54 protein-coding genes and 1 pseudogene (1 of these 55 running past the window's edge) are annotated in these 56,519 nt (G+C 62.3%); 19 read left to right on the forward strand and 36 right to left on the reverse strand.

Annotated features, from left to right (window positions below; all coding sequences use genetic code 11):
* Positions 1-240: 240 nt before the first annotated feature.
* From AC1DLV_RS16810 to AC1DLV_RS16840, 7 genes are all read right to left on the reverse strand, one after another.
* The gene (locus AC1DLV_RS16810) at positions 241-1,722 is read right to left on the reverse strand and encodes a benzaldehyde dehydrogenase (RefSeq protein WP_476801044.1); all 1,482 of its coding nucleotides are present in this window, start codon (positions 1,720-1,722) and stop codon (positions 241-243) included.
* A 77-nt stretch (positions 1,723-1,799) separates the two neighbouring features.
* Positions 1,800-2,600, reverse strand: a complete 801-nt coding sequence (gene pcaD / locus AC1DLV_RS16815; protein WP_476801045.1) for a 3-oxoadipate enol-lactonase — start codon at positions 2,598-2,600, stop codon at positions 1,800-1,802.
* A 111-nt stretch (positions 2,601-2,711) separates the two neighbouring features.
* Entirely contained in the window at positions 2,712-4,052 is a 1,341-nt protein-coding gene (locus AC1DLV_RS16820; protein ID WP_476836196.1) for an MFS transporter, read from the reverse strand.
* Positions 4,053-4,148: 96 nt separating this feature from the next.
* Positions 4,149-4,934, reverse strand: coding sequence for a benzoate diol dehydrogenase BenD (gene benD, locus AC1DLV_RS16825; protein WP_476801249.1), 786 nt, complete (start codon positions 4,932-4,934; stop codon positions 4,149-4,151).
* 317 nt (positions 4,935-5,251) lie between these two features.
* Positions 5,252-6,178 (reverse strand): catechol 1,2-dioxygenase, encoded by a 927-nt coding sequence (gene catA / locus AC1DLV_RS16830; protein WP_476801047.1) that lies wholly within the window; start codon positions 6,176-6,178, stop codon positions 5,252-5,254.
* Between the two features lie 98 nt (positions 6,179-6,276).
* Positions 6,277-6,567, reverse strand: a complete 291-nt coding sequence (gene catC, locus AC1DLV_RS16835) for a muconolactone Delta-isomerase (protein WP_476801048.1) — start codon at positions 6,565-6,567, stop codon at positions 6,277-6,279.
* Positions 6,568-6,571: 4 nt separating this feature from the next.
* Complete coding sequence (locus AC1DLV_RS16840; protein WP_476801049.1) at positions 6,572-7,726, reverse strand: muconate/chloromuconate family cycloisomerase; 1,155 nt, start codon at positions 7,724-7,726, stop codon at positions 6,572-6,574.
* A 100-nt stretch (positions 7,727-7,826) separates the two neighbouring features.
* On the opposite strand from AC1DLV_RS16840, the gene AC1DLV_RS16845 reads away from it, so the two are divergent.
* The 10 genes from AC1DLV_RS16845 to AC1DLV_RS16890 all read left to right on the forward strand — a co-directional run bounded on the left by AC1DLV_RS16845 (position 7,827) and on the right by AC1DLV_RS16890 (position 19,780).
* Complete coding sequence (locus AC1DLV_RS16845) at positions 7,827-8,759, forward strand: LysR family transcriptional regulator (RefSeq protein WP_476801050.1); 933 nt, start codon at positions 7,827-7,829, stop codon at positions 8,757-8,759.
* Between the two features lie 340 nt (positions 8,760-9,099).
* Positions 9,100-10,623 carry a glycerol-3-phosphate dehydrogenase gene (gene glpD / locus AC1DLV_RS16850; protein ID WP_476801051.1) on the forward strand — a complete coding sequence of 508 codons (1,524 nt, stop codon included), beginning with the start codon at positions 9,100-9,102 and terminating at the stop codon, positions 10,621-10,623.
* Positions 10,624-10,660: 37 nt separating this feature from the next.
* The gene (locus AC1DLV_RS16855) at positions 10,661-11,743 is read left to right on the forward strand and encodes an ABC transporter ATP-binding protein (RefSeq protein WP_476801052.1); all 1,083 of its coding nucleotides are present in this window, start codon (positions 10,661-10,663) and stop codon (positions 11,741-11,743) included.
* Between the two features lie 9 nt (positions 11,744-11,752).
* Positions 11,753-12,820: an ABC transporter ATP-binding protein gene (locus AC1DLV_RS16860; RefSeq protein WP_476801053.1), complete on the forward strand. Its 1,068-nt coding sequence runs from the start codon at positions 11,753-11,755 to the stop codon at positions 12,818-12,820.
* A 2-nt stretch (positions 12,821-12,822) separates the two neighbouring features.
* Positions 12,823-13,689 (forward strand): carbohydrate ABC transporter permease, encoded by an 867-nt coding sequence (locus AC1DLV_RS16865; protein WP_476801054.1) that lies wholly within the window; start codon positions 12,823-12,825, stop codon positions 13,687-13,689.
* A gap of 115 nt (positions 13,690-13,804) precedes the next feature.
* Positions 13,805-14,623, forward strand: a complete 819-nt coding sequence (locus AC1DLV_RS16870; RefSeq protein WP_476801250.1) for a carbohydrate ABC transporter permease — start codon at positions 13,805-13,807, stop codon at positions 14,621-14,623.
* Between the two features lie 13 nt (positions 14,624-14,636).
* Positions 14,637-14,918 (forward strand): DUF2160 domain-containing protein, encoded by a 282-nt coding sequence (locus AC1DLV_RS16875; RefSeq protein ID WP_055979040.1) that lies wholly within the window; start codon positions 14,637-14,639, stop codon positions 14,916-14,918.
* A 74-nt stretch (positions 14,919-14,992) separates the two neighbouring features.
* Positions 14,993-16,717: an ABC transporter substrate-binding protein gene (locus AC1DLV_RS16880; RefSeq protein ID WP_476801055.1), complete on the forward strand. Its 1,725-nt coding sequence runs from the start codon at positions 14,993-14,995 to the stop codon at positions 16,715-16,717.
* A 354-nt stretch (positions 16,718-17,071) separates the two neighbouring features.
* Positions 17,072-18,289: an ABC transporter substrate-binding protein gene (locus AC1DLV_RS16885; protein ID WP_476801056.1), complete on the forward strand. Its 1,218-nt coding sequence runs from the start codon at positions 17,072-17,074 to the stop codon at positions 18,287-18,289.
* Positions 18,290-18,712: 423 nt separating this feature from the next.
* Positions 18,713-19,780, forward strand: coding sequence for a helix-turn-helix transcriptional regulator (locus AC1DLV_RS16890; RefSeq protein ID WP_476801057.1), 1,068 nt, complete (start codon positions 18,713-18,715; stop codon positions 19,778-19,780).
* A gap of 86 nt (positions 19,781-19,866) precedes the next feature.
* Here the strand turns inward: AC1DLV_RS16890 and AC1DLV_RS16895 are convergent, their stop codons facing one another.
* From AC1DLV_RS16895 to AC1DLV_RS16940, 10 genes are all read right to left on the reverse strand, one after another.
* Positions 19,867-20,961 (reverse strand): oxidoreductase, encoded by a 1,095-nt coding sequence (locus AC1DLV_RS16895; RefSeq protein WP_476801251.1) that lies wholly within the window; start codon positions 20,959-20,961, stop codon positions 19,867-19,869.
* A 4-nt stretch (positions 20,962-20,965) separates the two neighbouring features.
* The gene (locus AC1DLV_RS16900) at positions 20,966-21,601 is read right to left on the reverse strand and encodes a nuclear transport factor 2 family protein (protein WP_476801058.1); all 636 of its coding nucleotides are present in this window, start codon (positions 21,599-21,601) and stop codon (positions 20,966-20,968) included.
* Between the two features lie 34 nt (positions 21,602-21,635).
* Positions 21,636-22,094 carry a MaoC family dehydratase gene (locus tag AC1DLV_RS16905; RefSeq protein ID WP_476801059.1) on the reverse strand — a complete coding sequence of 153 codons (459 nt, stop codon included), beginning with the start codon at positions 22,092-22,094 and terminating at the stop codon, positions 21,636-21,638.
* Positions 22,095-22,096: 2 nt separating this feature from the next.
* The gene (locus AC1DLV_RS16910; protein ID WP_476801060.1) at positions 22,097-22,897 is read right to left on the reverse strand and encodes an SDR family oxidoreductase; all 801 of its coding nucleotides are present in this window, start codon (positions 22,895-22,897) and stop codon (positions 22,097-22,099) included.
* Positions 22,898-22,921: 24 nt separating this feature from the next.
* The gene (locus AC1DLV_RS16915; RefSeq protein ID WP_476801061.1) at positions 22,922-23,680 is read right to left on the reverse strand and encodes an enoyl-CoA hydratase family protein; all 759 of its coding nucleotides are present in this window, start codon (positions 23,678-23,680) and stop codon (positions 22,922-22,924) included.
* Positions 23,681-23,694: 14 nt separating this feature from the next.
* Entirely contained in the window at positions 23,695-24,762 is a 1,068-nt protein-coding gene (locus tag AC1DLV_RS16920) for an NAD(P)H-dependent flavin oxidoreductase (RefSeq protein ID WP_476801062.1), read from the reverse strand.
* 127 nt (positions 24,763-24,889) lie between these two features.
* The gene (locus AC1DLV_RS16925; protein ID WP_476801063.1) at positions 24,890-25,657 is read right to left on the reverse strand and encodes an SDR family NAD(P)-dependent oxidoreductase; all 768 of its coding nucleotides are present in this window, start codon (positions 25,655-25,657) and stop codon (positions 24,890-24,892) included.
* Between the two features lie 41 nt (positions 25,658-25,698).
* Positions 25,699-26,235, reverse strand: a complete 537-nt coding sequence (locus AC1DLV_RS16930; RefSeq protein WP_476801064.1) for a nuclear transport factor 2 family protein — start codon at positions 26,233-26,235, stop codon at positions 25,699-25,701.
* Positions 26,236-26,283: 48 nt separating this feature from the next.
* Positions 26,284-27,459: an acyl-CoA dehydrogenase family protein gene (locus AC1DLV_RS16935; RefSeq protein WP_476801065.1), complete on the reverse strand. Its 1,176-nt coding sequence runs from the start codon at positions 27,457-27,459 to the stop codon at positions 26,284-26,286.
* Positions 27,456-28,598, reverse strand: coding sequence for an acyl-CoA dehydrogenase family protein (locus AC1DLV_RS16940; RefSeq protein WP_476801066.1), 1,143 nt, complete (start codon positions 28,596-28,598; stop codon positions 27,456-27,458). The genes AC1DLV_RS16935 and AC1DLV_RS16940 overlap by 4 nt, the downstream gene beginning before the upstream one ends.
* A gap of 190 nt (positions 28,599-28,788) precedes the next feature.
* On the opposite strand from AC1DLV_RS16940, the gene AC1DLV_RS16945 reads away from it, so the two are divergent.
* From AC1DLV_RS16945 to AC1DLV_RS16965, 5 genes are all read left to right on the forward strand, one after another.
* Positions 28,789-29,559 (forward strand): SDR family NAD(P)-dependent oxidoreductase, encoded by a 771-nt coding sequence (locus AC1DLV_RS16945; protein WP_476801067.1) that lies wholly within the window; start codon positions 28,789-28,791, stop codon positions 29,557-29,559.
* 36 nt (positions 29,560-29,595) lie between these two features.
* The gene (locus tag AC1DLV_RS16950; RefSeq protein ID WP_476801068.1) at positions 29,596-30,084 is read left to right on the forward strand and encodes a nuclear transport factor 2 family protein; all 489 of its coding nucleotides are present in this window, start codon (positions 29,596-29,598) and stop codon (positions 30,082-30,084) included.
* Between the two features lie 103 nt (positions 30,085-30,187).
* A complete protein-coding gene (locus AC1DLV_RS16955) occupies positions 30,188-31,066 on the forward strand; it encodes an SDR family NAD(P)-dependent oxidoreductase (RefSeq protein WP_476801069.1) in 879 nt (292 codons plus the stop codon).
* The gene (locus AC1DLV_RS16960; RefSeq protein ID WP_476801070.1) at positions 31,063-31,956 is read left to right on the forward strand and encodes an SDR family NAD(P)-dependent oxidoreductase; all 894 of its coding nucleotides are present in this window, start codon (positions 31,063-31,065) and stop codon (positions 31,954-31,956) included. The genes AC1DLV_RS16955 and AC1DLV_RS16960 overlap by 4 nt, the downstream gene beginning before the upstream one ends.
* A 184-nt stretch (positions 31,957-32,140) precedes the next feature.
* Positions 32,141-32,881, forward strand: a complete 741-nt coding sequence (locus tag AC1DLV_RS16965) for a TetR/AcrR family transcriptional regulator (RefSeq protein ID WP_476801071.1) — start codon at positions 32,141-32,143, stop codon at positions 32,879-32,881.
* A gap of 49 nt (positions 32,882-32,930) precedes the next feature.
* On the opposite strand, the gene AC1DLV_RS16970 is transcribed toward AC1DLV_RS16965, so the two are convergent.
* From AC1DLV_RS16970 to AC1DLV_RS17010, 9 genes are all read right to left on the reverse strand, one after another.
* On the reverse strand, positions 32,931-33,536 hold the full coding sequence (locus AC1DLV_RS16970; RefSeq protein ID WP_476801072.1) for a VOC family protein: 606 nt from the start codon (positions 33,534-33,536) through the stop codon (positions 32,931-32,933).
* Positions 33,537-33,563: 27 nt separating this feature from the next.
* Entirely contained in the window at positions 33,564-34,769 is a 1,206-nt protein-coding gene (locus AC1DLV_RS16975; RefSeq protein ID WP_476801073.1) for an acetyl-CoA C-acyltransferase, read from the reverse strand.
* Between the two features lie 185 nt (positions 34,770-34,954).
* Positions 34,955-35,734, reverse strand: a complete 780-nt coding sequence (locus tag AC1DLV_RS16980) for an SDR family NAD(P)-dependent oxidoreductase (RefSeq protein ID WP_476801074.1) — start codon at positions 35,732-35,734, stop codon at positions 34,955-34,957.
* Positions 35,735-35,747: 13 nt separating this feature from the next.
* Positions 35,748-36,818 (reverse strand): phosphotransferase family protein, encoded by a 1,071-nt coding sequence (locus AC1DLV_RS16985; RefSeq protein WP_476801075.1) that lies wholly within the window; start codon positions 36,816-36,818, stop codon positions 35,748-35,750.
* A gap of 9 nt (positions 36,819-36,827) precedes the next feature.
* Complete coding sequence (locus AC1DLV_RS16990) at positions 36,828-38,036, reverse strand: acyl-CoA dehydrogenase family protein (RefSeq protein WP_476801076.1); 1,209 nt, start codon at positions 38,034-38,036, stop codon at positions 36,828-36,830.
* A gap of 65 nt (positions 38,037-38,101) precedes the next feature.
* A complete protein-coding gene (locus AC1DLV_RS16995) occupies positions 38,102-38,902 on the reverse strand; it encodes a CoA-transferase subunit beta (protein ID WP_476801077.1) in 801 nt (266 codons plus the stop codon).
* A gap of 11 nt (positions 38,903-38,913) precedes the next feature.
* Positions 38,914-39,792, reverse strand: a complete 879-nt coding sequence (locus AC1DLV_RS17000; protein ID WP_476801078.1) for a CoA transferase subunit A — start codon at positions 39,790-39,792, stop codon at positions 38,914-38,916.
* Between the two features lie 50 nt (positions 39,793-39,842).
* The gene (locus tag AC1DLV_RS17005) at positions 39,843-41,936 is read right to left on the reverse strand and encodes a 3-hydroxyacyl-CoA dehydrogenase NAD-binding domain-containing protein (RefSeq protein WP_476801079.1); all 2,094 of its coding nucleotides are present in this window, start codon (positions 41,934-41,936) and stop codon (positions 39,843-39,845) included.
* The gene (locus AC1DLV_RS17010) at positions 41,933-42,943 is read right to left on the reverse strand and encodes an NADPH:quinone oxidoreductase family protein (RefSeq protein WP_476801080.1); all 1,011 of its coding nucleotides are present in this window, start codon (positions 42,941-42,943) and stop codon (positions 41,933-41,935) included. Before AC1DLV_RS17010 ends, AC1DLV_RS17005 begins: the two co-directional genes overlap by 4 nt.
* A 225-nt stretch (positions 42,944-43,168) precedes the next feature.
* Here AC1DLV_RS17010 and AC1DLV_RS17015 point away from each other — a divergent pair, with 225 nt between their 5' ends.
* Both AC1DLV_RS17015 and AC1DLV_RS17020 read left to right on the forward strand, forming a co-directional pair.
* Positions 43,169-43,924: an SDR family NAD(P)-dependent oxidoreductase gene (locus AC1DLV_RS17015; RefSeq protein ID WP_476801081.1), complete on the forward strand. Its 756-nt coding sequence runs from the start codon at positions 43,169-43,171 to the stop codon at positions 43,922-43,924.
* Positions 43,925-44,029: 105 nt separating this feature from the next.
* The gene (locus AC1DLV_RS17020; protein ID WP_476801082.1) at positions 44,030-45,568 is read left to right on the forward strand and encodes a class I adenylate-forming enzyme family protein; all 1,539 of its coding nucleotides are present in this window, start codon (positions 44,030-44,032) and stop codon (positions 45,566-45,568) included.
* Between the two features lie 126 nt (positions 45,569-45,694).
* Here the strand turns inward: AC1DLV_RS17020 and AC1DLV_RS17025 are convergent, their stop codons facing one another.
* The 8 genes and pseudogenes from AC1DLV_RS17025 to AC1DLV_RS17060 form a co-directional block, all read right to left on the reverse strand.
* Positions 45,695-46,480 (reverse strand): SDR family NAD(P)-dependent oxidoreductase, encoded by a 786-nt coding sequence (locus AC1DLV_RS17025; RefSeq protein ID WP_476801083.1) that lies wholly within the window; start codon positions 46,478-46,480, stop codon positions 45,695-45,697.
* A gap of 1 nt (position 46,481) precedes the next feature.
* A complete protein-coding gene (locus AC1DLV_RS17030; protein WP_476801084.1) occupies positions 46,482-47,237 on the reverse strand; it encodes an SDR family NAD(P)-dependent oxidoreductase in 756 nt (251 codons plus the stop codon).
* Entirely contained in the window at positions 47,234-48,130 is an 897-nt protein-coding gene (locus tag AC1DLV_RS17035) for a branched-chain amino acid ABC transporter permease (protein ID WP_476801252.1), read from the reverse strand. Before AC1DLV_RS17035 ends, AC1DLV_RS17030 begins: the two co-directional genes overlap by 4 nt.
* A 126-nt stretch (positions 48,131-48,256) precedes the next feature.
* A pseudogene (locus AC1DLV_RS17040) lies at positions 48,257-49,165 on the reverse strand (branched-chain amino acid ABC transporter permease); the annotation flags it as partial.
* Positions 49,166-49,169: 4 nt separating this feature from the next.
* Positions 49,170-49,886 (reverse strand): ABC transporter ATP-binding protein, encoded by a 717-nt coding sequence (locus AC1DLV_RS17045; protein ID WP_476801085.1) that lies wholly within the window; start codon positions 49,884-49,886, stop codon positions 49,170-49,172.
* The gene (locus tag AC1DLV_RS17050; RefSeq protein ID WP_476782664.1) at positions 49,879-50,646 is read right to left on the reverse strand and encodes an ABC transporter ATP-binding protein; all 768 of its coding nucleotides are present in this window, start codon (positions 50,644-50,646) and stop codon (positions 49,879-49,881) included. Before AC1DLV_RS17050 ends, AC1DLV_RS17045 begins: the two co-directional genes overlap by 8 nt.
* Positions 50,647-50,684: 38 nt before the next feature.
* A complete protein-coding gene (locus tag AC1DLV_RS17055) occupies positions 50,685-50,969 on the reverse strand; it encodes a DUF1330 domain-containing protein (protein ID WP_476801086.1) in 285 nt (94 codons plus the stop codon).
* 57 nt (positions 50,970-51,026) lie between these two features.
* Positions 51,027-52,226 (reverse strand): ABC transporter substrate-binding protein, encoded by a 1,200-nt coding sequence (locus AC1DLV_RS17060; protein WP_476801087.1) that lies wholly within the window; start codon positions 52,224-52,226, stop codon positions 51,027-51,029.
* Between the two features lie 250 nt (positions 52,227-52,476).
* On the opposite strand from AC1DLV_RS17060, the gene AC1DLV_RS17065 reads away from it, so the two are divergent.
* Positions 52,477-54,084, forward strand: coding sequence for a GMC family oxidoreductase (locus tag AC1DLV_RS17065; RefSeq protein ID WP_476801088.1), 1,608 nt, complete (start codon positions 52,477-52,479; stop codon positions 54,082-54,084).
* Positions 54,085-54,207: 123 nt separating this feature from the next.
* On the opposite strand, the gene AC1DLV_RS17070 is transcribed toward AC1DLV_RS17065, so the two are convergent.
* The gene (locus AC1DLV_RS17070; RefSeq protein ID WP_476801089.1) at positions 54,208-55,416 is read right to left on the reverse strand and encodes an ABC transporter substrate-binding protein; all 1,209 of its coding nucleotides are present in this window, start codon (positions 55,414-55,416) and stop codon (positions 54,208-54,210) included.
* A gap of 100 nt (positions 55,417-55,516) precedes the next feature.
* Positions 55,517-56,323: an SDR family oxidoreductase gene (locus tag AC1DLV_RS17075; RefSeq protein ID WP_476801090.1), complete on the reverse strand. Its 807-nt coding sequence runs from the start codon at positions 56,321-56,323 to the stop codon at positions 55,517-55,519.
* A gap of 184 nt (positions 56,324-56,507) precedes the next feature.
* Here AC1DLV_RS17075 and AC1DLV_RS17080 point away from each other — a divergent pair, with 184 nt between their 5' ends.
* A protein-coding gene (locus AC1DLV_RS17080) for a FadD3 family acyl-CoA ligase (protein ID WP_476801091.1) crosses the window boundary here: on the forward strand, positions 56,508-56,519 show its 5' portion. Its footprint extends 1,572 nt past the window's final position; only the first 12 of its 1,584 coding nucleotides appear in the window; the start codon lies at positions 56,508-56,510; the stop codon falls past the right edge of the window.

Below are 56,519 nucleotides of genomic sequence, written 5' to 3' on the forward strand. Positions count from 1 at the left end.
GTCTCAGCAAAGTGCGTCGTCCACATTGAAGGCTCGTCCCGCGAAGCTCCATCATGCGGCGACCAATGTTGACCGCGAAGACAACCATGCACCCGGCCGCCGTTTCAACAGAATTCATCCCTTGACGCCCCGAATGCGATTAGACAACCTCATCAGTACCTATTGGATGCGGCACTTGATGCGCCGATGACCCTGCCTGATCCGATCCGTATCAGGCCCTGGTGAGCAGGCTGACATACGTCAGAACGGGTATGCCGGCGGTGTGTTGCGGATGGTCAGCCACTGCCACTGCGTGAACTCGTCGATATTGCTCGGACCGCCGATGCTGCTTCCGTTGCCCGACGCGCCAACACCGCCGAAGGGATTGATGACCTCGTCGTTCACTGTCTGGTCGTTGATGTGCAACAGGCCGGCGCGCAGCCGGTCGCCGATTGCCATGGCACGGCCGATATCCGGCGAGATCACGGCCATCGACAGCCCGTATTCGGTGCGGTTGGCGAGTTCCACCGCCTCGTCATCGCCGTTGAAGGACGTAATGCAAGCCACTGGTCCGAAGACCTCTTCTTCGAACGCGGCCATGCCTGGCTTGACGCCGGCGAGCACACTTGGTGCGTAGAACAGGTTTTCATAGGTGCCACCTGCGCGGAGTTCCGCACCTTGCTCGACCGACGCTTTTACCACCCGGTCGATATGGTCGAGCTGGGCCTTGTTGATGATCGGGCCGATGGCAACGTTGTCCGCCGCCGGATTGCCGACAGGCAAGCTCTTTGCCTTCTTGGCCAGCGCTTCAGTGAAAGCTTCCAAAATAGGCGCTTCCACCAGGATGCGGCCGGAAGACATGCAGATCTGGCCCTGATGCAGCCAGGCGCCCCAGGCCGCGTTCTTGACGGCAAGCTCCAGGTCGGCGTCCTTCAGGACAATCAGCGTGTTCTTGCCGCCGAGCTCGAGCGACACCTTCTTGAGATGCCGGCTGGCGTTTTCGCCAACGATCCGTCCTGCCTTGGTCGACCCGGTGAACTGGATCATCGCCACATTCGGATCGGAGACCAGTGCTGCACCCGCGTCACCGGCGCCCGGCAAAACGTGGATAAGGCCTTCCGGCAGGCCGGCCTGTTCGAACAGAGCGGCAAAGACCATTCCACCGCAGACGGCGGTGCGCGGGTCGGGCTTGAGCACGACCGCATTACCAACTGCCAATGCCGGCGCCACGGCGCGCATGGCCAGGTAGAGCGGGAAATTGAATGGCGAGATGATGCCGACGACGCCGAGCGGGCGGCGGCGTGCGAGATTCATCCTGCCGGCTTCCGAGGGAAGCACGAGACCTTGTGGCTGCGAGGCGAGAGAGGCAGCTTCGTGCAACGCCTTGATGCTGAGCTGCGTCTCGAATTCAGCTTTGCCGCGCGCAGAACCACCTTCGCGGATCAGCCATTCGACCACATCGGCAAAATGCAGCTCGAGCATGTTTGCAGCCTTGCGAATGACGCCTGCCCGGGTGTCATAGCTCGCCGCGGCCCAGGCCTTCTGGGCTTTCGCAGCGATTGCCGACGCCAGTGTCACATCGTCGGCGGACGCCATGCCGATCCGGCCCAGTGTCGCACCGGTTGCGGGTTCTGCAATGTCGGCAGCTTGCGCCGTGCGCTTCCAGCCGCCCGAATAGACCGTTCCGTCGAGGTGCTCGTTGCGGATCAGTTTAGGCTGGGACGATGAGACTGTCTTATCCATGATATGACTCCTGTTCGTGAAATTCGGGTCGAGGCCGGGTTATCCGGTGATCAAGGCCCATCCTCCCGTGGCAACCCCTATCCCTTTGTGGAAACGGCGGAGTTCAAGAATTCACGAAGCAGGGAGGCCACTTCGTGCGGACGCTCAATGCACGGCAGATGGCCCGCGCCAGCAATTGTGCGGAACGACGCAGCGGGGATTCGTCGCGCGGTAGCTGCGACCAGATCCGGTGGCGTAGAAAGATCCTCGTCGCCTGCAATGACCAGTGTCGGCGCAACGATGCCGCCGATCGTCTCGGTCAGGTCAGCGTCGCGCAGCGCCGCACAGGTGTCGACATAGCCGGCTGCCGGCGTCCGCTCCAGCATCCGCTGCCAGCCGGCGAAGGCCTCAGCCTGGGTCACACCGAAAGCGGGCGAAAACCAGCGCTCCATGATTTGCTCGCCGATCGCTGCCACCCCTAACTCACGCACGGAAGCGATGCGGGCGTTCCAGGCATCCGGCGCGCCGATCTTGGCTGCCGTGTCCATCAACACAAGCCTTGTCACGCGTTCGGGGGCGCGTGCGGCAATGTCCATGGCAATCAGCCCACCGACGGAAAGGCCACAGACGGCCGCACGGTCCCATCCGACATGGTCGAGCAATGCGAGAAGATCGGCGGCGTTGTCGGCGATGCCGCCCAGTGCCGGCGCGATCTCGCTCAAGCCATGCCCGCGCTTGTCATAGAACAGCAGCTCGAAATCCGAACCGAGCTCATCCGCGACGTCGTCCCAGATCGTCATGTCCGACCCAAGCGAGTTGGCAAATGCGATCCGTGGCGCGTCCCGACGGCCTTTGAGACGATAGTGGAGGACGATGCCGTTGGCGCGGACGAAAGACATGATTGACGGCTCGCTCTTTTGCAATCCGAGGTGGCGTTGGACGGATCATCAAGGTGTAAACTTTTCGGCCCGGGCACATTTGCAGTGCCCGGGCCGAAGATAGCGGAACGTTCAGTGTGCCCCGGCAACAGCCTCGGTCGGTGCCTGTCGGCGCGTGCGAACCAGGACGACGGCTCCCGTCGCGATGATCAGGGGCACGGCAAGCCCGATGAAGTAGCCGCTGGTACCACCGGTCTGCAGCAGCCAACCGCCAGCCGCCGACCCCACGATGGCGCCGGTGCGGCCGATGCCAATCGCCCAACCGGTTCCGGTCGCACGCAGTTCGGTCGGATAGGTGCTGGAGATGAGGTAGTTCAGCGCAATCTGCTGGCCGCCTATGCCAAAGCCGGCAGCAGCGACAAGGGCAAAGACCACGGTCCAGTTCGTATCCACCAAAGCCAGCCCGATACAGACGGCGATGCCGATCATGAACATCACTGTCAGCGTGCGGCGCACATCGATACGCGGCAGGAAGATCGACAGCGGAATGGCGAAAATGATGAAGGCGGCGTTGACGATGACCGTTCCAAGCGCTGCGGTAGGCTGGGCGAGCCCCATATTGGTCAGCACCGTCGGCAGCCACAGGAGGAACATGAACCAGGCGATCCAGTTGAACAGGTAGATGGCCCAGATGGCGATCGTGCTGGTGCGGTACTCCGGCGTGAACAGCGCGCTGACCGAGCCCTTGCCGGCCGCAGGCGGAACGATGAAGGTCGTGTCATTCGCGATCGGCTTGCCCGTAATGCGGGCGACGAGTCCCCGTGCGCGGGAAATATCGTCGGGGCGGCCGCGCGAGGCGAGAAACTGAGCGGACTCCGGCAGAAACGCCAGGCAGATCAGCAGAACGACGAGCGGTATCGCGCCGCCGACGATGTAGATGCCCTGCCAGCCGATGACCGGCATCCAACCAGCGGCGAGTACGCCGCCGACCATCGCGCCGGCCGGCAAGCCCAAGAGCACGCCGGTAAGGACCGCGCCGCGCAAGCGCGAGGGGCTGTATTCCGCCGCCATGGCCAGCAATACCGGTGTAGCACCGCCCATGCCCAGGCCGGTCAGGAAACGAAGCACCACGATCTGGGTGGGCGTCTGGGCAAAAGCGATGGCCAGTGAAAAAGCGCCGAACAGCACGATCGAGCCGAGAATGGCGATGCGGCGGCCGATCCGGTCGCCGATCATGCCAAGCCCCATCGCGCCCAGTGCCATGCCCAGCGTGCCTGAAATGAAGATATAGGTCATGTCGCCCGGCGTCATTCCGAACGCCTTGGCTATCGCTGGGCCGGTATAGGCAATGGCTTGCGTGTCGAAGCCGTCAAGCAGCGCGACCAGAAAACACAGGGAAAAAACCCGCAATTGCAGGCCACTCACAGGCCGCTCGTCGAGCAGTTGCCGAATGTCCAGTTTTGAATTTCGCACTTAAATACCTCCTCTGGGAATTTACTGTAGGTCCGGCGACACATCCTTGCCCCTATCGGCAGGGCCGTCTGGCGGCGCGAGCGCCCTGCTCCGCCTTCAGCCGCTGTCGCCGCCGCCGACCGGCAGGATGGTGCCGGTGATGTAGGAAGCGTCGTCGGACGCCATGAACAAGATGGCGCTGGTCTGCTCGGCGAGCGTGCCGTAGCGTTTCATGAAGCTCGTGGCCTTGGTCTGATCGACGACCGCCTGCATCCAGGCTTTGTCCTGTTCGTTCTGGGCGGCATCGTTGCGCGGGATGCGGCGCACCGGCGCGTCGGTGCCGCCTGGCGCCACGGCATTGACGCGGATGCCTCGTTCGGCATTCTCCATGGCGAGCGACACGGTGAGTGCATTGACTGCCCCCTTTGCCGCCGAATAGGGCACGCGGTTGATGCCGCGTGTGGCAATCGACGAGACATTGACGATCGATCCACCGCCGGCCTCGATCATCAGCGGCAGCACGGCGCGGCAGCACCACATGGTCGGAAACAGCGAGCGGCGGATTTCCGCTTCGATCTGTGTTTCGTCGAAATGCTCGAATGGCCGCATCCAGATGGCGCCGCCGACATTGTTGACGAGTATGTCGACGCGCCCGAGGCCAGTACGCGCATCTTCAATCGCGGCCTCCGCGCCCTGCCAGCTTTCGAGGTCGGCCAAGATAGCGAATGCCTTGCCGCCATTGGCGACGATTTCGGCCGCAACCTCCTTGGCCAGTTCGGAGCGGTCGACAACAGCAACATGCGCGCCTTCGGCAGCCGCTTCGATTGCCACCTGGCGACCGATGCCTTGCGCGGCACCGGTGACAACCATTGCCTTGCCCTCGAAACGTCCCGTTCGGTTCATCATGACGCAGTCTCCGCAAATTGACGGGAAGAGCAGGACGGCCCTGCCCTTCCGGATATTCGAGCGTTGGAAGGAAGCGGCGAACCCGCCAGCATGGAAGGGCTTCAACCGCCAGGGTTCGCGGCAAAAGGCGGACGGCGGCACGGCTGATGAGATAGCGAGATCAGCCCGCCCGTCATGCCGGCACGGTTGTGAAGAGGCCCACGCTGAGGTGATCGTTCATATTGGCCGCATCGAGCTTTTTCCGATGCGGCCTCAACTTGGAACTCTGCATGATGAAACGGGGCGCCGCCTAGGCAGGCGCACCCGCGCCAAGATCAGGCGCTTGCGCGTTCGCGCTCGACAACTGTGTCGGTTACACCTTCCACTTCAGGCATCAGCACGAAATCGAAATCGATCGAGGCGAAAGGTTCCTGTACCTGGCGTTCCGCCAGCACTTTCGGATCGCTGATGCGGGTGACCGGCGGGATGAGGTCGTTGCGGGTGCCGAAAGCGAAATCTTCGAACAGGTATTCGTCGCCCTCGATGTTAATCTGCGTCGTCAGGTGGCGATGGCCGGGCGCCGACACGAAGAAATGGACGTGTGCCGGACGGTGGCCATGGCGGCCAAGCGCCAGCATGAGGGTCTCGGTCGAGCCGCCTTCGGGCGTGGCGTAGCCGCTGGGCATGATCGAACGGAAGCTGTAGCGGCCATCCGCGTCGGTCTGGATGCGCCGGCGCAGATTGTATGCCGGCTGCTGCGGGTCAAAGTGCGAGTAGTTGCCAAGCACATTGGCGTGCCACACATCGACGATCGCATCAGTGACCGGCTTGCCGTTGTGGTCGCGGACCTGGCCCTGCATGAACAGGACTTCGCCCCTCTCCGAGCCGTCGTCGAGACGAGCGGTTGCCTTGCTCAGCGGCGCGCCGGCAATGTAGAGCGGACCTTCGATGGTGCGCGCGGTACCGCCAGCCAGGCCGGCGCGGCGCTCGGCCTCATCGAGGCGCAGGTCGAGGAAGTGTTCAAGGCCGATGCCCGGCGCGACCAGGCCGAGTTCGTTGGCGCGTGCCGCCTGGCCGAGATAGGCAACGGCACTCCAGACCTCGTTCATGCTGATGTCGAGATCGTCGATTGCAGTGAACAGATCAAAAAGCAGCCGATTGGTGATCGTCTTCAGGCGCTGGTCGCCGCCCGGCTGATCCAGACCGCTGGCGCGGTTGGCGAGATCGGCGATGACGGACTTTTCGATGAGCTTGCTGGACATGGGGAACCTCCCTTTCTGGCTCGCATTTCTGCGCGTTGACTAAATTCCGCTCCTGTTCATCCGCTCTTCCCGCGCGGATCGGAGCCTTTTGTTGGCGCCTATGCGCCGTCGTCGGCAATCGCCGACGGATGCCGGCAAAGTGCTTTCACTTCGATCTGCATGAAGGGAAACAACGGCAAGCCCGACAGGATCTCGTGCAATTCGCCCGGTCCGCTTACGTCAAAGATACTGACATTGACATACTGGCCAGCGACACGCCAAAGATGGCGCCACTTGCCATTTCGCTGCAGTTCCTGAGCTTGCGCCCTCTCTGTCGCCTTCAGCCGGTCGGCCTCCTCCTTGGGAAGGTCGTGCGGCAGGTTGACGGTCATTTCGACTTGGAAAAGCATAGCTCTACCCCACTGCCTTAAGTGTTGCGGACGCTCCGGTCCGATCGCGGCGGAAACGGTTCACTGCCGCTTCGTCCAATTCAATTCCCAGGCCAGGCCCGGTCGGAACCTTGAGCTCGAAGTCGGCATAGATGAGCGGCTCGGTCAGCAGTTCCTCAGTCAGGAGAAGTGGTCCGAACAGTTCGGTTCCCCACTCGAGACTGCTTACACCTGCGAAAAGCTGTGCTGCGGCGATCGTTCCGATCGGGCCCTCGAGCATCGTGCCGCCATAGATGGCGATATCGGCTGCCTCGGCCACCGAGATCACCTTGGCGGCAGCAAACAGGCCGCCGGCCTGTTCGATCTTGATCGAAAACACATCGCCGGCGCGTTTCGATGCCGCCGTCAGCGCGCTTTCCGGCCCAGTCAAAATCTCGTCGGCCATCAGCGCGATGCCGGCCTTCGCCTGCAGCCTGGCAAGCGGCTCAACGCCCGGGACCGGTTGTTCGACCAGCACGCAGCCTGCGTCGCCAAGCGCTGCAATGCCGTAAGTTGCTTCGCGCTCGCGCCAGGCCATGTTGACGTCGACACGAACACTGGCAAAGTCCGGCAGCGCCTTGCGGATCGCACCGACATGGGCCACGTCCTCGTCGACCGGGCGACGGCCGATCTTGAGCTTGAAATCCTTGTGGCGGCGAGCCTCCAGCATGCGCTGGGCCTCTTCGATGTCCTTGGCGGTATCCCCCGAGGCGAGCGTCCAAGCCACCGGCAGGCTGTCGCGCCGGCGGCCGCCGAGCAGTTCCGACAGGGGCAGGCCAAGACGGCGGGCCTGCGCGTCCAAAAGAGCTGTTTCCATCGCGCATTTGGCGAAGTGATTGCCCTTCACCGCGGCGTTGACCTTGTCCATGGCGAGCCCGACGCGGGTCGCATCAGCGCCGATGAGCAGCGGCGCGATATATTTGTCTATGGTGAGCTTCATACTTTCGGGGCTCTCTGCCCCGTAGGCGAGCCCACCGATGGTGGTGCCTTCGCCAAGTCCTAAAACCTCGTCGGAACAGCGCAGCCTGACGACCATCATCGTCTGTCCACTCATCGTCACCATCGACAGCCGATGCGGCCTTATCGTAGGCACATCAAGCAGTAAGGTCTCGATTTCGACAATGCGGGCGCCAGAACTCACGGAATTCTCCTCCGAACTTCCTATGGCAGACGCTAGCTTTGCGCAGACAAACAGTCCAAGACTATCGCGGTCGGTTTCGATACCCGGAAGGTATAGTGTCATGGATATGCGGCAGCTTCGCTATTTCGTCGCGGTGGCGCGCGAGCGCAACTTTTCGAGGGCTGCCGAGACGCTGCATATCGCCCAGCCGCCGCTCAGCCGACAGATACAGCAGCTCGAAGACAGCTTGGGAGCTGTGCTTATCGACCGCTCCAGCCGGCCGCTGGCGCTGACCGAGGCCGGGCGCTTTTTTTACGAGCAAGCATCCCAGATGATCGCCCGCATGGAGCACATCCGCGAGCAGACGCGCCGCATCGCGCAGTCACGCCGCGAGATCTTCATCATCGGCTGTGTCGGCTCGACGCTGTATAGTGGCATCCCCGATCTGGTGCGCAACATGCGCGCCCGCTGGCCGGAACTCGGCATCGAAATCCGCGAGATGATGTCTGTCGAGCAGATCGCCGCCCTGAAGGACGGACGCATCGACCTCGGCGTCGGGCGCGTGCGCCTGAGCGATCCCGACGTGGAACGGATAACGCTGCGCGAGGAACGACTGGTCGTCGCCTTTCCGAAGGGGCACCCCAAGTCGCTATCGACCGAACCGATCGCGCTGAAGGAGATCGAAGGCGAGACCCTGGTGATCTATCCGTCCAAGCCACGCCCGAGCTTCGCCGACGAGATCCTGGGCCTGTTTGCCGATCTCAATGTCGAGCTGGGGATGGTGGAAGAGGTCCGCGAAATCCAGACCGCGCTTGGCCTGGTGGCGGCAGCGGCGGGATTGTGCATCATCCCCGCCCCTTCGCAGCGCCAGCGCCCCGACGATGTCTGCTACCGCATCTTGTCCGACGCGCAGGCTACCTCGCCGGTGATCATGAGCTGTCGGCGCAAGGACAACTCGGCCCGTATCGAAGAGATCAAGAGCCTGATCCGGGAAATGTATGCGCAAAACCCGCCATGGCTGCAGCTGTCAAACACCGGCCTTGCGACGGGGTGAGGTTGTCGGCCTCTGGCAAGTCAGGCGGCGGCGGCTGACGGGATGCTGGGGCCAATAGCGCTGCAGTTCGGCTACTTCGTCCTTTGAATGCCACGCGTCGCCAACATTTGCTGCCAGCTCCCTCAAAAAACTCCAGCCGGGCAGCCGAGGTCACATGCTTTGCGTCGAGCCCGTGCGCCTTTGCGCCTATCGCTCGGCAGACGCGCCGCGCAACCTCACGCCAAAGCTCCTGATCATCGATATATTTCGTTTGACATTCATTTTCAGTTCGAAATAATCCAAATCGAGCTTCATGGAAGCCAAAATTGCTGCAGTGCGAAAAGACGGCGAAGGCGTGAGCATGCCCGACATACATGACATCTTCGTCATCGGCGGCGGCATCAATGGCTGCGGCATCGCGCGCGATGCCGTCGGGCGCGGCTACTCAGTCTACCTCGCTGAAATGAACGATCTCGCCAGCGGCACGTCGTCCTACTCGACCAAGCTGATCCATGGCGGCTTGCGTTATCTCGAACATTACGAGTTCCGCCTGGTGCGTGAAGCGCTGATGGAACGCGAGGTGCTGTGGCGCAACGCCCCGCACATCATCTGGCCGATGCGCTTTGTCTTGCCCTACGCCAAGGGCCTGCGTCCGGCCTGGCTGATCAGGCTCGGCCTGTTCCTCTACGACCACATCGGCGGGCGCAGGCTTTTGCCGGCGACCAAGACACTCGACATGCAAAGCGACGCCGCCGGCAAGCCGCTCAAGCCGATGTTTTCGCGCGCCTTCGAATATTCGGATGGCTGGGTCAATGACGCCCGGCTGGTGGTGCTCAACGCCCGCGATGCCGCCAATCGGGGCGCGATCATCCGCACCCGGACCAAGGTGACCAGCGCGCGGCGTGACAATGGCCACTGGATCATCCAGGTCGAAGACACCCGCAGCGGCACAATCGAAGAGGTCAAGGCGCGGCTGATCGTCAATGCCGCGGGCCCCTGGATCGACCATGTCTTGACCGACACCGTCGGCCAAAACAACGTCCACAATGTGCGCCTGGTCCAGGGCAGCCACATCGTGGTGCCGAAGAAATTCGACGATCCGCGCGCCTATTTCTTCCAAAACAAGGACGGGCGGATCATCTTCGCCATTCCCTACGAGGAGGACTTCACCCTGATCGGCACCACCGACCAGGATTATGACGGCGACCCGCATGCAGCCAAGATCAGCCAGGGGGAGATCGACTATCTCTGCGCTGCAGCGAGCGAATATTTCGCCGAGCAGGTCAAGCCCGAGCACATCGTATGGACCTATTCCGGCGTCAGGCCGCTTTACGACGACGGTGCCAGTAAGGCACAGGAAGCGACGCGCGACTATGTGCTGAAGTCGGATAGCAGCGAGGGTAAGGCTGCGATCGTCAACATCTTCGGCGGCAAGATCACCACCTATCGGCGCCTTGCCGAGTCGATGCTCGAGATCATCGAAAAGCATCTGGGCAAGAAGGGCAGATCCTGGACGGCGACCGCCGCCCTGCCCGGCGGCGAGTTCGCGGCCACCGCCTTCGACGCCGAAGTGGCGAAGCTCAAGGCCGCCTATCCATTTCTCGACATGCGCCTCGCCCGCCGGCTGACCCGGCTCTACGGCACGCGGGCAAAAGCCCTTTTGGGCCTCGCCAGATCCGAAGCCGAGCTGGGGCGCAATTTCGGCGCCGACCTCTACGAGGCGGAGGTGCGCTACCTCGTCGATCATGAATGGGCGGTGACGGCAGAGGACATTTTGTGGCGACGCACCAAGCGCGGTCTCAAGCTCGGCAAGGAGCAGGCCGCGTCACTCGATGAATTTCTGCAAGGAATAAGCCCTGGCGTGCACAACGCCGCGGCAGAATAGGCAAAGCGTCCTGCGTCTGCCTCTGGGAGGAGGAATTATGCTGGAACTGCGCAACATAACGAAATCAATGGCCGGCGCGGATCATATCCGCGACGTCTCGCTCACGCTCCAGCACGGCAGCCTGAATGTGCTTCTGGGGCCGACGCTTTCGGGCAAGACCAGCCTGATGCGGCTGATGGCAGGGCTCGACAAGCCGACTTCAGGATCCGTCTGGTTCGACGGTGTGGATGTGACCGGCGTACCGGTCCAAAAACGCAACATCGCCATGGTTTACCAGCAGTTCATCAACTATCCGGCGATGACGGTCTACGAGAACATTGCCTCACCACTGCGCGTTGCCGGGGTCGACAAAGCGAGGGTCGACAAGGAGGTCAAACGCGCCGCCGACCTGCTGAAGCTTACGCCCTATCTCGACCGCACCCCGCTCAATCTCTCCGGCGGCCAACAGCAGCGCACCGCGCTTGCCCGCGCCATCGTCAAGAATGCCAAGCTGGTTTTGCTCGACGAGCCGCTCGCCAATCTCGACTACAAGCTGCGCGAGGAGTTGCGCGCCGAGTTGCCGAAGATCTTTGCCGAGACTGGCGCGATCTTCGTCTATGCCACGACCGAGCCGCACGAGGCGCTGCTGCTCGGCGGCAATACCGCGACACTGTCGGAAGGCCGCATCACCCAGTTTGGCCCGACGATCGAAGTGTTCCGCAAACCGCATGATCTGATCACGGCCAAGACATTCGCCGACCCACCGCTCAATACGATCGTGATGAAGAAGAGCGGCAGCAATTTCCAGCTTGATGGTGGGGTGGACCTCCCAGTGCCGGCTGACCTCGCCGGCATTGCCGACGCCAGCTATACGATCGGCTTCCAGCCCCACCATCTTTCTTATGAAAAGCGCACCCCAGATGCGGTCGGCGTCACGGCGAAAGTGTCTGTGACCGAGATCACTGGCTCGGAGAGCTTCGTGCATCTCGACTTCGCCGATGCCCGCTGGGTGATGCTTGCCCATGGCATCCGCCAGTTCGAGCCGGACGAGACCGTCAAGGTGTTCATCGATCCGCGCCACGTCATGGTGTTCGACGCGAATGGCCGTTCGGCCGCCTCGCCATCGCAACTGGCCGCATAGGAGGGCGAGATGGCACGCATCGACCTGAACCATATCCGCCACGCCTACAGCGCCAACCCGAAGTCGGAAAAGGACTACGCGCTGAGGGAGGTGCATCACAGCTTCGACGACGGCGGCGCCTATGCACTGCTCGGCCCGTCCGGCTGCGGCAAGACAACCCTGCTCAACATCATTTCAGGCCTGCTGCACGCCTCGCACGGACAGCTTTTGTTCGACGGCAAGGACGTCACCCGGCTGTCGACGCAGGAGCGCAACATCGCCCAGGTGTTCCAGTTCCCGGTCATCTACGACACCATGACGGTTTACGACAATCTCGCTTTCCCACTGCGCAATCGCGGCGTTGCCGAGGCCGATGTCGACCGCAAGGTGCGCGAGACGCTGGACATGATCGACCTGGCAAGTTGGGCCAAACGCAAGGCGCGCGGGCTGACCGCCGACCAGAAGCAGAAGATATCCCTCGGCCGTGGCCTCGTTCGCTCCGACGTCAACGCCATCTTGTTCGACGAACCGCTGACCGTCATCGACCCGCATATGAAATGGCTGTTGCGCTCGCAGCTCAAGCAGCTTCATCGCCGCTTTGGCTACACCATGATCTATGTCACCCACGACCAGACCGAGGCGCTGACCTTCGCTGAAAAGGTGGTGGTGATGTATGACGGCGAAATCGTACAGATCGGCACGCCGGCTGAACTGTTCGAGCGACCCAAGCACACCTTCGTCGGCTATTTCATCGGCTCGCCCGGCATGAACGTCATGCCAGTGGCCGTTGAAGGCAGGCGCGCCCGGGTTGGCGACCAGGTCATCGACCTTCCCGGCACGCCCAGCGCCGATGGCGGCGGCATCGAGCTCGGCATCCGGCCTGAATTTGTCCGGCTTGGTGCCAAGGGCATGCCAGTTACAATCCGCAAGGTCGAAGACATCGGCCGCCACAAGGTGGTGCGTGCCAGTCTCGAAGGCCGCGAGATCGCGGCGATCCTGGGCGAGGACGACAACGTGCCAGCCAATCCGCACGTCACCTTCGATCCCGCAGGCATCAACCTCTACGACAAGTCGTGGCGCGTCGAGATGGGAGGCTGACCATGGAAAAGACCTGGAACAACAAAGCCTGGTTCATGGTGCTGCCGGTGCTCGTGCTGGTGGCTTTTTCGGCGGTCATCCCGCTGATGACTGTGGTCAATTATTCGGTGCAGGACACGTTCGGCGGCAACCAGTTCTTCTGGGCTGGCACCGAGTGGTTCGAGGAGATGCTGCACTCCGACCGCTTCTGGGCGGCGATGGGGCGCAACCTGGTCTTTTCGGCGATCATCCTGGCGATCCAGATCCCGCTCGGCATCTTCATCGCGCTCAACATGCCCAGGAAAGGCTGGGGCGTGCCGGTCTGCCTGGTGCTGATGGCACTGCCTCTGCTTATTCCGTGGAATGTCGTCGGCACCATCTGGCAGGTGTTCGGGCGTATCGACATCGGCCTGCTCGGCTACACGCTGCACGCGCTCGGCTTCGACTACAACTACGTCAACGACCCGTTCGACGCCTGGGTGACGGTCATCATCATGGATGTCTGGCATTGGACCAGCCTGGTCGTTCTGCTCTGTTATGCCGGCTTGGTGTCGATCCCCGACGCCTTCTACCAGGCCGCCAAGATCGACGGCGCGTCGCGCTGGGCGGTGTTCCGCTACATCCAGTTGCCGAAGATGCAGCGGGTGCTTTTGATCGCCGTGCTGCTGCGCTTCATGGACTCCTTCATGATCTACACCGAGCCCTTCGTCGTCACCGGCGGCGGCCCTGGCAATTCGACGACCTTCCTGTCGATCGACCTCGTCAAGATGGCTGTCGGCCAGTTCGATCTTGGCCCTGCCGCGGCAATGTCGATCATCTACTTCCTGATCGTCCTTTTGCTGTCATGGGTCTTCTACACCGTGATGACAAATTACGACGTGGAGAAGTGAGATGGGGGGCACAAGGGAAGCTGTCGTAAACGCCGACAAGGACAAGTTGATGCGAAGTGCACCGGCGACGGCGGGCGCTGTCCACGGCACCCCGGACGCAGCACTCGCTCGGCGGATGCGGCGGCGCGGCGAGGAATCGCGCTTCTGGTGGTTGGTGCCGACGATCTACATCATCTTTTTGATGCTGCCGATCTACTGGCTGATCAATATGAGCTTCAAGTCGAACCAGGAAATCCTGGGGACCTTTTCGCTGTGGCCGCAGAACCCGACACTGCGCAATTACGGCGTGATCTTCACCGATCCGTCCTGGTACAAGGGCTACATCAACTCGATCATCTATGTGGTCATGAACACGGCGATCTCGATCTCGGTCGCCCTGCCCGCAGCCTATGCCTTCTCGCGCTACCGGTTCCTGGGCGACAAGCACCTGTTCTTCTGGCTTTTGACCAATCGCATGGCACCGCCGGCGGTGTTCGCCTTGCCCTTCTTCCAGCTCTATTCCGCCTTCGGTCTGATCGACACCCACAGTGCCGTCGCACTCGCCCACTGCCTGTTCAACGTGCCGCTGGCGGTGTGGATCCTTGAAGGCTTCATGTCGGGCGTGCCCAAGGAGATCGACGAAACCGCCTATATCGACGGCTACTCGTTCCCGCGCTTCTTCATCAAGATCTTCGTGCCGCTGATCGCGAGCGGCATCGGGGTCGCGGCCTTCTTCTGCTTCATGTTCTCATGGGTCGAGCTGTTGATCGCCCGCACGCTGACCACCACCGACGCCAAGCCGATCGCGGCCATCATGACGCGCACCGTCTCGGCCTCGGGCATGGATTGGGGCGTGCTTGCCGCCGCAGGCGTCTTGACCATCATCCCGGGTGCCCTCGTCATCTGGTTCGTCCGCAACTACATCGCCAAGGGCTTTGCCCTGGGCCGCGTCTGAGGGAGCGTTTGTGATGGACTTTTCCTGGATGGCCTGGACACTGCCGACGGCAGCCTTCTTCATCACCATTTTCCTGATGCTCGTGGGCATGGGTGTGTGGGAGTATTTCTCGCCCGGCGGCAATCCGCGCGTCGGCATCCTCAGGTTCGAGACGACCAGGGGGGACAGGCTTTTCGTTTCGCTGCTCGGCAGCGCCTTCATTCATCTCGCATGGCTGGGTCTGATCGGACCCAACCTGTGGTGGGCTCTCGCTCTCGCAGTGGTCTACGCGATCGGCGTATTCCGCTTCGTCTAGAGGGGGGAATGTTGGACCGCCGCAAGCCCGCGGCGGCGCCAAATGGCAATGCAACCTTGTTTGGGAGGAAATTAATGCGACGCCATATTTTAGCATCGACAAGCATGATCGCCCTGCTTTTGGGTGCAAGCAATGCCTTTGCCGGCATGGAGGAGGCGAAAGCCTTCCTCGATACCGAAATCAAGGACCAGTCCGCGCTCGATCGCGCCGGTCAGGAAGCCGAAATGCAGTGGTTCATCGATGCCGCAAAGCCTTTCGCCGGCATGGACATCAAGGTCGTTTCGGAAACCATCACCACGCATGAGTATGAATCGAAGACGCTTGCCAAGGCGTTCTCGGACATCACCGGCATCAAGATCACGCATGACCTCATCGGCGAAGGCGATGTCATCGAAAAGCTGCAGACGCAGATGCAGTCAGGCGAGAACATCTATGACGCCTATGTCAACGACTCCGACCTGATCGGCACCCATTGGCGCTACCAGCAGGCACGCAGCCTGACCGACTGGATGGCCAATGAGGGCAAGGATGTCACCAATCCGAACCTCGATGTCGCCGACTTCATCGGCACCAAGTTCACGACCGCGCCGGACGGCAAGCTCTACCAGCTTCCCGACCAGCAGTTCGCGAACCTCTACTGGTTCCGCTACGACTGGTTCAACGACGACAAGAACAAGGCCGATTTCAAGGCGAAATACGGATACGACCTCGGCGTTCCGGTCAACTGGTCGGCCTATGAGGACATCGCCGAGTTTTTCACTGGCCGCGATGTAAACGGCCAGAAGGTCTATGGCCACATGGACTATGGCAAGAAGGACCCCTCGCTCGGCTGGCGCTTCACCGACGCGTGGCTGTCGATGGCCGGCAATGGCGACAAGGGCCTGCCCAACGGTCTGCCGGTCGACGAGTGGGGCATCAAGGTCAATGACAAGTCACAGCCGGTGGGCTCCTGCGTCGCGCGCGGCGGCGATACCAACGGCCCGGCCTCGGTCTACTCCATCGTCAAGTATCTCGACTGGCTGAAGGCCTATGCGCCGCCGGAAGCCCAGGGCATGACTTTCTCCGAATCCGGCCCCGTGCCGGCCCAGGGTGCGGTTGCCCAGCAGATCTTCTGGTACACCGCCTTTACCGCCGACATGGTCAAGCCCGGCCTGCCTGTCATGAACGAGGACGGCACGCCGAAATGGCGCATGGCGCCCTCGCCGCACGGTGTCTACTGGAAGGACGGCATGAAGCTCGGCTACCAGGACGTCGGTTCTTGGACGATCCTCAAGTCGACGCCGGACGACCGCGCCAAGGCCGCCTGGCTCTACGCGCAGTTCGTGACGTCGAAGACGGTGGACGTGAAGAAGAGCCACGTCGGTCTTACCTTCATCCGCCAGTCGACGCTCGATCACAAGAGCTTCAGCGACCGCGCCCCACAGCTCGGTGGGCTGATCGAGTTCTACCGCTCGCCGGCTCGTGTTCAGTGGTCGCCGACCGGCACCAACGTGCCTGACTACCCGAAGCTGGCACAGCTGTGGTGGCAGGCTATCGGTGACGCCTCCTCGGGCGCCAAGACGGCGCAGGAAGCCATGGACTCGCTCTGCGCCGAGCAGGAAAAGGTGATGGAACGGCTCGAACGCGCCGGAGTCCAGGGCGATATCGGCCCGAAGATGGCGGAGGAGCACGACCTCGCCTACTGGAACGCGGAAGCGGTCAAGGCCGGCAATCTCGCGCCTCAGCTGAAGATTGAAAACGAAAAGGAAAAGCCGATCACCGTCAACTACGACGAGCTGGTGAAGAGCTGGAGCAAGTAAGCGTTCGGGCGGATCATCAACCCGACTAACCGTCTGGGGCGGCGGCGCAGTGCCGCCTCCCCTAGAAAACTGCTGTCATCTGAACATTGCCTCTTGCCTCAACCGAAAGCCACATCGAGGGTTCGGCGCATTCCCTCTTGTTGGCTCAGGTCATGCTTGTACGTCGGGGCCAAAGCGCACGCGCGCCCAGAGGCAATATAGAGCCGCCACCCTCCAACAGGCACCACTGCGCCGATAGCGGCAGATGAACCGCCAAAATTTCATTTCGCCGCGCCCCTCCATCGTCCGACCAGACGATGCCGCCTACACTTGGACGTGACTGGCTGGCGATCGAAGTAAGCGGAGGAGATACGCATGAACTTCCAATGGAATAAATCCATCACGCGGCACAGGGCCATCGGAATGGTTTCGATGGCTGCACTGGCGCTTTCGGCTGGCATTTCGCACGCCCAAGAGACCGTCAAGGTCGGCGGCATCATGTCACTTACCGGTGGCGGCGCCTCCATCGGCAAGACCGCCGAAATCGGCTGGAAGCTCGCCATCAAAGACATCAATGCTGCCGGCGGCATCCTGGGCAAGAAAGCGGAGCTCGTTCTTGGCGACACGATGACCGATCCGACCCACGCCGTCAGCGAAGTCCGTCGCCTGATCGAAAACGAGAAGGTCCAGGCTCTGGTCGGCCCGGCCACCAGCCAGGAAACCATTCCGGTTGTTCCGGTTGCTACCGAAAAGAACATTGCCCAGGTCTCGTCAGCTGCTTCTACCCAACTGACGCCCGAAGTCGGTCCGTTCCACTTCTCTGGTTCGGCCACTGGCGTCAACCAGATGAAGCCGAACATCGACTACGCCCTCGACAAGCTCAAGCTGACCAAGCTCGCGCTGATCTCAGACAATGGCGGCATGTCGAAGGCAGCGGTCACCGAGATCGTCGATTATCTCAAGTCGCGCGGCATCGAGCCGACGGCGGTGCAGGAGTTCGCCTTCCGTACTGAAGACATGACCCCGCAGCTGTTCCAGATGCGCAGCTCGGGCGCCGAAGCGATCCTGCTGATCAACTCGATCGGCGATGACTCGCGCAAGCTGCTCGAAAACCGGGCAGATATCGGCTGGGACGTTCCCGTGCTCGCCAACCAGACCATGACCAACTACGCCGTCGGCAATGTCGGCCTGATCGGCGAGGAAGCCTTCGCGAATGTCTATAGCACCCAGTTCGTCGGCATGACCTACTGCCCAAGCGATCCTGTCGGTGAATCGTCCTTCGCCAAGTTCGCCAAGCGCGCCAAAGAAACTGTTCCCGAGCTCGACCGCATGGGCGGGGCGCCCGCTTTGACGCCCTACTACCTCCAGCCCATCGTGCTTGCGGCGGCAATCAATGGCTCCGGCAAGACCGACGGTCCGTCGATCACGGCCTGGCTGCAGGAGAACGCCGCAAAGGTCGACCTACTGATCGGGCCGATCCAGGCGAGCAAGACGAGCCACTTCCTGCCGGCGCCCGAGGCGATCAAGGTCGTCAAGAACGCCTACAAGCTGCGGGAGGACGGTCTCGTCGAACGCGCCGACTGCGGCGCATAAATCCGCCAGACACTTCTGGCCGAACATTCAGATTGGCGGGCCGGGTCGCAAGATCCGGCTCGTTTCGTTTGCACGGGTCGAGGCGACAGCGTTCATTCACTGCTGACATGGTGTCGAAAATTTCACGTCGCTCATTTCGCATTTGACGCTGTGTCGATTTAATGACAATGTGTCGATACAAGCCATTCGCATTCGGGAGGAGCGCGATGACCAGTTCGAGCAAAGTCTCTCTCACAGCTGCGTCGTCATTCGTCCGGCACCGCGCCCGACGAGGTTTCCTCCCGCCTTCCTGATACGCCGACGCCCGCGAACATCGCGAGCTTCTAAGCCGAAAATCCTGCTGACTTTGACGACCTGGGTGGCGCCATTGCTGTTCGGGATCGACGCCGCACATACCCGTGCGATAGAATACCGGGAGTTCCAATGACCTTTCATTCCAGATCGATCGTCGAATTCGGACTGTTCCTCAACCGCGTCTCCGACAGTGTCTTCAACGGTGCGCCGCTCAGGAACTCGCTGGAGTTGATCCGCGAACAGTTCGACGCCTATGCGGCCGTTGTCGTCATCGAGGATCGGGCACGTACCGGCGAGACTTACTATGTCTTCACCGAGATCGACGAGAACATGATCGATGCATCCGGCACCCCTCTCGGGCGCCCTGCTCAGTTGGCCTATCTCACCGAGCGCTGCCAGCCGATGTCGGCGACGCTGCTCACGTCCGACGAATCCGCCCGCTACACCTTATGGCTCTTCCGCGACCGCGCCGGACCCAAATTCGACGATGATGCGGCCTCCGTCTGCGAAATCCTGGTGTCCCAGCTATCCCGCGGCATCGAAATGTCGTGGCGCATGGGCGCGACCGAGGTCGAGCGCACGCTCTACTCCGACGTCATGGACAAGCTCTATGTCGGCGTCGTCATCCTGGACCATTCAGGCAAGATCATCCGCGCCTCAGATGCGGCCACTCGTTTCCTCGAAACGCGCGACGGCTTGCAGATCCAGGGCAACCGCTTGCGCGCGACTTCGGCCAAGGAAGACCGCGATTTCCAAAGCGCCATCAAGGCGGCAACGCAGGGCGCGGCCGGTGGCGAAGCAACCGTTTCGCGCGGCCTGTCACTGACCAAGCAGTCCGGCTCGCGCAATCTCGGCGTCATCGTCAGGCCGATCCGCATCAGCAACGGCAACGCAGCCGCCGCGAATTCCGCAGTCGCCGTCTATATCCGCGACCCCGAGACCAATCCCGAGGTCGAGGGCGAACTCGTGCGCCAGCTCTTCGACCTCACGCCAGCCGAGGCAGCGGTCGCCCGTCGCCTGACAGCTGGCCTGTCGCTCGAAGATGCCGCAACCTCGCTCGACATCAGCCGCAACACGGCGCGCGCGCATCTGCGCTCGATCTTTTCCAAAAGCGGCATCACCCGCCAAACCGAACTGGTCCGCCTGGTGTTGAACAGCGCCGTCATACTTGGTCAGGGTCCGCGCCAGGCTGCGTAAGCGGGCTGGTCTCTTCGGAATTCAACAGACGAACAAGCTGAAGCGCCGGCGGACGATGTCCCCGGCGCTCTTTTTGCCCCTGTTGCTCAAAACAGCGTCTTGAGCTGCTCCTTGGAATAGCCGATGCCTTCATGCGCGCGGTCCTGCTTGACCTTGAGCGCCCAGCCTGGATCGGCAAGCAACGCCCGACCGACGGCAAGAATGTCGAACTCGCCGCGTGCCAGCGGCTTTTCGATCACGTCCAGCGACGCGGGTTCCGCCGCATTCAGGCCCGGGCGGTCAAGCCCGACACCGCCGACCGCGATCACCGGGAGGCCGGTCAGCTTTTTCGTCCAGCCGGCAAGCGTCATGTCACCTTCGGCTGCAAAACCTGGTTCCCACACACGGCGCGTCGAGCAATGTAGCATGCTGACACCGGCATCGACCAGCGGCTCCAAAACGTCAGCCAGCTCCGCCGGCGTTTCACCGAGCACGGCCTTGTAGTCCTGCTGTTTCCACTGCGAATAGCGAAACGAGATCGGGAAATCGGGGCCAACGCGTGCGCGCATCGCTTCGATCACCTCGACGGCAAAGCGCGTACGCTCACGACGGTCGCCGCCATAGCGATCGGCCCGCCTGTTGGTCGTCGCCCAGAAGAACTCGTCGATCAGATAGCCATGCGCGCCATGGATCTCGACGCCGTCGAAGCCCAGTTTCTGCGCCGCCTCGGCTGCATCCGCATAAGCCTCGACGACCTCGATGATGGCCTTTTCCGTCATCGCCTTTGTCGGCTCGGGATGACCGGTGAAAGCGTTGAGGTTTTCCGACGGCCCAAGGCCTGGAACGCCGGGCTGCGGCGCCATGGCCGAATTGCGGAAGCTGCCGGTGTGCCAGAGCTGGGGCATGACCTTGCCGCCTGCCGCATGCACCGCCGCCCGCACCTTCGCCCAGCCAGCTAGAGCCGCCTCGCCCGCGAAATAAGGTACGCCATCATAGCTCGGGGCCGTGGGGTGACCAATATAAGTGGCCTCGGTGATGATCAGGCCGACCTGGTTCAGCGCCCTGCGCGCATAGTAGCTCGCCACCTTTTCGTGCGGCACACCGTCGGCGCAGAAATAGCGCGACATCGGCGCCATGGCGATGCGGTTTGCCAGCTCCAGCTGACCGACCTTGATGGGCCGAAACAGCCTGTCGGCGATCATATTATCAGCGTACGCGGTTTCCACGGACTTCATTGCCTTTGCGCATGGTTTCTATGAAAGCTTCGAGGGGCGCCGGCTCGGGCAGCGCTTCGTCGGGACCGGAACGCGCCCAGAATTCCTTCCAGGAGGGGAACAGGTCGTGGAACGAACCCTCATAGGGTTCGCGGCCGGGCCAGCGCATCTTGCGCGAACCGATCGGCGGCTTGTTGAGGTCGGTGGCGTACCAATAGAGCGGTTGGCGGCGGCGGAAGCACCAACGACCGTCGATGCGCTCGTAACGGTCGTAATACATCATCTGCATGATGACCCATTCGGCGCCGCATTCGTGCTCGTTCTTGGAGTAGACAACGCCCACCGCATTGTCAGCGTCGATGAACTCGATGATCGTCGAGCCGACATGGTGCGAGGTGCCGTCGAACTGCTTGCGCATGGTCTCGTCGAGCCAGTCGCGCAGGGCGGCCCTGCCCGACTTGCCACCGCCGACCTTGACGTCGGGTGCAAACAGCGACGCCATTGCACTCATGTCGCGCATGTCGAGCGCCAGCGAATATTTGGAAATCAGCTGGCGGATCTCGTCGCGCGACTCAAGCCGGTCCAGTCGCGCCAGGATCTCGGCCTGCGCGTCGCTCGTTGTGTCCATTGTCGTCTCCGATGCCTGAACGGCGCCAAGCGCCTCAGAAATAGTACCGTCCGACCATGTCGGCGACACAGGCCGGCTTGGCCGAACCCTCGATCTCGATAGTCACCCGCACAGTCGTCTGCACCGCATTGCCAGCCAGCAGCTCGGCATTGACCAGTTCGCCAACCGCCCTCACCTTCGACCCGACCGGCACCGGTGCTGGAAAGCGCATCCGGTCACAGCCATAGTTGATGCCCATCTTCATGCCACCCGCCTGGAACAGCTCCGGCAGGAAGCCGTTGATCAGCGAAAACGTCAGGCAGCCATGCGCAACAGTGGTGCCGAACGGGCCGTCCTTGGCGCGCACTGGATCGACGTGGATCCACTGGTGATCACCGGTCGCCTCGGCAAAAGTGTCGATGCGCCTCTGGTCGATCGTCAGCCAATCGCTTGAACCGAGGTTCCGGCCAATTGCCGCCACCGCCTCTTCAGGCGAAGAGAAGACGAGCCCCATCGTCACGACCTTTGGCTGGAGACGGAGACGATCTCGCCGACCATGTAGCCGGCGTAGTCGCTGGCAAGGAACATCATGACGTTGGCGATCTCCCAGACTTCCGCGGCGCGGCCAAAGGCCTCCTGGCTCGCGAGCGCGTCGAGCTGTTCCTGCGGCGCCGAGCGTTTGAGGAAGTCGTGCATGGCAATCGACGGCGACACCGCGTTGATGCGGATGCCGTATTCTGCGGCTTCCACCGCCGAGCAGCGGGTGAACGCCATCACGCCAGCCTTGGCGGCGGCATAATGCGACTGGCCCTTCTGGGCACGCCAACCAAGCACCGAGGCGTTGTTGACGATGGCGCCCTTGCCGCGCGGCTGCATCTTCTTCAGTGCCGCGCGCGTCATGCGCATGGTGCCCGTCAGCGTCACGTCCAGAACCAAGTTCCATTCCTGATCGGTCATCTCGACAACCGGCTTCAGGCCGCCGAGACCGGCATTGTTGATCAGCACGTCGATGCCGCCGAGCTTTTCTTCGGCAGCGTCGACCAGCGCCTGAACTTGTTCCTCGTCGGTGACGTTGCAGAGCTGGCTGTAGATCTCGACAGTCGGTGAAAACTCGCGCAGCTTTTCGACAGCTTCGGCTAGGCGGCGGTCATGGACGTCGGAGATCATGATCGCACGGCAGCCTTCCTCGATCGCCTTGCGTGCGGCAGCAAAGCCGATGCCGACGCCGGCAGCTGCGGTGATGAGCACCGAGCGGCCCTTGAGCAGGCCATGGCCTTCGACATAGGGCGGAACGGCTTTGATTTTGGTGGCGGTCATTGATCGAACGTCCTGCTGTCTTGATTATTTCTTGAAGTCGGATTCACGCTTGCCGACAAAGGCATCACGGGCTTCCTGCGATTCCCGGGTCAGGTAGGCTTGGGCCGTGAACCCTTGCTCCCAGCGATATTTCTTCTCGAGATCGCCATCCTCGATGCCGTTCAGCGCCTCCTTGGCGAGCCGGATCATGATCGCGCTCTTGGCGGCGATGGTCTTTGCCAATTCCATCGCGGCAGCACGCAGCTCCTCGCGCGGAACGATCTTTTCGACAGCACCCAGGCGGTAGGCCTCGGCCGCATCGATCGGCTCGCCGGTAAAGTACATCTGGCGCACCTTCTGGACCGGAAACAGGCGTTGCAGATGCGCGCCAGCGCCTAGAGCGCCACGGTCGACTTCCGGCACGCCGAATGTCGCGTCGGGCGAGCAGATGATGATGTCGGCCGAGCCGCAGATGCCGATGCCGCCGCCGAGAATGTAGCTATGCGCCGCCACGATCACCGGCTTGAGGCCACGATGCACGGCGCGGAAGGTTTCCCAGTTGCCGGCGTTCACCTCAGGGATGCGCTCGGGATGCTTCTGCAGTTCCTTGATGTCGACGCCAGCGCAGAAGCCCCGACCTTCGGCGCGGATGACGATCACACGCACCTCAGGGTCGGCATTCAGCCCGTCGATGGCCTGCGAAAGCTTGCGCCAACCAATGCTGTCGAGCGCATTGACCGGCGGGTTTTCGATCACCAACTCGGCAATGCCGGCGTCGATCTTGGTCCAGAACTGATCGCTCATCGCGAGACTCTCCTTCACTTCGTGGCGACGAGCGCCGAAATTTCCCTCAACCGCGCTTCGGCCTCGGCGACGATGCGTGTAATCAGCTCCTCGCAGCTTTCGAGCTTGTCGATCATCGCTGCCGCCTGGCCAGATGGCAGCAGGCCGGATTCGGTGTTGCCTTCGACCACGCCACGTTGCACCAGCGTCGGCAGGTTCGGCGCCATCACCGTCTGGGCAAAACTGTTTTCGCCGCTCGACAGAACCTTGAGCCCGAGCTTGGCCATGGCGATCGGGCCGAGGCCAGCCTCCTTGCCCCACTGGCGGGCGTATTTCATGCTCATCGCCAGCCGCGCCGGCAGGCCCATGCTTTCAAGGCGCCTGATTTCGGCATTCTCGATGAAGCGCTGCGGCATGCCGTCGACGGCGGTCGTCGTACGGATCAGAGTCGGGTCCTTGGTGGCGAGGTAGCGATCAAGCGCTGAACGCGGGACCGGCGATTCCTTGGTCATCAAGAAGCGCGTCCCCATGGCAATGCCGGCTGCGCCATATCCGAGAGCGGCCGCCAGGCCGCGACCGTCGAAGAAGCCGCCGGCGGCAACGACCGGCACCTTCACCGCGTCAAGCACCTGGGGCAACAGGATGGTGGTCGGCACGGCACCCGTATGACCGCCTCCCTCGCCGCCCTGCACTGTGATGATGTCGGCACCAAGTTCAACAGCCTTGATCGCGTGCTTGACCGCGCCAACGGTCGGCATGCAGACGACGCCGGCGTCCTTCAGCCGCTTGATCGTCTTGGCATCGGGGCCGCGGCCGTAGCTGACGGCGCGAACCTTGTGCTTGATGACAGCCGCGATCACCTCTTCAGCGTTGGGCTGGAACATGTGAAAATTGACGCCGAAGGGACGGTCGGTCTTCGACTTGATGGCAAGGAGCTGGTTTTCGACGTCGCCAGGCTCCGTGGTCGCACCGGCAAAGAAGCCGAAGCCGCCGGCATTGCAGGTGGCAGCCGACAGATTGGCGTCGGCGACCCAGCCCATGGCCGTCTGCACCACCGGGAAGCGGCTGCCGAGGCGTTCGCACAGGACGGTATGCAGGCTCATGATCATTCTCTCTTGCTGATTTCGGCGACCGCCACTTGCCCTATCGACATGGGGCGATCGCGCTGTCTCGTTTCAAATGATGCGCCGCACAAAGGCGAACATCGTCTGAATGAACTAACGGCCCTTTTCAGTAGAAGACGCGGCCGCCATTGACCATCAGCGTCTGACCGGTAATGAAACGTGCCTTGTCGCTGGACAAGAACACCACCGCGTTGGCGATGTCTTCAGGCTCGCTCAGTTCGCCCAGCGGGATCATGTTCTTGGCGCGCTCATAGGCGTCCTTGGGAATGCGCTGCATGGCGCGCGTGTTCGTCGGCCCAGGGCAAACCGCGTTGACGTTGACCTTGAACGGCCCGAGTTCGCGAGCGAGCGAGCGGGTGAAGCCAAGCACGCCGGCTTTGGCCGAGGCATAATCGACTGTGCCGATGTCACCATTCATAGCCGAGTCGGACGAGATGGACACGATCTTGCCCGAGCGGCGCTCGCGCATGTCTTCAACCACCTGACGGGTGCAGGTCAGCGTGGTCATGAGCGATACGCCGACGACGAACTGCAGCGTTTCGGGCTTGGCCTGCCAGAATTCCGAGTAATTCTCCCGCGCGGTCTGCCCGATGTTGTTGAGCAGGATATCGACGGGCCCCAGCTCACGCTTGATGCGGGCAAAGCTATCGACCACGACCTGCTGATCCGTCAGGTCGCCGACCAGCGGCAGCGCGCGCACATCAAGCGCCCGCACCATTTCGGCGGTCTCGGCAAGAGCATCGGCCTCGCGGTCGAGAATGGCGACGTCAGCGCCTTCCTGCGCATAGGCGATGGCGGCTGCGCGGCCGATGCCGTTGCCGGCACCCGTCACCACGGCAATCTTGCCTGCGAATTGTCTCGTTTGTGCAGTCATGTTTCCTCCGCGCGGAACGCCCGCTTTTGCACTTTTCTGGATCAGCCACCGAAGCGGCCGAACAATTTCAGGACCTCGTATGACAGGTCACCCGATCCTGGCCGCCCGGGCGGGCTGCCGGCGGCGAAATCGCGGTAGGCATCGGCATCTACAGCTCGCTTGGTCGACCAGTCGAGCGTGATCGAACGGCCCGTGAAGCGCCATACACCGTCGTCGCGCCGGTAGCGGTCGAGGCTGCGGCTGCCGGTGATGACTTCATGGGCGTCGGCGCCATGCGTACGGTGATAGTTGATCTTGTAGATCTCACCTTCGGCACGGTCGCCGTCGATTTCGAAGCTGGCATTGACGACGTAGTGTGCGGTCGCGGCATAGTTCGACAGCGCCTTTTCGACAAAGGCGACATAGGCGTCCGGCCCGCCGACGAACATCTCGCCATGCACCTCGTGAGCATCGTCGTGATAGAGGCTGCGCAGCAGCGCAAAATCACGCCGGTCGACCGCCCGCGAATAGGCCGTCACCAGTCGCCGAAGCGCGTCGCGCGCCGCAAGTTCGCCCAGGTCCACCTCCCGAATGCCCATACAGGTCCTCCCAAACCTCACCGCGCCAGGGCGGCGCGAATGTATTCATCACAGCTTGCCGCGCGGCTCCTTGGGCATGCCAAGCCCCTGCTCGGCGATGATGTTGAGCTGGATCTCGTTGGTGCCGCCGTAGATCGTGTCGGCGCGGGCAAACAGGAACATCTGCTGCAGTCGCTCGCGGCGCGGATCGTTGGAAACGATGTTGGCGTCCATGCCCAGCACATCCATGGCAAGCTTGCCGAGGTCGCGGTGCCAGTTCGACCAGTGGTATTTGTAGGCAAGGGCCTCGCGGCGCGTTTCCGCCGAGGGCTCGTCGCTCAACACGCGCATGGCAAGGTAGCGCATGGCACGCAGCCCGACCCAGGCGCGGGCAACACGCTGGCGAATGGCTGGCGAGCGGTCCGAACCGTTCTCCTTGGCGATCTCGACGATCAGGTCGAGTTCCTGCTGGAAGCCCATCTGCTGGCCAAGCGTGGAAATGCCTCGTTCAAAGCCAAGCAGCGCCATGGCGATCTTCCAGCCGTCGCCCGGCTCGCCCAAAACATGCTCACCCTTGGCGCGGGCGCCATCGACGAACACCGAATTGAATTCGGAACCGCCGCCGATCTGCTTGATCGGATGGATTTCAACGCCCGGCTGGTCAAGCGGCATCAGCAAAAAGATCAGCCCGTTGCGCCCGACCGATGCATCCTCGCAGCGGGCCACGACGAAGATCCAGTCCGACAGATGCGCAAGGGAGGTCCACACCTTCTGGCCAGAGACGAGCCAGTCGCCAGTCTCGGCTTCCTGCCTGGCGCGGGTCTTGATGTTGCCGAAGTCGGACCCGGCACTCGGCTCGGAATAACCCTGGCACCAGAATTCGGTACCGCTCAGGATACCGGGCAGGAAGCGCAGTTTCTGCGCCTCGGTTCCGAAGGCGATCAGCGTCGGCCCGATCAGCCCTTCGCCAATATGGCCCATGCGGCCCGGTCCGCCGGCACGGCTGTATTCTTCCTGGAACACGACCTGCTCGGCGACCGAAAGTCCGCGTCCGCCGTGCCCGACTGGCCAGCCGGGACAGGTCCAACGACCGGTTGCCAGTTCGCGCTCCCATTCCTTGCGCAGTACCGGCAAGGCATCGCCCTCACCGGAGCCGCCGCGATGCTTGAGCGCCGCGAACTTGCCGACCAGATGTGTGTCCATCCAATCGCGCACTTCGGTGCGAAACGCGTCGAGATCGCTCATGAACGGCCTCCATGACTGAATACGGCTGCGGCAATGCGGTCGAGATGAGTCTCGCGCGAGCCGAGCAGGCAAACCGACGCCTGGGCGCGTTTGAAATAGAGGTGAGGATCGTATTCCCAGGTGAAACCGACACCGCCATGCAGCTGGATCGCTTCCTCGGCGGCGAGATACTGGACGTCCGAAGCCACGATGCGCGCACCAGCGATTTCGAGTGCGCTTTCGGCCACTTCGACATGACCGAGGGACGCTGCAGCGCCAAAGACCAGCGAACGCGCCTCGGCGATGTCGACGACCAGCTTGGCGCAGCGGTGCTTGATCGCCTGGAACGACGCGATGGTGCGGCCGAACTGCACGCGCTCGGATATGTAAGCGAGCGTAATGTCCAGCGCGCCTTGTGCCGCTCCGACCTGTTCGGCGGCGAGGCCGAGATTGGCGAATGACAATGCCTGCTGGAAGGCGGCTTGAGCCACGCCGCTGGCATCGATACGGCTTTCCGCCGACACTTCGAGCCTCGCCAGCTCAAGCGAGGCAATCGAGCGGGTGGCGTCCATCACCTTGAGTGGCGTGATTTTCTGGCCGGCGTCGCGCGCCAGGGCAAAGAGTGCAAGCTCGCCACCCTCAAGCCGGGCCGGGATCAACACTACGTCGGCGGCGGCGAGATCGATCACCTGGTCGACCTTGCCGTCAAGCCGGTAACCGCCTGCCGTCTTCGTGGCCTTGATCGCAACCATCGCTAGCGGATCGGCCGCGGAAGCCTCGGCATAGGCAACGGTCATGGCCACTTCGCCGGCGGCGATGGCGCCTAGATATTTCGCCTTGGCTTCTTCGCTTCCCACCAACTGCATAAGTGGTGCTGCCAGGCACACCGTCGACCAGAAAGGCACGCAGGCAAGTCGCGAACCGGTGAGTTCCATCAGGATGGTGACTTCGGTCGCGCCGAGGCCTAGTCCGCCGAATTCCTCAGGGATTGCCATCGCGCACCAGCCGAGTTCGCGCGAAATGCTGTTCCACAGATCGGCATCATATGCGGCGCCGGTGTCGATCACGCGCCGGATGGCTTCAGACGAAGACTGCTCGCGCAAGAAGCGCTCTGCCTCCTCGCGGATCATCTGCTGGTCGGATGTGAATTCAAGGATCATGCGGGTCCATCACGCGTGAGGTGCGGCTTCAAGCTATCGGGCTTGGCAATGAATGCGAAAGCGCTTCATGCCGGATGCCATTGACTGACGCCAGCAGCATCGTCCGAATGTGGGATGCCCGTTCGCCTTGGCCGCCACTCTATGGAAGACCGATCGGCATTTGGCGGCCGCGACTTCAGTGGAGGAAACAATGGGGCTCAGGCGTTTCGACAACAAGGTGGTGCTCGTCACCGGTGCGGCAACCGGCATCGGTCGTGCCACAGCCCTGCGCCTCGCTTGCGAAGGCGCGACGCTGATCCTCGCCGACCGGAACCTCGAAGGTGCGCAAAAAGTCTGCGCTGCCGCCACCGAACAGTATGGTACGCGCGCCAACGCGATTGCCTATGATGCAGCGGACACGGCCTCCGCTCGACGCATGGTCGACGAAGCGTTCGCCCTGCATGGCCGCCTCGACAGCCTGATCAACAATGCCGGCATCTATCGCCGCGATCACTTCGCCAAACAGACCGGCGAAGAGTGGTCGCTGGTCTTCGGCATTAACCTGGAAAGTGTCTTCCATGTCGTGCACCAGGCGCTGCCGGCGCTGATCGCCTCGCGCGGCAATGTCGTCTCGACCGCTTCGACCGCCGGTCTCGACGGCATCGCTTATGCCGCTGCCTATGCCGCGTCCAAGGCCGGTATCATCGCCATGACAAAATCGCTGGCGACCGAATATGCACCCAAGGGCGTCCGCTTCAATGCCGTCTGCCCGGGCCGGGTGCGGACCGAGATAGGCACCGGCCTGTCGCCCATCGAGGACCAGGATCCGGCCATTTCGGTCCGCCCCTCGAAGCTCCTGGGCAAGGTCGAGACCGGCGAACCCGAAGACATTGCCGGCGCCTTTGCCTATCTCGCCTCCGACGATGCCTCTTATGTCTCGGGCGCGGTCATCGTGGTCGACGGTGCACAGACTGTCGGCTGAAGGCGAAGCGACTCGTTCAAATCACTGGAGGATCCCATGTCGGATACCGAAACGCGGCTCGCCACGCTCGAAGCGCGGATCAAGTGCCTGGAGGACCAGCTCGCCATCTATCAATTGCTGGCGACATACGGCCCTTCGGTCGACAGCCGCACAGGCGACGTCACAGCCTCCCTCTGGGCGGAAAATGGCAGCTACGACTACGGTGCCGCTCCGCTGGAAGGCGCTGCCACCGTCGGTTCGCTGGTCAATATCGAGCCGCATGTCCACTATGTCGCTGACGGCTGCGCCCATGTCATCTCCATGCCGCATGTCTCGGTCGACGGCGACCGGGCGGTGGCTACCGGCTATTCACGCGTCTACCTCAACCAGGGCGACCATTGGCGCGTCGAGCGTGCCGGGGCCAACCGGTGGGAGCTGGTCCGCACCGCCGAAGGCTGGCGGGTGCAGAACCGCGTCAACCGCTTGCTGAACGGCCAGCCGGAAGCCCGCGCTTTGCTGTCCGAGGGCATCAAACTCAAGGGCTAGCGCTCGCCTTGGGATCCGATCGGGCGCAGGTGATGACATCGTCCAAATGTGGGATGCCCCAATCGTTCCCCGTCGCCATGCTCTGCGCCCGGGAGGACACGAAATGAAGTCACTTGAAGGCAAGGCGGTGGTCATCACCGGGGCCGGTTCCGGCCTTGGCGCTGCCTATGCGCGCCACGCGGCCGGGCAAGGTGCAGCTGTAGTTGTCAACGACATCAGCGCCCAGGTCGCCCAGGCGACAGTCGATGCTATCACCGCTTCAGGCGGCAGGGCCGTCGCCCACGCCGGCGATGTATCCTCCTGGAGCTACGCCCAATCGCTGGTCGACGCCTGCATCGACGCGTTCGGTGCCATATCGGGCATCGTCAACAATGCCGGCATCCTGCGCATCGGCAAGATACTCGAGCTGACTGAAGCGGATCTTCGCTCGATGATCGAGGTCAATCTGATCGGCACCGCCGCCTGTGCCAGCCACGCGGCGCGGCGCATGCTGGCTGCCGGCAAAGGCGGATCGATCGTCAATGTGGCCTCGGGCTCGCAAGCCGGCGACATCGCGCTCGGTGGCTATGGCGCGACCAAGGGCGGCGTAGCCTCGCTGACCTATAGCTGGGCAATGGAACTGCGCGGCACCGGCGTCCGCGTCAACGCATTGTCGCCGCTGGCCGAGACCGCAATGGCCGCTCAAAACAAGACGCTGATGGCCGAACAGGCGGCCAGCCGCGAGGTGCACTACGCCGCCCTGCCCGATCCTGAGATCAACGCACCAGTCGTCAGCTTCCTGCTCTCCGATGCCGCCGAAAAGATCAATGGCCAGGTGGTGCGCATCGCCGGCAAGCAGCTGTCATTTGTAACGCATCCCTTGATTGCCAACCCGGTTCTCGAAGGTGACTGGAACGATGTTGCGGTGAATACGGCGTTCGCCGAAACCCTGGCCAACAACCAGCAACCTCTCGGCCTCGGTTACGCGAGGAGCCCCCATTGAGCGCGCAGAATACGGATAGTCCGGTCGCGGTCGTCACCGGCGCTAGCCGGGGCCTTGGCCGTGGCATTGCGATTGCGCTCGGTGAAGCCGGCTTCACCGTCTACTGCACCGGCCGCAGCGACAAGTCGGCTATCGGCTCTTGGGGAGGCACCGTCCGCGAGACCGCCGAGGAAATCGACAAGGTTGGCGGCAAGGGCATCGTCGCTATCTGCGATCACCTCGACGACAGCCAGACCGAGGCGCTGTTCAAGCGTGTCGATGCCGAACAAGGCCGCCTTGATCTTTTGGTGAACAATGCTTTCGCCATGCCCGACTGGGCCGTGCCGGATGGTAATTTCTGGGAAAGGCCGCTGACGCTTTGGCGTGACATGATCGATATCGGGCTGCGCTCCAGCTATGCAGCAAGCCATTTCGCCGCCCAGATCATGGTTCGCCAGCGCTGCGGGCTGATCGCCAACACCTCCGGCCCCGGTGGCAAGGCCTATCGCCACAGCCTGCCCTACGGAATCGGCAAGGCCGGTCAGGACAAATTCGCGCATGACATGGCCCATGAGTTGCTACCGTTCAACGTGGCTGCGATCTCGCTATGGCCGGGACTGATCGGCACCGAACGGACATTGGCGGGCATCGCCGCCGGAAGCGTGGTCGGCGACAATGCTGGCAGCTTGCCGCATCTTGAAACGCCCTTCTTCATTGGCCGTGTTCTCGCAGCCATCCACGCCGTGGGAGACGCCATGCCGCTCAGCGGCGGCACCTTCTATTCGACCGAACTTGCCGAGCGTTACGGCGTCATGGATGCCGATGGCCGCCGCCCGGTGTCGCGCAGGCCGATGTTCGGCCCCCCGCTCTATCAGCCGGTTTCCGGCGATCTCGGCGTGGGCACATCATGATCCTGGCTGGCTATGACAACAAACCTGCATCATCGCAGGCTTACAGATGTGCGAACCGTATTATATTCGAATTGACCACAGTCTTGGGCTGCGGACGATTCGACCCACGGTTGCTTGCGAAACAATCACGGGCCGGTGTTCGCCCACTGAGCCTGGAGATTCGGCGTTGAGCAGGATGGCGCGAATGACACAAACGGATACGGCTGGTATCGGCGCGGACGCTTTGGATCGCGAACTCTCTGCACGCGCGTCCACAAACCCGCGCAAGGAACTGGTTCGCGAACAGCTGATCGACATCGCCGCCGAACTTTTCGACAGCAAGGGCTACGTCCAGACCAGCATCAACGACATTGCCCAGGCGCTCGGTCTCGGCCGCTCGGCGGTCTACCACTACTTCCGCAACAAGGAAGAGATGCTTGCGGCCTTGGTCGAATCCGAAGCACTCACGCCTTCGCATCGGCTGCAGGAACTGATGGCCTCACCGGGCCTGTCGGCGTCGGACAGACTGCGCCGCGCGGTTGTCGACGGCATTGTCCGCAGGCTGTCTTCGGGCGCTCGATTCATCTTGCTGTCGCGCCTGGAAACGCAGATCCCAGAAGCTCTCGGCCCGCTCTACAACCAGGGCCGCCGCCATATCTACGATTTTTACGTGCGCTGTATTTCAGACGGCATGGCGAGCGGCGAGTTCCGCGCGGTTGACCCCAAGGTCGCCGCCTTCGCCGTGATCGGCATGGCCAACTGGACGTCGCGCTGGTACTCGCCTTCCGGCGCCAAGACGCCGACAGAGATTGGCGAGATCATCGCCGATCTGGCGCTCGCCGGCCTGCGCGCCCATCAAGACCGGCCGCACGACGAGGAAGCCGTGCGCCAGACAATCGCCGGCCTGCGCCAGCAAATCGACGATCTGGAAAAGCTTGTGAAGTGAGCCTTTGTCGGCCGCCGGTCACACCGACGGCCAACACCAACGATCAGGTTCAGTCGAACTTCACGCCGGCATGCGTGATGAAGGCGCTGTAGGTGTCGAAGCGGATGATCGGGTCGGTGCCCTCATAGGCGCGGATATGATCCAGCACCGCCTGGCGCGAACGGCGCCACATCGGCGGAACGATCTCCAGCATCGGCCCATAAAGCGAAGGCGACTTGTAGTAGATGATCGACTGCGTCTGGCCGGCGACGCGGATTTCATAGTCGCGTACATAGCCAGCTGCCTCGACGCGCTTCGTCGCTTCGTCGTGATGATGCACCCAAAAGCCAAGGTGCTGCAGACCCTCGCGTCCTGCATCGAGAAAGTCCGTATAGGGCGATGATGCGTCGTTGGTCTGTTCGATGAGCTCGATCTGGACGTCGCCCATGTAAGCGAATGCCAGCCTGAGCTCGACTTGTACGGGTTCGCCGCGATGATAGGTCGTGCCGACCGGCTGGCTGACCCCGCGCTCCATGAAGATGAACGGACCGACGCCGAACACGTCGATCCAGTGGCGCATCGCGGCTTCGATGTCGCGAACGACGAAGCCGAGCTGGGTCGCGGGGCCGAGTATGGGCCTGAGACCTTGTTGAATTTCGATCTCGCTACCAGTCATCGAACGCCCTCCCCGCAGTTCCATTCGTCAGTTGAATATTTCGAACAGTCCGGCAGCCCCCATGCCGCCGCCGACGCACATGGTGACGACGCCGTATTTCACGCCACGGCGGCGTCCTTCGATCAGCAGGTGGCCGCTGGTGCGGGCGCCGGTCATGCCGAAAGGATGGCCGACCGCGATGGCGCCGCCATTGACGTTGAGCTTTTCCGGGTCGATGCCCAGCATATCCCGGCAATAGACGGCCTGGCTGGCGAAGGCCTCGTTCAGTTCCCAAAGGCCGACGTCATCGACCTTGAGCCCGTGTTTTTGCAGCAGCTTGGGCACGGCGTAAATCGGACCGATGCCCATCTCCTCGGGCGCGCAGCCGGCAACCGCCATGCCGCGATAGGCACCGAGCGGCTTCAAACCGAGCTGTTGTGCACGCTTGGCTTCCATGACCACCAATGCCGCTGCACCATCGGAGAGCTGCGAAGAATTGCCTGCAGTGATGTATTCACCTGCCTTGATCACTTCGCCGTCGGCGAAAACCGGCTTCAGCTTGGCCAGGCCTTCAAGGTTGGTATCGGCGCGGAAACCTTCGTCCTGCGTCAGCGTCACGTCCTGGAAGGTCGTTTCGTTGGTCTCCTTGTTGACCACCATCTTGCGCGAGGCCATCGCAACGATCTCGTCGTCGAAACGTCCGGCCTGGTGGGCAGCCGCCGTACGCAACTGGCTCGCCAACGAGAACTCGTCCTGGGCTTCGCGGCTGATGCCATATTTCCTGGCAACGATCTCGGCGGTCTCGATCATCGTCATGTACATATGCGGCCAATGCCCGGTCACGGCCTGCGAGCGCGCGCGAAAAGTATTCTTGTGCTTGTTCTGGGTCAGGCTGATCGACTCGACGCCACCGGCAACGACAGTTTCCATGCCGTCGACGATGATCTGCTTGGCGGCGATCGACAAAGCCATCAGGCCCGACGAGCACATGCGGTCGATCGTCATGCCTGGGACACTGTCCGGCAGGCCAGCGGCGGCGGCACTCAGGCGACCGATGTTGTAGCCCTGCGTGCCCTGCTGGGCCGAACAGCCCAAAATGACATCCTCGACCGCGTCGGGGGCGATGCCCGCTCGCTTGACTGCTTCGCGCACTGCATGGCCGGACAGTGCGGGGGCTTCGGTGTCATTGAAGGCACCGCGAAAGGCCTTGCCAATCGGGGTACGGGCGACTGAAACGATAACGGCTTCGCGCAAGGGATGGCTCCAGAAATGCTATGTTTCGGCAAGGAACCGGAGCCAAAGTGGGCGTTTGCGCCGCGCTTCGAAACGTCCGGAACCGAAGTTTTCCAACCACTTGCCTAGGAGCGAGCCAGGGGTTGAACATCGTCTGAAAAGACTAACGGCCGATGCGGGCTCGAAAACCCCTGCCTGAAATGCGATCAGACGTGGTAGCCGCCATCGACATTGATGACTTCGCCTGTGATGAAGCCGGCGCGGCTGGAGGCCAGGAACGAAACGGCTTCTGCGATGTCGATGGCCTTGCCGTTGCGCCGCAGAGGCGTGTTCATCGCAGCCGCTTGCGTGTATTTCTCGTCGATAAATCCGAGCTTGGTCAGCTCCGTGTGCTGGCCGGTCTCGATGATGCCGAGCGCCACGCCATTGGCGCGGATACCGTAGCGTCCCTCTTCCTTGGCCACGCCCTTCATCAGCGCATGCACGGCGGATTTCGGTACTACCGACAATCCGTCAGCCGAAGCATAGCGATATTGCGCCGAGCTCTGGCAGGCGACGATCGAGCCGCGCGCCTTTCGCAGATGCGGAATGGCGAAATGTATGACGTTGAAGAAGCCGAACGCGTCCTGCATCAAGTGCTTGCGCATCTGTTCCGGTTCGATCTTGCTCAGATGGATCAGCGGCACGAGCGGCCCGGCGGCATAGACGACCGTGTGGATACCGCCGCCAGCCTCGGCAACACCGTCGATGAAGCCGCGCGTCGCTTCGACATCCTCGATATTGAGCTTGTGGATGGAGGCCTTGCGGCCCTCACCGCGTACCGCCTCTGCCGCCGTTTCGGCTTTGGCCTCGTTGCTATGATAGGTCAGCGCCACGTCGCAGCCATCACGCGCCAGCACCCGGCAAATCTCGGCGCCAACGCCGCCGCTGCCGCCAATGACGATGGCTGTACCTTCAGCTGGATATAGCGCTTGCGTCGTGCCCATGCGGCTCGCTCCCTTATGATTTCATCGCCAGTTCGGCGTAGCGCCAGCCGAATTCGGCCACAGGGCGCGCCAGCGCGCCGGCTTCGCGCGCATGCGCATTCGACGCGTTGCCGTCGACGACGCGCTTCATGATGCCCTGGCGAATGCCGGCCACGCGAAACAGGCTGTAGGCCAGGTAGGCATACCAATGCCGATCCGAGACCCCCTCCTGCCCGGTCGCCTTGAGATAAGCGTCGCGGTAGCTGCGCTCATCGGGGATGCCGAGTCCTGATATGTCGAGGTCGCCGAGGCCACGATAGGGCTTGTTCGGCAGGCGCCAGGTCAGCATGTGATAAGCAAAATCCGCCATCGGCTCGCCCAGCGTTGACAGCTCCCAGTCGACCAGAGCCAACACACGCGGCTCAGTCGGGTGGAACAGCATGTTGTCGATGCGGAAGTCGCCGTGGATCAGTGAAGTGCGGGTTTCCGGAGGGATGTTGTCAGGCAGCCATTCGATCAGCCGGTCCATCGCCTCGATGGTTTCGGTTTCCGAAGCGCGATACTGCTTGGACCACCGCGCCACCTGGCGCGAGACATAGTCGCCGGGCTTGCCAAAACTATCCAGCCCAATCGCTTTGTAGTCGGTGTTGTGCAGGGCAGCTGCGACGCGGTTCATCTCCATGTAGATCGCGCGACGCTCGGCCGGCGACTGCTCCGGCAGCGACGGCGCCCAGAAGGAGCGGCCCTCGACAAAATCCATGATGTAGAACATCGCGCCAACGATGGTCTCGTCGTCGCAGAGCAACCGTGCCCCTGCCACCGGTACGTCGCTGTCCCGTAGCGCGCTGATGACGCGGAATTCGCGGTCGACTGCGTGTGCCGAGGGCAATAGCTTGCCGTCCGGCTTCTTGCGCAACACCAAGCTGCGCTTGCCGTTGAACGAAAGCAGCATCGTCGGGTTGGATTGTCCACCACGGAAGCGCTCGACCGTGAGCGCGCCCCCGCAGCCTTCGATGTTGGCTTTCAGGTAGGCGTGAAGGCGCTCGACATTGATCGGGCTGTCGGCGGCGAGCGGCTCGGTACCGACGAAACGGCTGGCGTCCATAACCCGCCCTCAGCCGATATCAGCGTATTTGGCCAGCTCGATGCGTCCGATCTGGTTGCGGTGCACCTCGTCGGGACCATCGGCGAAACGCAGCTTGCGGGCATGCGCATAGTAGTTGGCGAGCACGAAATCCTGTGAAACGCCGGCCGCGCCATGTGCCTGGATTGCCCAGTCGATAACCTTGCAGGCCATATTGGGGGCGGCGACCTTGATCATGCCGATCTCGGCGCGCGCTGCCTTGTTACCGACAGTGTCCATCATGTAGGCGGCCTTCAGCGTCAGCAGACGCGCCTGGTCGATCATGATGCGGGATTCGGCGATGCGCTCCAGCGTCACCGACTGTTCGCCGATGGGACGGCCGAACGCTACGCGACTTTTCACGCGCCGGCACATCAGTTCGAGGCAGCGTTCGGCAAGGCCAATCAGGCGCATGCAGTGATGGATACGGCCAGGTCCGAGGCGGCCCTGCGCGATCTCAAAGCCGCGGCCTTCGCCAAGCAGCATGTTGGCTACAGGCACGCGCACATCCTCGAAGGTCATGTCCATGTGGCCATGCGGCGCATCGTCATAACCGAACACGGTCATCGGGCGCAAAACCTTGATGCCAGGCGTGTCCATCGGCACCAGGATCATCGACTGCTGTTGATGCTTGGCAGCGTTGGGATCTGTCTTGCCCATGAAGATCAGCAATTCGCAATCCCGGTCGCCGACACCAGAAATCCACCACTTGCGGCCGTTGATGACATAATCGTCGCCGTCGCGGACGATGGAACTCTGGATGTTGGTCGCGTCACTGGAAGCGACATCCGGCTCGGTCATGGCGAAGGCCGAGCGGATCGAGCCGTCGAGCATGCCGGGCAGCCAGCGCGCCTTTTGATCCTCGGTGCCGTAGCGCTCGATGGTCTCGATGTTGCCGGTGTCAGGCGCCGAGCAATTGAAAATCTGCGACGAAAAATGCACCCGGCCCATGACTTCGCACAATGGTGCGTATTCGGTGTTGGTGAGGCCTGCACCATGGCGGGATTCCGGCAGGAACAGGTTCCACAGTCCGGCAGCCTTGGCCTTTGCCTTCAATTCTTCGAGGACAGCAGGATGGCCCCAGCGGTCGGCTTCCACTTCGTCGTGATAACGGCGTTCGTTCGGATAGACATGCTCGTCCATGAAGGCGTTGAGACGCGCGAGCAGGTCTTTGGTCTTTGCGCTGTATTCGAAGTCCATGTTCCGTCCGCCGCTGCTATTTCAAGAGAGGTGCCGCCGGCTGGTTCACCGGCGGCGAGTGCGTATCAGGCAGCGCGGACGCCTGAAGGATTGCCCTTCAGCACGGTCGCGCGGACATTGTACGGGTCGAGCTTGGCGATGATCGCCAGCTGTTCCTCGGTAGGTGCCGCCGTCGTGGTCATGCCTTCGGCGCGCAACAGCGGGAATCCGGTTGCGTCCTGCACCTGCTCGAAGGTGACACCTGGATGCAGCGACAGCACCTGGGCGGCGTGATCGGGGCCGTTAAAGTCGAACACGCACAGGTCAGTGATGACAACGCCGAGGTTCACTTCGGCAGGCTTGGTGCCTTCCGGCCAGTTCTTGGCGTTGTAACCGACGCTCGCCACCACATCGACTTCACCTTCAACGAAGGTGCGCTTGGAGTGGTTGGGCAGGAACATCGAGTTCTTGTGGCAGATCGAGTTACCTGGAAACCCGCGAACGCCCAGCATCGCAACCTTGGGCTTCTGGAAATCACCGCCAAGTGCGGAGATGTTGCCCTGGCCGTAACGGTCGACCTGAACCGGTGTCACCATGGCATGGCGACGGCCGCTCCAGACGCTGTCGAAGACACGGCTGTAAGGCATCCAGCCAGAAAGCTTCGGTTTGTAGTCGCCGCGCGGTCCGAGCGGGATCGGGTCCTCGACGAGATAGGCCTCGCCGTCCGTCATCATGATGCCAGGCGCGCAGGTGAGCTTGGCAAGGCCGGCCGCCAGGCGCGGCAGCGGGCCAATGCCAGTGGCAAGAACCTCGCCATCGGCCGCCCAGGCTTGTGCGCCGGTGGCGATGATCAGTTCGGCAAGCGTGAATTCTTTTGCAGTCGTCATATCGTGTCCGATCAGAAAATAGGGAGCGGCAGGGCGCGGATCTGGGCTTCGCCGCCCACGCTCGCGATGTAGCTGGCCTCGTCGCCCTTCACATGCTGGTCGACATAGCGCTGCCAGCCGCCCTCTTCGGTCGCCGACGCGGCATAGGCCTTGAGGTGTCCCATATCCCAGCCATAGGCGTCGTGCGCTGCGGTCGGGTGGGCGCCGAGCGGTGCCTTGACCACGCCGGTGACCAGGCATCGCTCGAACAGGTTCGACTTCGCCTTGTCGGAATATTCATCGCCGATGCGGTCGACCAGAACTTCGGTGGTGACGAACACCTTGTCGGCGGCACGCGCGAACAGGCCGTCGAAGAACGGGTCTGGGCCATCGGTCTGGGTGTTGCCCAACAGGTCGGCGCGGCTTACGTGGATCAGCGCAACGTCGAGCTTGATTGCCGGCATGGCGAGCAGCACTTCGCCGTCGTCGTATGGCGACTTCACGGTCTTGAAGTGCGGGTTGTACTTCATGACGTCCGAACCAAGGCCGACGCGGGTCGCTGCGAAAGGCAAATTGTGACCGGCGGCCTGGAGACCGAGCAGCAGCAGACCCTCGTCGAGTTCGCTGACTTCCACTGCACCTGCTTCGCGTGCCTTGCGGAAATAGGGCTCGATCGGCATCGCATCGAGCGACACGAAGCCATACATCAGCTTCTTCACCTTGCCGGACGCGCACAGCATGCCGATCTCGGGACCGCCATAAGCGACCAGCGTCAGATCCTTGAGATCGGAACGCAGGATCTCGCGCACTAGGGCCATCGGCTTGCGGCGGGGACCCCAGCCGCCAAATCCGATCGTCATGCCGTCGCGCAATTGGCCGACGACCGATTTCAGGTCCATTTCCTTGTTCATAGATACCTAATCCGTTTGTTCTTCGTATTGTTACGGCAAGGATCCACGGCTCAGCCGTAGAAACCCCTGCCCTCGGCTACCAGCCGCTCTATGAGCGCGGCTGGCTTGAAATACTGGTCGCCCACGAGGCCGGCATATTTGTCGAGCGCAGCCTTGACCTTCGCCAAGCCGATCTGGTCGGCGTAGAACATCGGTCCGCCCAGATAGGTCGGGAAACCGAAGCCATTGGTCCAGATGACGTCGATGTCACCAGGCCTTGCGGCCGCACCTTCGTCGAGGATCTTGGCTGCCTCGTTGACCATGGCGTAGAGGCAGCGTTCGAGGATTTCCTCATCGGTGATGATGCGTGCGACAAAGCCGCGTTCCTTGCGGTGGGCCTCGAGCAGTTCGTCGACTGCCGGGTCATGCGAAGCCTTGCGGTTCTCGTCATAGACATAATAGCCCGCGCCCGACTTCTGGCCGAGACGACCGGCAGCCACCAGGCGGTCGACGATGTTGCACTGCTGCTCACGTGGCGACATCCGGGCGACGCGCGCCGCCCTGGCTGCGGCCATGATGTCCATGCCGGCGAGATCGGCCAGCGCGAACGGCCCGATCGGGAAGCCGAAGGCGGTTAGCACGCGGTCGACCTGTTGCGGTGTCGCACCGTCCTCAAGCAAAAACTGAGCTTCGCGCGTCCGCTTGGAAAGCATGCGGTTGGCAACGAAACCTTCGGAACGCCCGACCATGACAGGCACCTTGCCGAGACGCTTGCCGAGCGTTGTCGTTGTCGCAAGTACGTCGGGAGCAGTGTTTGCCGCCCGGACATTTTCGAGCAGCTTCATGACGTTGGCGGGGTTGAAGAAATGCATGCCGGCAACACGAGCTGCGTTCTTGCTCGTTGTGGCAAGCTCCTCGATATCGAGGAACGAGGTGTTGGTGGCGATGATCGCGTCATCGCGCAGCACCGCATCGAGCTTGGCGAAGACCTCCTTCTTGACGTCGAGCTGTTCCGTCACCGCCTCGATGACCAGATCAACGTCACCGATGCCGTCATAGGAGGTCGTGGTGGTCAGAAGCGCCAGGCGGCGCTCCATGTCCTCGGCCGTCAGGCTGCCGCGCTTGACGGAGCCCTCGTAGATCTTGCCGATCGCCTTGGTGGCGGAAGCCAGACCTTCGTCGGTGAGGCCGATCAGCGTCACCGGAATGCCGATGTTGAGGAAGCAAGCAGCGATGCCGCGCCCCATCGTGCCAGGGCCGACAATCGCGACCTTGTTCACGTCACGCGGCTTAACGTCCGCACTGACGCCGTCGATCTTGAGGGCTTCGCGTTCAGCCGCGAAGATGTGGCGCAGTGCCTTGGACTGCGGCGAAACCAACAGCTCCTTGCAGGTCTTGTATTCGAGCGCGATCGCCTCGGCGACCGACGTCTCGGTGACCATCTTGAGCAAATCAACCGCAACAAGAGGTGCCTTGAAGCCTTTGTATTTCTTCGTCAATGCGGCACGGTTGGCCTCGAGCGCAGCCGGATCGAAGGCAGGCACTGGCAGGTCACTGGTGCGGCGAACCTTGGCACCATCAGCAATCACCTTCTCGGCGAAAGCGATGGCCGCAGCCTTGAGGTCACCCGACACGAGCTCGTCGATCAGGCCTTTCTCGCGGGCATCGCGCGCCGAAATCTGGCCGCCTTCGCTGATCATCGTCAGCGCCTGTTCGACGCCGATCAGGCGCGGCAGACGGACGGTGCCGCCCGATCCCGGCAGGATGCCAAGCTTCACTTCGGGCAGGCCGACCTTCGAGCCGTCGAGGGCAACGCGGTAACTACAGGCCAGCGCCACTTCGAGGCCGCCGCCGAGCGCGGTGCCGTGGATGGCGGCTATGATTGGCTTGGTGGCAGCGTCGAGGGTTTCGATAACTTCGCCGAGCAGCGGCGCCACCATCGGCTTCTTGAATTCATGGATGTCGGCGCCGGCAATGAAGGTGCGGCCCGCACAGACGATCACCATGGCGCGCGCTTCCGCATCGCTTTCCAGCGCCTGAATGGCGTCGATAAGCCCAGCGCGCACTGAGTGCGACAGCGCATTCACGGGCGGATTGTCGACTGTTGCGACCAGAATATTGCCGTGCTTTGCGACCGAAACGGTCTTGACGAGTTGCTCGGTCATGCCGGCACTCCTTCCCTGCTATTGCCACTAGTTCCGGTGACCAGAACCACCTTGCCCTTGACCGCGCGCTCCATCACCACGTCGAGCGCTTCGGCGAAGCGTTCGAGCGGATATTCGGCCGAGATGTGCGGCTTAAGCTTGCCCTTGGCGAACCAGTCCATGAGCTCGGCGATGTTGGCCGCGTTCTTTTCCGGTGCCGAGCGCGCATAGGCGCCCCAGAAAACCCCGATCAGCGCCGACTGCTTGAGCAGCAGAAGGTTGAGCGCGATCTTGGGAATGTCGCCGGCGGCAAAGCCGATCACCAGATGCCGCCCGAACAAAGCAAGGTTGCGCACGGCAGTTTCGGTCAGCGCTCCGCCGACCGGGTCGTAGACCACATCGACGCCCTGCCCGTCGGTCAGGTCTTTGACGCGCTGGCGCAAATCCTCGGTGGAATAGTTGATTGTCTCGTCCGCACCATATTCGCGGCACAGCTTAAGCTTTTCGTCGCTGGAGGCGGCGGCGATGACGCGAGCGCCCATCTGCTTGCCGAGTTCGACGGCCGTCAGGCCGACGCCACCGGCAGCACCAAGGACAAGCAGCGTCTCGCCAGGCTTGATCTGCGCCCGATCCTTCAATGCGTGATGCGAGGTCGCATAGGTGATGAGGAAGCCCGCAGCTTCGACAAAGCTCATTTCGTCCGGGATCGGGAACACGCGCCAGGCATCAACCGCCACCTGCTCGCCGTAACCGCCGATACCGGCAAAAGCCAGCACGCGCATGCCGGGCTTCAGATGCTCGACACCCGCACCTACGGAGCTGATGACACCAGCCACTTCGCTTCCCGGCGAAAACGGCCGCTCGGGCTTAGTCTGGTATTTGCCCTCGACCATCAACCCGTCGAAGAAGTTGATGCCGCAAGCCTCGACGCGGATGACAACCTGACCGTTCCCGGCCGATGGCGCGGGAGCCTCTTCAATCCTGAGCTCTGCCCTTGGGGCGAACTCCCTGCAGATGACTGCCTTCATTTCCCTACGCCGTTTCTTGCTGCCATTTCGGCGCTGCCAACATCTTTGATCGAGGCAAGGAATGGGACAGCGGCACAGGGCAAACATCGTCTGATGGGACTAGTCATCGGGAACCCGCCTATTTGCGCTGGAAACGAAGAGTTTGATGCGCAGCGTTAGTCTTTTCGGACGATGTTGCGGGCGCCATCGCGCGCAGGTTCGCGCAAACATATCAGGAGGAAAAACATGGCCCGTCTGGCAGGCAAAGTCGCATTCATCACTGGCGCAACGGGCGGCATCGGCGAGACCGCCGCGCGGCTGTTCGCTCAGGAAGGGGCCAAGGTCGCCATTGCCGGCCGAAGCCGCGACAAGGGCGAAGCGATCGCCGCCTCGATCAATGCCGCGGGCAGCGTTGCCATCTATGTCGAAACCGATGTCACCGAGCCCGACAGTGTTGAAGCCGCGTTCAAGGTGGTGATGGATACTTGGGGCCGTCTCGACGTGCTTTATAACAACGCCGGCGGCTCAAGCTCTGCCGACGGCCCGGTGACTGTGGCGCCGTTCGAGGAATTCTGGCGCTGTATCAAGCTCGACCTGTTTGGTACCTGGGTCTGCTGCCGCAACGCCATACCGCTGATGCAAAAGTCGGGCGGCGGCTCGATCATCAACTGCTCGTCCATCGTCGGCGCCATGGGCATTCCCAACCGCGACGCCTATTCGGCGGCCAAGGGCGGCATCATCTCGCTGACGCGTTCGATGGCCGTCGAATTCGCCAAGGACAACATCCGCGTCAACACGCTGGTCCCCGGTGCTGTCGCCACCGAGCGCGTGCTTGGCTTCTTCGAGCGCGAACCGCATCTCAAGGCGCAGTTCGACGCCTATCTGCTCGGCATCGCCGAGCCGATCGATGTGGCCAACGCAGCACTTTACCTCGCATCCGACGAATCTCGTCGCATGACCGGTCACCAGCTACCCATCGACGGCGGCATCCTGATCTCCTGACTGGTGCTTGCCGATAGGCCTTAGTCTGTGCAGACGATGCCCTGTGGTGCGCGCGGGTTTTCAAGTCGGCGCAGAATCCCAATTTGCAAGTGCAGGAAGACGAGCATGGAAATCCTGAGCCAGATCCTGGCGCGCAACGCGCGGCTGATCGGCGACCGCCGCTTCATCGTGACCGACACGGAAACGATTACATATGCGCGCTTCAGCGAACTGACCGCGCAGCTTGCCAATGTGCTGGCAGCGCGTGGCGTCACCAAGGGCGATCGCGTCGGGCTGTATCTGCCAAGCACGCCGATGATGGCGATCGGTTTCTGGGCCTGCCAGCGCCTCGGCGCGATCCCCGCGCCGCTCAGTGCCATGTTCCGCCACGCCGAGCTGCGCAAGATCGTCACGCAAACCGGTATGAAGGCGCTCATCGCCGACGGTTCGACCTGGCCTTACTTCTCCGAGATTCGCGACGAGTTTTCAGAGCTGAGCCACTGCCTGGTTGCATCCGGCGATGCTGGCGCCGACGACCTCGGCACCTTGATGGCCGAAGCCCCTTCGACCTTCGACGATGCGCCTTGCAATATCGACGATATCTGCGCCCTGTTTTTCACCTCCGGCACGACAGGCGCGCCCAAGGGTGCTGCCCAGTCACAGTTCAACCAATGTTCGACACTGCGCGACATGATGGTGTCGCACCGTACGCGCTTTGCTCAGGAGACCTATCTCTGCGCGGTGCCGCTGTTCACCAATTTCGGCCTGACGGTGACGCTCAATCTGTGCCTCTACACCGGTGGCACCATCGTTTTGCACGAACGCTGGGACACGCAGCGCGTTCTGGCCGACATCAGCAAGCACAAGGCAACCTATTTCGGCGGTACGCCGACCATGTATGTCTACATGGTCAACGAGGTCGACCCGACCAAGCACGACCTGTCCTCGCTGCGCATCTGCACCACCGGCGGCTCGCCAGTGCCGCAGCCTGTCATCCGCCGCTTCGAGGAGCTTTCCGGCGCGCGCGTCACCCAAGTGTATGGCTCGACCGAAACCAGCGGCCAGAACGTCATGGAACCCACCGCTGGCATCCGCAAGGCGGGCTCCGCCGGATTGCCGGTCGGCAGTTCACGTATTTCCATCCTCGACGACGACGGCAATCAGGTACCCCAGGGCGAGATCGGCGAAGTCATCATCTCGGGCGATTGCGTAGCCCAGGGCTACTGGCAGGACGAGAAGGCAACGGCCGAAGCCTTTGGCAATGGCGGCTGGAAGTCAGGCGATCTCGGCTATGTCGACGAGGACGGCTATCTGTTCATCGTCGACCGCAAGAAGGACGTCATCATCGCCGGCGGCCACAATGTCTATCCGCTCGAAATCGAAGCGCTGCTCTACAAGCACCCTGGCGTCGCCATGTGCGCGGTTGTCGGCGCACCTGACGAGAGTAAAGGTGAAATCCCTGTAGCTGTCATCGTCAAGGCTGAAGGCCAGGAAGTTAGCGCCGAGGAAATCACGCGCTACTGCCGCGAAAACCTTGCCGCCTACAAGGCACCCCGCGCCATCCACTTCATCGACAATATGCCTGTCGAGGCCGCCAAGATCCGCAAGCGCGAGCTTGTTCTGGCACTGCGTGAGAACCGCATGGACGATTTTCGCAACACCTAAAACTGTTTGCTGCCAGCAATGAAAAGGCCGCTCCAGGCTGGAGCGGCCTTTCTTCGTTATTAAAAATAAAATCAATATCTTCTGCTGGAACGATAATAAGGCAATAGAAAAAATTCGCCTGGAATGTCAGGCGCTCGCCACTTCGCCCGCACCGCCGAATGCGCTCCAGCCGCCATCCACCGGCAGCACCACACCGGTAATGTAGGACGCCCAGTCCGACAGCAGGAACACCGCGGCCTGCGCCATTTCTTCCGGCGCGGCCAGGCGCCCGAGCGGCGTGCGCTTTTCCAATATGGTCGGATCGAATGCCTGGCGCTCGAGCAACGCCTCGACCATCGGCGTACGTGTATAGGCCGGGGCGATCGCGTTGACGCGGATGCCCTGAGGCCCCCATTCGCAAGCAAGCGTATGCGTCAGATGATTGATGCCAGCTTTCGCCGCAGCATATGCCGAGCGGCGCGGAAAGCCGCCAAGCCCGACGATCGAAGAGACATTGACGATCGAACCGCCCTTTTGCTCCAGCATGGGCCGTGCCGCCGCCCGGCACATCAGATAGGTGCCGCGCAGATTGACGTCGATGACACGCTGCCAGCGCTCGACAGACTGCTCGTGGACAGGCAGCAGATCGTCGCCTATCCCGGCCGAATTGAAAACGAGGTCGAGGCCGCCCAGCGCGGAGATGGTCTCTGCAACCATCCGTTCGCTGTCGACTTCGCTTGAAACATCGCCTTGCGTGACGGCCCTGGCACCTGTTCGCGCCTGTGCCTCGTCCAGCTTGTCCCGGCTGAGGTCGGCAATGACAATTTCGGCGCCAAGATCGTGGAGCAGCTTCGCCGCCGTTTCCCCAATGCCGCTGGCGCCACCGGTCACCAGTGCACGCTTGCCATCGAGCCTGATTGCCGGTGCTGCCATGTCAAGCGTCCGGATCGCCGCCGTCTCCCGCATCCTGGCGGAAGTGATAATCGGGCTGCCATTCAGCGCGTGGCTGCATGTGCAATCGCCAATAGGCGTCGGCGACCAGATCGTGGTCGTAGGGTGTGCCCGCCTGCATCGTCCCATGGATGGCGACAGTGCAGACATGCACGCCGGCCTCGGACAGCTCTTTTTCGAGCGAAAGCCCGAAGCTACGTAGCGCCGCCTTGCCAAGCGAGGTCACGCCCCACTCAATCCATGGACCGAAAGCCAGCACGCCGCCGGTAAGCAGGATCGTGCCCCGGCCGCGTTCGACCATGTCAGGCGCAACCGCCTGCGCGGCATGCAGCGCGCCCGCAACGTTGGTCTTGAAGGCATCGACGAGGTAGTCGACGCTCGCCGGCTCGCCATGCGCCTTCCAGCCGTCGGCGGTGCCGTATTTCACCTCTCCCATGCGCGACGGTGTCACGAACCGCGCCGGCTCGATGATCGCTGCATTGTAGACCAGCACCCCCGGTGCGCCATGCCGTTCGCGGATCGCGGCATGCACCTTGTCCATCTGTTCGGGGTTGCCGGCGTCGCCGACAAAACCAGCCACGTCCAAACCTTCCGCGCGAAGCTCCTGCTCGTAGCGGGTGATTGCCTCGGCGCGGCGACCGACAAAGGCCACCTGATGGCCTTCACGCGCGAACTTCTTGACAAGCGCCTGGCCGAGACCCGGGCCCATGCCGATGACGACGGTGGACGGCGCGCTCATTGCGCCACCTTTGCCTTGGCCGTGGCGTCTGTGCCTTGGGTTTTGCGCTCGGCCCGGTTCGCCAGGAACTCTTCCAGCGTCCCGATCACGCCCTTGCGCAGGAACAGCACGCACAGGACGAAGATCACGCCCTGGATCACCACCACCCACGCACCGAAGGTCGCCAATTCACGCTGCAGGGTAACCAGCACCGCCGCACCGACCACCGGCCCGAGCAGCGTGCCAACGCCGCCTATCAGCGTCATCAAGAGCACGTCGGCCGAGGTCATGAAGAACACGTCGGCAAGCGAGGCGAGCTGGAAGATGATCGCCTTCATCGACCCGGCCAGCCCCGACAGCATCGCCGACAAGGTGAACGCGATCAGCTTGAACCGGTCGGTCGAATAGCCGAGCGAAATGGCGCGCGGTTCGTTCTCGCGGATCGATTTCAGCGTCTGGCCGAAAGGCGAATGGATGATGCGGTAGACGAAGGCAAAGCCTGCCAGGAACACCGCCAGGGTCACGTAATACATGTTGAACGTGTTGGAGAGGTCGATCACACCGAACAGCGTGCCGCGCGGCACCGACTGGATGCCGTCCTCGCCATGTGTCCAAGGTGCCTGCACCGCATAGAAATAGATGATCTGGGCAAGCGCCAGCGTGATCATCGCGAAGTACAGTCCCTGGCGGCGGATCGCCAGCCAGCCAAACAGCACGCCGACCGCCGTTGCAGCCGCGACACCCATCAGAATGCACAGCTCGGTCGGCAGGCCCCAGGCAGCAGCCGCATGCGCCGTCACATAGGCCGACGTGCCGTAGAAGGCGGCATGGCCGAAAGCGAGCAGGCCGACATAGCCAAAGATCAGATTGTAGGCCAAGGCAAACAGCGCCAGCACCAGGATCTTCATGCCCATGATGGGATAGACCAGGAACGGCAGTGCAATGCCACCGACTGTGAAGACGGCCAGCCAAAGCCTGCCGTTTTCGAGGAAGCTGCCGGCGCGGCCGGACGAAACATCGGCGACCGAATGGCTTGTCGTTTCCTTGCCGAACAGGCCCGCCGGGCGGAAGATCAGCACCAGCGCCATGATGATGAAGATCACCGTGGCCGACGCCTGCGGATAGAAGACCTTGGTCAGGCCCTCGATCACGCCCAGCATCAGGCCCGAGACGATGGCGCCGAAGATCGAGCCCATGCCGCCGATGACCACCACGGCAAAGATGGTGATGATGATGCCTTGGCCCATTTGCGGGCTGACCTGATAGATCGGGGCTGCCATCACACCGGCGAAACCGGCGAGACCGACGCCGAAGGCATAGGTCAGCATCAAAAGCCGCGGCACGTTGATGCCGAAAGCGCGCACCAGATCGGGGTTCTCGGTCGCAGCACGCAGGTAAGAGCCTAGCTTGGTGCGCTCGACCACATACCAGGTGCTGAAGCAGACGATGATCGCAGCGACGATAACCCAGGCGCGGTAGATCGGCAGGAACATGAAGCCGAGATTGATGCCGCCTTTCAAGCTATCCGGCACACCGTACATCTGGCCCGCTGCGCCATAATGAACGTTGAACGCGCCTTCGATCGCCATGGCGAGCCCAACGGTCAGCAGCAGCCCGTAGGCGTGGTCGAGATCGTAGACCCGGCGAATGAAGATGCGCTCCATCAGGCCGCCTATAATGGCGACGACCAGCGGCACGATGACCAGCGCCCACCAATAGCCGATGGACGGCAGGCCAAGGCCCGGGAACAGTTCAGGCAAGCGCAGGAGATACCAGGCGCCGAAAGCGCCGAGCATATATTGCGCGCCATGCACGAAGTTGCCGATGCGCAGCATGCCGAAGATGATGGCCACGCCAAGGCTCATCATGGCGTAGAACGAGCCATTGATGAGGCCGACAAGAAGTTGGCCGAAAAGCAGTGCCGGCGGAACGCCAATCAGGTCCATCATGGCTTCACACCCCGAGATAAGCTTGGATCTTGGCTTCGTTGCCAGCGAGCTCGTCGCGGCTGAAGCGTTCGACGACTTTGCCGTGGTCGACGACGAAGTGCCGGTCGGCGAGTTTCGAGGCAAAGCGGAAATTCTGCTCGACGAGCAGGATGGTGAAGCCCCTCGCCTTGAGCTTTTCGAGCACCACAGCGATCTGCTTGACGATGACCGGGGCCAGGCCCTCGGTCGGCTCGTCGAAGATCAGCAGTTTGGCACCGGTGCGCAGGATGCGGCCGATGGCCAGCATCTGCTGTTCGCCGCCAGACAACTTGGTGCCGGGGCTCGACCAGCGCGCCTTGAGATTTGGAAACAGCTCGAGGATCTCTTGAACGCTCATGCCACCTGGCGCGATGACCGGCGGCAATTCGAGGTTTTCCGCGACAGAAAGGCTGGAAAAGATGCCGCGTTCTTCTGGGCAATAGGCAATGCCACGACGCGCGACGATTTCCGGCGCCTTCTGAGTCAGGTTTTCGCCCTTGTAGCTGATCGCCCCGGTTTTCTTGCGCACCAGTCCCATGATGCAGCGAAGTGCCGTCGTCTTGCCAGCGCCGTTGCGGCCGAGCAGCGTGACGAGTTCGCCTTCGCGGATGTCGAAGTTCATGCCGTGCAGGGCTTTGCTTTCGCCGTACCAGGCATGCAGGTCGGCGATGTCGAGCACCACCTTGTTATTGTTCTCAGTCATCCGCACCACCGATATAGGCTTCGATCACGCGCGGATCGCGCGACACGGTTTCGTAATTGCCCTCGGCAAGCACGCGCCCCTGCGCCAGCACCGTGATGGTGTCGGAAAGGGCCGCCACGACCGACAGATTGTGCTCGACCATGAGGATCGTGCGATCGGCGGAAACCTTGCGGATCAGCTCTGCGATGCGGTCGACATCCTCGTGGCCCATGCCGGAAGTCGGCTCGTCGAGCAAAAGCATCTCGGGCTCGAGCGCCAGCGTGGTGGCGATCTCCAGGGCGCGCTTGCGCCCGTAGGGCAGGTTGACCGCAACGTGGTTGCGATAAGACAGCATGCCGACAGCGTCGAGCAGTTCGTCGATGCGGTCGTTGAGCACACCCAGCGTGCGCTCGCTCTGCCAGAAGCGGTAGGACGTGCCGAGCGGGCGCTGCAGCGCCATGCGGACATTCTCGCGCACGCTCATGCGCGGAAACACCGCCGATATCTGGAACGAGCGGACAATGCCCTTGCGCGCCACCTCTTCGGGCTTCAGCGCGGTGATATCCTCGCCATTGTAGCGGATGGTGCCTTCGCTCGGCGCGAGGAACTTGGTGATGAGGTTGAAGGTGGTGGTCTTGCCGGCACCGTTCGGGCCGATCAGGGCATGGATGGTGTTGCGCCGGACCTTGAGGTCGACGTCCTTGACCGCCGCGAAGCCGTAGAAATACCGGCTCAGCCCAGACGCCTCGATGATATAGTCGTCCGCAGTGCCTTGTCGCACCTTGTCCTCCACGTAATTCAGATATTGCGGCGCTGCGCTCAGGCGTCGACCAGTATGCCCCTGGCGCGGGAAGCCACCTGCCTGAGGGCCACGACCTTCTGGTAGTCTTCCGAGCGGTAGAATTGCCTTGCGTCTTCAGCGCTCGGAAACTCGACAACCGAGATCGAGGCCGGCTCCCAGCCTCCTTCGAGGCTTTCGATGCGGTCACTCGACAACATAAAACGTCCGCCGCTGCCAGCCAGGATAGGCCCGGCCACTGCGCGATAATGGTCATAGGCCGCCTGATCGGTAACCTCGATTTCGAAGATCAGATAGCCAGCCAATGTCCCGCTCCCAAAAGATGGATGCCGGACCGCATGGCAGCGGCCCGGCAACCTGGATCAGCTCTTGGCCAGCTTGCAGACGCTCTTGTCGATCGAGCGGAAGGCGACATCGGCTGGAACGGTGGTTACGACCTTGAACACGTCCTGCGGATCGGAAGCCTCGCCGGGCGCGCGAACCTGAAGCAGCGTGGTGTCATGCACCAGGCGGCCGTTCGGCAGCAGCGTCGCATTGTGCGCGAACATGTCGTTGATCTTGCCCTCGCGCAACTTTGCGAGCACGGCGGTCGGATCGTCGGTGCCGGCGGCCTTGACCGCGTTCAGGTAGTTGGTAGCCGCCGAATAGGCGCCAGCCGCAACCCACCCCGGCGCGTTGCCGGTCTTTTTCTGCATCTCTTCCTTGAAGCGCTTGGAAGCGTCGTCGGTGTTCCAGTACCATGGCGAAGCGAACTGGATGCCCTTCAGAGCCTCAAGACCAATGGCACGCGCGTCAGACTGGTGCAGCACGGTCAGCGCCACGCGCTGGCCCTGGTCGATCAGGCCGAATTCTTGCACCTGCTTGAGCGCATTGACCAGTTCCGGACCGTTGACGGTGAGTGCCACGACCTTTGCGCCTGACGCTTGCGCCTGCAGGATGTAAGACGAGAAATCGGTTGTACCGAGCGGTGCGCGGATGGCGCCCAGGATCTTGCCGCCCTCTTCCTCGACAGCGGTCTTGACGCTCGCCTCGAGCACCTTGCCTGCCTCATAGTCGGGCGAGATGATGAACCAGCTTTCACCGCCATCCTTGAGCTGCGCGCTGACCGAAGAGCGCACCTGCGAATAAGCATCATAGGCCCAGGCGATGCCATAGCCGTTGCAATCGGCCTCGGTCATCTTGTCGGTCATTGGCGAAACGAAGAAGCCGAGCTTCTTCTGGTCACCGAGAAGCGTGTTGACGGAAAGCGCAATGGCCGAGTTGGCGACGTCGAACAGCGCGTCGACATTGTCGCGCTCCAGCCATTCGCGCGCGATCGACAGCGCAATTTCGGGCTTGTTCTGGTGGTCGGCCGAAACCAGTTCGATCGGCTTGCCGAGCACTTCGCCACCGAAATCGGAAATGGCGAGTTTCACCGCTTCAACGACCTCGGTGCCGCCAAGCGCCGAGAAGGACGAGCTCTGGTCGTTGAGCACGCCGAGCTTGACGCTCGGCGCATCCTGCGCGGCAGCGCTCAGGGCAGTCGACAGCAGCAATGCCGCTGCGAAAATGGACCTTTTCATATGTTTCCTCCCGAGAAACGAAAACTTTGTTGCCGACCTTGTATGCGCGGCAATGCGCATGAATCCAGCGGGCCGCAAAGGTCCCGCCGACTCTGCAAGAGAAATCACAGCAAGCCCGTGGTTCGAACATCGTCCATGCGGACTAGCGCATGTTCGCCGTCGCCAAAAGCTGCGCGCTTCTGGCATCGTCTAGCACCTGTTAGTTCGTTTGTGGGATGCGATTGGGGGCTGGAGCTCCAGACATCGCCGCATGAGCGAATTCGATACCATCATCGTTGGCGCCGGATCAGCTGGCTGTGTGCTGGCCAACCGGCTGAGCGAAAACCCGGCGCACCGCATCTTGCTGCTTGAGGCTGGCCCTTCCGACCTGCACCCGCTGGTGCGCATGCCGCGCGGTTGGGTGAAGCTGACCAGGCACCCAAAGCGCTCCTGGAACTTCCCGGTCGAAGGTGAAGAAGGTCGTCCCGCAGGCGAGATTTGGGCACGTGGTCGCGGACTCGGTGGCTCAAGCTCGATCAATGGCATGCTCTATTGTCGTGGTGCACCAGAGGATTACGACAGTTGGCGCAAGTTTGGCGCGAATGGCTGGGACTGGTCCGACATGGCGCCTGTCTTCCGCAAGATCGAAAACCACCAGCGCGGCGCAACTGACATTCGCGGTGGCGACGGCCCGCTTCAGGTCAGCATGCGGCCCCTCGCCGATCCGCTCGGCAACGCTATCTTCGAAGCCGGCGCATCGCTGGGGCTGGCAAGGCTCGACGACCTCAATGGCGAAAGCCGTGAAGGCATCGGCACCTATACCCACACCATCGGCCATGATGGCCGGCGCATGAGTGCCGCCCGCGCCTTCCTGCAACCGGCAATGAAGCGCAAGAACCTCGTCGTGCGCACCGGCGTGCAGGCGACACGGATCCTCTTTGAAGACCGCCGTGCCGTCGGTGTCGAATTCGACAGCGGCTCGCGCAAAGAGGTCGTGCGCGCCCGGCACGAAGTGATCGTTGCCTGCGGCGCGATCCAGTCGCCGCAACTGCTGCAGGTTTCGGGCGTTGGCCCGGCGGACGTACTCGCCGCGGCTGGCGTCGATGTCGTCGCGGCACTGCCCGGGGTAGGCAAGAACCTCGCCGAGCACCTCGTCGTCGCCCTGCCTCACCGCCTGGCCGGCATGTCAGGCCACAATGTCCGCCTGCGCGGCCTGCGCCTCGCTGGCGAGGTCATGCGCTACTATCTCACCGGCACAGGCCTGATGAGTTTTGGCGCGTCCGAAATGGGCGGCTTCGTCCGTTCTTCGCCCGATGTCGCCTACCCCGATATTCAACTGTCGCTTTCGCCCTACACCTTCGCTCGCGGCCTGTTGCAAGGCAGGCTGAAGCTCGAGGACAAGCCGGGCCTGACGATCATCGGTTATGCGCTGCGTCCCGAGAGCAGCGGCGAGGTTAACATCCGCACGCCTGACACGCGCGACATGCCGCAGATCAAGCCCAACTGGCTCGCCACCGAAGGCGATCGCCGTATGGCAGTCGCGATGATGCGGACCATGCGCAACTTCGTCGCCCAGCCATCGCTACGCCCCTACGTGAAAGAAGAGATCTGGCCAGGGGCATCAGTGCAAACAGACGAGGATTTGCTCGCCGCTTTTCAGGGCACCTTCGTCTCCGGCCTGCATGCCATCGGCACGTGTCGCATGGGTAGCGACGCCGACGCTGTGGTCGACGAACGCCTGCGTGTCCATGGTGTAGACGGCCTGCGGGTTGTCGACGCCTCGGTCATTCCAGCGCCGATATCCGGCAACACCAACGGCCCAGTCATGGCGCTCGCCTGGCGCGCCGCAGAGCTAATTATTCAAGATAGAAAATTCTAATAATATATTGTTATTATGGATTTAAATCGCGACGGATATAGCCCCACTCAAACCTGCATCTGAAAACGAAAACGGCGCCGCCGGAATCCGGCAGCGCCTTTCGAAATCTGATGCTGCACTGGACTATTGGGCGCAATCGGCGCGCTCGACCAGGCCATCCTCGCGCAACAGATACGGGTTCTTGACCACCTTCAGGCTCTCCACCGAAGGCAGGAAGTGATTGTCGGCACTCGCCGCAAGCTTGCCGGTGAGGGTCTGGATGGTGCCGGCATTCGCCTCGATCCAGGCCGCGACAGACTTGCCGTCGGTCTTGCCCGAACCATTCATCGCGGCGGCTAGGATAAAGGGCTGGATGTAATACGGCGTCAGCGCAGAAGGGCCGCCCATGCGGTCCAGGTCCGGAATGTCAGCCTTCGCCTTGGCGGCGAACTTTGCGAATTCCTTCTCGCCCAGCGCATCGCCCGGGCAATAAGTCATGCCTTCGAACTGCACCGAGTAGACGTCTTCGAACGGCTCAGTGCCGATCGTTGCCGCATTGCCGACCGCGTAGTTGGTCATGGTCAGGCTCGCTAGCACCGGCACGTCCCAGCCGATGTCGTAACGGTTTTCCAGCATTTTTCGCGAGTCGTCGCCGATCGAATTGATCAGCAACACCGCCTGCGCTTCCGAACTGCGCAGCGAAAACAGCTGCGGGGTCATATCTTCGGTGCGGAAGGCGAATTCCTGAACAGCAACAGGCTCGACGCCCTTGGCCTTCATGTAATTGACGATGTCGGCGACAGCCGCCTTCGACATGCCGCCATTGTCGGAGATCAGCGCCAGCTTGTTGAGCTTCAGCACGTCGAGCGCATAGGCGATGTTCGGGATCATCTGGTTTTCGCCGATCGGCGAGGTCGAGAAATGAAACGGGCCGACCTTCGGCGTCAACTGCGTCGAGGCGGCGCTCGAAATCTGCGCGATGTTGGCCTCCGTGCCGATAGGCATCAAAGGCATGGTTTCCTGGCTGGTGGCGGGACCGACCACGGCCTGCACCTTTTCGCTTTCGATCAGCCGGCGCATTTCGCTGACGCCATGCGTCGGATCGGTCATGGTGTCGGCGAGCACCAGCTCGACCTTCTTGCCGAGGATGCCGCCGGCAGCATTGATGTCGTCGATGGCGCGTTTCCAGGCGATCTCGGCATTCTTGCCGATTGAGGCGCCAGCACCGGTCAGCGACATGATACCGCCGATCTTGATCGTCTCTTCGGCCTGTGCGGCATTGACACCAACAAGCGCGGTGAAGGACATCAGCGCTGCAGCGAGCGTGCGCCGGCGGTAGGGCGTTGAGTTCATATTGATCGTCTCCTCAAAATCAGTCCCCGCCCTGCCACTCAAAGGCGGGTGGAAACATCGTCCATAAGGACCATTGTATTGAGGCCTCGCCCTGCCGTGCTCAGCTCGCGTCCGGCTTGGCGTCGCGTTTGATGAGATCGAGAAACAACGGCGTCTCGCCGCCGCCATGGACCTCGAGCGTCGTACCGGTCAGGAAACCCGCCGTCGGCCCAGCCAGGTAAAGAGCAGCCTCCGCTATGTCCTCACCCCGGCCCATGCGCCTCATTGGCACCGAGGCGGCAATTGCCTGTTGTGCTTCGAGCGAACCATAGGTTTCGGCGGCCTTTTCAGTCTCGACCAGGCCGACGACGATGGCGTTGACGCGTATCTTCGGTGCCCACTCCTGCGCCAGGCTGGTGGTCAGGCTGAGCAGCCCGGCCTTGGCCGCACCATAGGCAGCCGTGCCTGGCGAAGGCCGGCGGGCCGAAACGCTGGCGATGTTGATGATGTTGCCGCCTTCCGGCAGCTTGGCCATCCAATGATAGGCCGCCTGGGAAAGATAGAGCGGCGCCATGAGGTTGAGATTGACGATGGCGTCGGAAAATCGTGGTGAAACCGTCGCGGCCTCGACATGGGGCGAGCCACCGGCATTGTTGACCAACACGTCGACGCGGCCATGCTCTTCGCCGACCTTGTCGATCAGCTCCTTGCAAGCTGCGGCAGTGCGCACGTCGCATTGCATGAAGATCGCTCGGCGGCCGTTGGCATGCGGCAGGCTGTCAGGCTCGCCGCGCGCGCAGACCACGACTGTCGCGCCGGCGCCCAGAAAGCCTTCAGCGATAGCGCGGCCGATGCCCTTGGTGCCGCCGGTCACGACGACCACACGTCCCTCGAAAATGGTCGAAGCCGGATGTGTGGCACTGCTCATGTCGTTCTCCAGCCTGCGTCTGCCGTTGCGTGTGGTCCTACACGCCTTTAAGTCCATCAACGGCCGGTTTATTCGTCCCTTCGGACGATGCTGGACGGTGTTCGATGCCTATGTTTCCGCCAAACTAGCCCGGCTGGCACCGACGCGCAGCCAAATCGTCGTCCCGCGCCGGACAGGTAACCAGATGATATCAGAA

Source organism: Aminobacter sp. 01T433 (genome assembly GCF_056398585.1).

What these genes read in the sequence shown, in the direction of transcription:
- AC1DLV_RS16810 (WP_476801044.1), bottom strand. Translation starts at nt 1,722, where the DNA reads ATGGATAAGACAGTCTCATCGTCCCAGCCTAAACTGATCCGCAACGAG.
- pcaD (WP_476801045.1), bottom strand. Translation starts at nt 2,600, where the DNA reads ATGTCTTTCGTCCGCGCCAACGGCATCGTCCTCCACTATCGTCTCAAA.
- benD (WP_476801249.1), bottom strand. Translation starts at nt 4,934, where the DNA reads ATGAACCGAACGGGACGTTTCGAGGGCAAGGCAATGGTTGTCACCGGT.
- catA (WP_476801047.1), bottom strand. Translation starts at nt 6,178, where the DNA reads ATGTCCAGCAAGCTCATCGAAAAGTCCGTCATCGCCGATCTCGCCAAC.
- catC (WP_476801048.1), bottom strand. Translation starts at nt 6,567, where the DNA reads ATGCTTTTCCAAGTCGAAATGACCGTCAACCTGCCGCACGACCTTCCC.
- AC1DLV_RS16845 (WP_476801050.1), top strand. Translation starts at nt 7,827, where the DNA reads ATGGATATGCGGCAGCTTCGCTATTTCGTCGCGGTGGCGCGCGAGCGC.
- glpD (WP_476801051.1), top strand. Translation starts at nt 9,100, where the DNA reads ATGCCCGACATACATGACATCTTCGTCATCGGCGGCGGCATCAATGGC.
- AC1DLV_RS16855 (WP_476801052.1), top strand. Translation starts at nt 10,661, where the DNA reads ATGCTGGAACTGCGCAACATAACGAAATCAATGGCCGGCGCGGATCAT.
- AC1DLV_RS16860 (WP_476801053.1), top strand. Translation starts at nt 11,753, where the DNA reads ATGGCACGCATCGACCTGAACCATATCCGCCACGCCTACAGCGCCAAC.
- AC1DLV_RS16865 (WP_476801054.1), top strand. Translation starts at nt 12,823, where the DNA reads ATGGAAAAGACCTGGAACAACAAAGCCTGGTTCATGGTGCTGCCGGTG.
- AC1DLV_RS16870 (WP_476801250.1), top strand. Translation starts at nt 13,805, where the DNA reads ATGCGGCGGCGCGGCGAGGAATCGCGCTTCTGGTGGTTGGTGCCGACG.
- AC1DLV_RS16875 (WP_055979040.1), top strand. Translation starts at nt 14,637, where the DNA reads ATGGACTTTTCCTGGATGGCCTGGACACTGCCGACGGCAGCCTTCTTC.
- AC1DLV_RS16880 (WP_476801055.1), top strand. Translation starts at nt 14,993, where the DNA reads ATGCGACGCCATATTTTAGCATCGACAAGCATGATCGCCCTGCTTTTG.
- AC1DLV_RS16885 (WP_476801056.1), top strand. Translation starts at nt 17,072, where the DNA reads ATGAACTTCCAATGGAATAAATCCATCACGCGGCACAGGGCCATCGGA.
- AC1DLV_RS16890 (WP_476801057.1), top strand. Translation starts at nt 18,713, where the DNA reads ATGACCTTTCATTCCAGATCGATCGTCGAATTCGGACTGTTCCTCAAC.
- AC1DLV_RS16895 (WP_476801251.1), bottom strand. Translation starts at nt 20,961, where the DNA reads ATGATCGCCGACAGGCTGTTTCGGCCCATCAAGGTCGGTCAGCTGGAG.
- AC1DLV_RS16900 (WP_476801058.1), bottom strand. Translation starts at nt 21,601, where the DNA reads ATGGACACAACGAGCGACGCGCAGGCCGAGATCCTGGCGCGACTGGAC.
- AC1DLV_RS16905 (WP_476801059.1), bottom strand. Translation starts at nt 22,094, where the DNA reads ATGGGGCTCGTCTTCTCTTCGCCTGAAGAGGCGGTGGCGGCAATTGGC.
- AC1DLV_RS16910 (WP_476801060.1), bottom strand. Translation starts at nt 22,897, where the DNA reads ATGACCGCCACCAAAATCAAAGCCGTTCCGCCCTATGTCGAAGGCCAT.
- AC1DLV_RS16915 (WP_476801061.1), bottom strand. Translation starts at nt 23,680, where the DNA reads ATGAGCGATCAGTTCTGGACCAAGATCGACGCCGGCATTGCCGAGTTG.
- AC1DLV_RS16920 (WP_476801062.1), bottom strand. Translation starts at nt 24,762, where the DNA reads ATGAGCCTGCATACCGTCCTGTGCGAACGCCTCGGCAGCCGCTTCCCG.
- AC1DLV_RS16925 (WP_476801063.1), bottom strand. Translation starts at nt 25,657, where the DNA reads ATGACTGCACAAACGAGACAATTCGCAGGCAAGATTGCCGTGGTGACG.
- AC1DLV_RS16930 (WP_476801064.1), bottom strand. Translation starts at nt 26,235, where the DNA reads ATGGGCATTCGGGAGGTGGACCTGGGCGAACTTGCGGCGCGCGACGCG.
- AC1DLV_RS16935 (WP_476801065.1), bottom strand. Translation starts at nt 27,459, where the DNA reads ATGAGCGATCTCGACGCGTTTCGCACCGAAGTGCGCGATTGGATGGAC.
- AC1DLV_RS16940 (WP_476801066.1), bottom strand. Translation starts at nt 28,598, where the DNA reads ATGATCCTTGAATTCACATCCGACCAGCAGATGATCCGCGAGGAGGCA.
- AC1DLV_RS16945 (WP_476801067.1), top strand. Translation starts at nt 28,789, where the DNA reads ATGGGGCTCAGGCGTTTCGACAACAAGGTGGTGCTCGTCACCGGTGCG.
- AC1DLV_RS16950 (WP_476801068.1), top strand. Translation starts at nt 29,596, where the DNA reads ATGTCGGATACCGAAACGCGGCTCGCCACGCTCGAAGCGCGGATCAAG.
- AC1DLV_RS16955 (WP_476801069.1), top strand. Translation starts at nt 30,188, where the DNA reads ATGAAGTCACTTGAAGGCAAGGCGGTGGTCATCACCGGGGCCGGTTCC.
- AC1DLV_RS16965 (WP_476801071.1), top strand. Translation starts at nt 32,141, where the DNA reads ATGACACAAACGGATACGGCTGGTATCGGCGCGGACGCTTTGGATCGC.
- AC1DLV_RS16970 (WP_476801072.1), bottom strand. Translation starts at nt 33,536, where the DNA reads ATGACTGGTAGCGAGATCGAAATTCAACAAGGTCTCAGGCCCATACTC.
- AC1DLV_RS16980 (WP_476801074.1), bottom strand. Translation starts at nt 35,734, where the DNA reads ATGGGCACGACGCAAGCGCTATATCCAGCTGAAGGTACAGCCATCGTC.
- AC1DLV_RS16985 (WP_476801075.1), bottom strand. Translation starts at nt 36,818, where the DNA reads ATGGACGCCAGCCGTTTCGTCGGTACCGAGCCGCTCGCCGCCGACAGC.
- AC1DLV_RS16990 (WP_476801076.1), bottom strand. Translation starts at nt 38,036, where the DNA reads ATGGACTTCGAATACAGCGCAAAGACCAAAGACCTGCTCGCGCGTCTC.
- AC1DLV_RS16995 (WP_476801077.1), bottom strand. Translation starts at nt 38,902, where the DNA reads ATGACGACTGCAAAAGAATTCACGCTTGCCGAACTGATCATCGCCACC.
- AC1DLV_RS17000 (WP_476801078.1), bottom strand. Translation starts at nt 39,792, where the DNA reads ATGAACAAGGAAATGGACCTGAAATCGGTCGTCGGCCAATTGCGCGAC.
- AC1DLV_RS17005 (WP_476801079.1), bottom strand. Translation starts at nt 41,936, where the DNA reads ATGACCGAGCAACTCGTCAAGACCGTTTCGGTCGCAAAGCACGGCAAT.
- AC1DLV_RS17010 (WP_476801080.1), bottom strand. Translation starts at nt 42,943, where the DNA reads ATGAAGGCAGTCATCTGCAGGGAGTTCGCCCCAAGGGCAGAGCTCAGG.
- AC1DLV_RS17015 (WP_476801081.1), top strand. Translation starts at nt 43,169, where the DNA reads ATGGCCCGTCTGGCAGGCAAAGTCGCATTCATCACTGGCGCAACGGGC.
- AC1DLV_RS17020 (WP_476801082.1), top strand. Translation starts at nt 44,030, where the DNA reads ATGGAAATCCTGAGCCAGATCCTGGCGCGCAACGCGCGGCTGATCGGC.
- AC1DLV_RS17025 (WP_476801083.1), bottom strand. Translation starts at nt 46,480, where the DNA reads ATGGCAGCACCGGCAATCAGGCTCGATGGCAAGCGTGCACTGGTGACC.
- AC1DLV_RS17030 (WP_476801084.1), bottom strand. Translation starts at nt 47,237, where the DNA reads ATGAGCGCGCCGTCCACCGTCGTCATCGGCATGGGCCCGGGTCTCGGC.
- AC1DLV_RS17035 (WP_476801252.1), bottom strand. Translation starts at nt 48,130, where the DNA reads ATGGGCATGAAGATCCTGGTGCTGGCGCTGTTTGCCTTGGCCTACAAT.
- AC1DLV_RS17045 (WP_476801085.1), bottom strand. Translation starts at nt 49,886, where the DNA reads ATGACTGAGAACAATAACAAGGTGGTGCTCGACATCGCCGACCTGCAT.
- AC1DLV_RS17060 (WP_476801087.1), bottom strand. Translation starts at nt 52,226, where the DNA reads ATGAAAAGGTCCATTTTCGCAGCGGCATTGCTGCTGTCGACTGCCCTG.
- AC1DLV_RS17065 (WP_476801088.1), top strand. Translation starts at nt 52,477, where the DNA reads ATGAGCGAATTCGATACCATCATCGTTGGCGCCGGATCAGCTGGCTGT.
- AC1DLV_RS17070 (WP_476801089.1), bottom strand. Translation starts at nt 55,416, where the DNA reads ATGAACTCAACGCCCTACCGCCGGCGCACGCTCGCTGCAGCGCTGATG.
- AC1DLV_RS17075 (WP_476801090.1), bottom strand. Translation starts at nt 56,323, where the DNA reads ATGAGCAGTGCCACACATCCGGCTTCGACCATTTTCGAGGGACGTGTG.